Origin of the sequence: Terrirhizobium terrae (genome assembly GCF_030323265.1) — a bacterium.
Taxonomy (GTDB): Bacteria; Pseudomonadota; Alphaproteobacteria; order Rhizobiales; family Rhizobiaceae; genus Neorhizobium.
Genome location: NZ_CP104992.1, coordinates 2,158,151 through 2,215,039, shown reverse-complemented (window position 1 = coordinate 2,215,039; position 56,889 = coordinate 2,158,151). Strand labels below are relative to the sequence as shown.

Below are 56,889 nucleotides of genomic sequence, written 5' to 3'. Positions count from 1 at the left end.
GATGGGGGCGGCGAGCGTGGTCACCGAGGTGCAGGCGACCGACAGCGCCACGTCGCCCTTCGACAGGTAGGTCATGACGTTGGACGAAGTGCCGCCCGGGCAGCAGCCGACGAGGATGACACCGGCTGCAACTTCCGGCGACATGGGGATGATGCGGGTCAGGGCGACCGCGAGCAGCGGCATGATGAGGAACTGGCCGAGCACGCCGATCGTGACGTCGAAGGGACGCTTCACGACCTCGCGGAAATCATCGACCGACAGCGTCAGGCCCATGCCGAACATGATGATCGACAGGAGCGTGACGATCCACGGCGCCACCTGCTTGAACGTGTCTGGAAAGAAGAAGCCGAGCACGGCGAAGAGGATCACCCAGAGGGCGAATGTCTTGCCGACGAAGGCGGAAAAGGATGCCAAGGATTTCAAGATCTCACTCCCGAACGAAATAATGTGTCGCGCGGTCTAGTTCGTCCCGCCCTCCTGTCAAGGCCGAATTGACGGATATCCGTTCGGTATCCGTCTGTTTCGACGTTTCACCCGATCAGATTCCGTCCCCGTGCGCTCCCTGGGCGGCGCCGATCGACGAGACGAAGCGGCGGGTGCGCTCACGCTCCGGTGCGCCGAAGATGCGGGCGGCCGGGCCCTGCTCCACCACGCGGCCAGCTTCGAGAAACACCGCATGATCGGCGACGCGGGAGGCGAGCCGCAGGTCGTGGGTGGCGATGACCATGGTCGTGCCTTCACCGGCAAGCTTGCTCAGGACCTCGACGACTTCGGTCGCGAGTTCCGGGTCGAGCGCCGAGGTGGGCTCGTCGCAGAGCAGGACGCGTGGCGACATGGCGAGCGCGCGGGCGATCGCCACGCGTTGCTGCTGGCCGCCGGAGAGCGTTGCCGGCCAGGCATCGGCCTTGTGCGCCATGCCGACCTTGGCCAGCAATTCGCGCGCATGGGTTTCCGCCTTCTCGCGCGGCCATTTCAGCACCGTGATCAGGCCTTCCATGACGTTTTCCAGCGCCGTGCGGTGGGGAAGAGCTGGAAGTTCTGGAAGATCATGCCGGTCTGGCGGCGGACTTTTTGAATATCGTTCCAGCCGAGTTTCTTGCCCGGAGAGAGCTCCACGACCGCATCGCCGACGCGAATGGTGCCGGAGGTCGGGATTTCCAGAAGGTTGACGCAGCGCAGAAGCGTGCTCTTGCCGCCGCCGGACGGGCCGACCAGCGCGGTGACGGAGCCTTCCGCCACCTGCAGGCTGACATCCTCGATGACCTGCAGGTCGCCAAAGCTTTTATTGATATGGGAAAGCTCGATCATCGGTTGGCCTCCAGCATGCCGCCATAACGCGAGAAACGCTTCTCGAGCCTTACCTGCAGCGACGAGAGGACGGAGCTCAGCGCCAGATAGATGAGAGCCGCCTCGATATAGAGGATCAGCGGTTCATAGGTGGTGGCGACGATGCGCTGGGCCGACTGAAACAGTTCCGGCACGGTGATGGCGGCGGCGAGCGACGTATCCTTGACCAGAGAGATGAAGGTGTTGGACAGCGGCGGCACGGCGACGCGGGCCGATTGCGGCAGGATGGTACGTGCCATCGCCTGGCGCCAGTTCATGCCGATCGAATAGGCCGCCTCCCACTGCCCGCGCGGCACCGAGGCGATGACGGCGCGGATGATTTCCGACGAATAGGCGCCGATATTGAGCGTGAAGCCGATCAGGGCCGCCGGAAACGCGTCGAGCAGGATGCCGACGCTCGGCAGGCCGTAGAAGATGACGAAGAGCTGGACCAGAAGCGGCGTGCCGCGGATGACCCAGACATAGAAACGGGCGATCATCACCAGCGGCAGCGGTGCGAAGAGGCGGGTGACGGCGGTGACGAGGCCGAGCGCCAGGCCGAGCGCGAAGGAGAGCAGCGTCAGCGGCACGGTGAACTTTATCCCTGCCCACAAAAGCGTCGGCAGGGAATCCATCATCAATTGAAGCCAATGCGGCACGGCCCGATCCTTTGCTCTTCACTCAAAGCGAAACGCCCGGCACCGAGCCGGACGTTTCGTGTATCACAGGATGTATTGTAGCACAGGCGAAGCCTGCGCTGATTTCCAGTTGTTACTGGGAGACGTCCTGACCGAAATACTTGTCGGAGATCGTCTTGTAGGTGCCGTCGGCCTTGATGTCGGCGAGCGCCTTGTTGACCTCGGCGACCAGTTCGTCATCGCCCTTGCGCAGAAGGATGCCGGAATAGCTGGCTTCGGCCTGTTCGGCGACGATCTTCACCGGCGCATCGGGCTTCTGCTTCTTGAAGTCGTAAAAGGAGAGGCTGTCGTTCAGCGTCGCATCGGCGCGGCGGGTGAGCACCAGCTGGATCGACTGGTCGAAGCCATCGGTGCCGACCAGTTCGGCACCGGCGGCTTCCGCCATCTTGCCGTAATTGCTGGTGAGCGACTGGGCGGCCTTCTTGCCCTTCAGGTCGTCAAAGCCCTTGATCTCGTCATTGCCGTCGCGGACGATCAGCACGGCCTTGGAGGCGATATAGGGTTCGGAAAAGGCGTATTTCTGCTTGCGGGCATCGGTGATGCCGACCTGGTTGATGACGGCGTCGTAACGGTCGGCATCGATGCCGGCGATCAGGCCATCCCACTTGCCTTCGACGAACTGGGCTTTCACACCAAGCTTGGCGGCGACCGCCTCGCCGATTTCGACATCGAAGCCGACGAGCTTGTTTGCCGCATCATGGAAGGTGAAGGGGGCGTAGGTGCCCTCGGTGCCGATGCGGATGACGCCGGCCGACTTGATCTTGTCGAGGTTCTCGCCGGCTGCGGCCGGCAGGGCGAAGGCGGCCTGCAAGAGGGCTGCGGCGGCAACTGCCTTGAGGGTGGATTTGAGAAAAGTCATTTCAGGTATTCTCCAACGGAATGAGCTGGCGTCTTGATCGCAGAAAATAGGTGCGTTGGGAGGAAAGAAAACTGCCGCCGAAAGCAGCAAATGCGAATATTTTTGCTCGAATGACGGGCAATCGTTCGGGAGCGCGGTTTGGCGTTCGCAAGGTCATTCCGTTTCGCTATCGTCAGCGGGGCGATCCGACGGGCGGCCGGCATATTTGGGCGTATCGTCCCGGCGCCCATCGAGTGCCTCAAGACCCGCGTATATTTTCGCCCGTCTCGCTTCCTGCTTGCGGGCGCAGGGAGGATAGGCCGGATTGTAACCCTGTTTGAATTGCGCGTCGGTGAGAAAGCCGCAGCAGCGTTTGGCGCGCCGGCATCGGCCCAGATTGCAATCCTTCCAGAAGCCGATATGGGTTGCGGCGAACTGCGTGACCCGTTGGCGGATGCGGTGTTGCTCGCGCTCCGGCAGACTGTCGAACTCGCCCCATGTCAGGCCGAAATAGGCGGGCTGGGCATTCGCTTCTGCCACCCGGCGCATCCATTCGTCCTTGCTCATCGCCATCGCTCGCCCTCCTCTCGGGCATGTTTCATCGTGCGCGCGGCCGGTCGGCCTCGCGTCTCTGCCTGCTTCCGTTTTTCCGGCGAACCGGGGACCTTCGTCCTTCATCGGAGAGCCCACACGAATGCGGAACCTCATTGTATTAAGTATGTGTGGCTCCGCATTCGCGTGGCCTTCGGCGTCTTTTCGGGGCTTCCGGCCCCTACGGATGATCCTCTCGCCTCGCTGCACACCGGATTTCGCCGGTGCTTGGACGGCTCAACCGAACCCGGCATGGCTGCCGGGGGAGGCTTGATAGGGAGATGGTTGCCCACCCTCCATGAGTTTCACCCCTTCCGCCCTTGCCGCACGTTACGGTTCAGACGAAAGCGCCGGCTCCCGCCTGCCCGCGAACGTCTCGCGAAACACTCCGGCGGCGGAAGCGGGGGCATTGTAGGCACAGGTTCGGAGGGCGGGGATGAAATCAGAGCTAACTCTCTGATCTGATTGGATCGAGGCTCACGAACGTCCACGCCTGCTGCGGGCGAAGGCGGCCCGGCCGGCCTGGAATGCCGACCAGTTTTCGCGCAGGGAAAGCGGCGCCCAGAAGAAGATGCCGACGAGGAGGCCGATAACGAACACGATTTTTGCGATGACGGCGAGAATGGTGCCCGAAAGGCCGATCCAGAACAGGGTCGGATAATAGCCGATCCGCGGCTCCAGAAACTCGCCCAGGATCTTGCCGCCATCAAGCGGATAGGCCGGCAGGAGATTGCCGACGGCCCAGACGACGTTCATCCAGCCGAGCCATTCCACCGCACGCAGGATCGGCGGGGCGAACAGCGGTGGCGGCCGGGAAAACCGCAGCGTCTCGGGATCGAATGTCGCCGGCTCCGGCTGGAGGAACAGGCAGGCGCCGAGAAGAATGCCGGCCAGCGCAAAATTGACCGCCGGGCCGGCAAGGGTGATGAGCTGAAGCTCGCGCCTAGTCGCCGGGCGCCCCTCCCACACCGCCTCGCCGCCTGCGCCATGCAGCCGGATCAGAAGCGGATAGAAACCGAGGCGGCGGGCCGTGAGCGCATGGCCGAGTTCATGGGCGAGAATGGAAAGCACGATGCCGACTGCCACGATGACTGTGGCGCCAAGCCAGGCGGCGGACAGTTTTGCGCCGAAGATAAAGAAGAAGCTGAGAATGAAGACGATCAAGGCGAAATCACCATGCACGAAGATGCGCGGCAGGCGCAGAATATCAATCGCCAGTCCGTCGTCCTGCAGCTTGAATTTCACCGGGGAGGTCTCGGTTGGTCGGGGCAGGTGGGAGATTACCGCGGATTAGAGGGAAGGCAAGGTTTTGGTGCGATGTGGCTTTCCTCTAACGCATTTTCAGCATTCAGCTGAGATTCCATCGTCTTCACCAAGGGCGCGGTACGTTCAGTGACTAGCTACCACCATGGCAAAGCTTGTATTTGGATCCTCGGGTCAAGCCCGAGGATGACGAAGGAGAGAGAAAAGCAATGGTGCCCAAAGCAAGCCTCTACTTCACCTCAATAAACTGTATTGTCTTATAGACTGTGTGATTTCACCTACTAGCCGGATAGGTGAAATAGCCCCATGGGCATCCACGCACTCGACGTAAAATTGGTATCATTCGAACTCCCCACCACGGTCGTCATCCTCGGGCTTGACCCGAGGATCCAGGCACAAGCCCCCTCAAAGGCCAGGATTGACGCAACCCAAGCGCTACGCGATCCTGCCCGCATGACGGGATTTGTCTAAATCGTTACCAACCATAAGCGCGGGACGCTTTATATCGGCGTAACGTCCGATCTCGAACGTCGCATATGGGAACATCGGGAGGAGATGACGCCCGGTTTCACCTCGAAATACGGATGCAAGCAGCTCGTCTGGTACGAGGAGTTCTGGAATATTCAAGATGCCATTCAGCGAGAAAAATCGCTCAAGCGCTGGTACCGGCAGTGGAAGATCGAACTGATCGAGGCAATGAATCCACATTGGCGGGATTTGTATTATGAGCTTGGGTGAGTGCAGTGGCCTTGCGTTTGGATCCTCGGGTCAAGCCCGAGGATGACGAGCGAGGGGAAATTGCAAGGGTGCCCGAAGCAACCATCGAGTTTGTAAGCCTACCCGCAACCGTCTTACTCCCCATGACCGCCCGATGCCGGAGCATGCCCCATGCGGCAGCCAACCCGATTTCGTTTGACTCGTCGGCAAACATCTGCGCCCTTTTAACGCCATCCGGTCGCTCGATGGCAGCGGAGAGGATGGCTTTATGCGGCCGAGCTGTGGTTGCCCGGGCAGATGACGACGCTGGCGAAGGCGCGCTTCGCGCAGATCGTTCTGCCGCGCATCGACGAGGGTATCGCCTTGCCCGCTGGCTGACCGGAAACGCCACCGATGCGGAAGACGTGATGCAGGAGGCCTGCCTGAAGGCCTACCGTGCCATCGAGGATTTTGCCGAGGGCAATGCACGGGCCTGGTTCCTGACGATCGTTCGCAACGCAGCCTATTCATGGCTGCAGCGCCACCGCCCCAGTAAGCTGGTGTCGCTCGAGGACATTCCGCCCGACACGCGTCATGACATCGAGATGAATGGGGCGCTGGCGGGAGATGCGGTGCAGACGCCGGAAGACCTGCTGCTTGCCAAGCAGCGGGCAGCCAAATTGCATGATGCAGTCAATGATCTGCCGGTCCATCTCAGGGAAACACTGGTGCTAAGAGAGTTCCACGGATTGAGCTACAAGGAGATCGCAGCCATCAGCAACGTGCCGATCGGAACGGTCATGTCGCGCCTTGCCAAGGCAAGACAGCTGCTTCTGGCCAGCGCCGGGGAGATCAGGCCTTGACGATCGATCGCGATACCCTGCTGCTGCTCAATGCCTATCACGACGGTGAGTTGTCGCCCGGCGAAGCGCTGGCCATGGAGCGCCGAGTGGAACAGGAGCCGGAACTCGTCTCCGCGCTCGAAAATCTCACCTCGCTTTCCGCCGGGTTGAAGGACGTCCTGCCGGGCGACCCCGCACCGGAACGCCTGAGAGGCATGGTGCTGGCCTCGATTGCCGACGACCTTGCGACCGACGAGACAGCCGATGAGCCGCAACCGGCAGCGGTTTCGCCGCCCCGGCGCTCGGCGCATTGGCAGTCGATCGCGGCATCGCTGGTGATCGGTCTTGCGGCAGGTGGTCTCGGAGGAGGATATGCGGTCCATCTCGCGCAGACCGAGACGCGGGCCGATATGGCGGAAAACGAGATCGTCGGCTCGCATCTGCGCGGCCTGATCGCCCCGCAGCCTTTCGATATCGCTTCCTCAAGCGGTCATGTGGTCAAGCCCTGGTTCAACGGCCGGACGACGATTGCGCCGACGACGCCCGACCTTAGCCCCCAGGGTTTTCCGCTGATCGGGGGCGGGTGGATGTGATTGCCGGGACGCCCGTGCCGGTGATGATCTACCAGCGGCGCCAGCACATCATCAGCGTGACGGTGACCGCTGCTGAGGCAGGCGCATCGGACGCGCGCAGCACAATCGACGGGACCAATGTGCTGCGCTGGACCCATGGCGATCTTGCCTACTGGGCCGTTTCCGACCTCAACCCGCGCGAGCTCAGGGACTTCGCCGAGCTCTATCGCAAGCAGCTGGCGCCAACACCGTAAAACCGGCACTGTAAATAAAATTTGCCGGCCGCGAATAAACGCGCTGCACGGCGGGTTTACTCCAGCATCGAGAGGCTGGGGTATCACATGAGCGGGATGGCATGCCTTCTGGCGGGCGCTGGCGCCGGACTTTCAATCGCGATGCCCTTTGGACCGACGAGCATGCTGTGCGTGGAACGCACGCTGAGCGACGGTATGCGCGCCGGCATGGCGACGGGGCTCGGTGTCGCGACCGTGCATCTGACCTATGGCGTGGTTGCCTTTCTCGGCGGCATGACGCTGATCGGCGGGCCGGAGAGCGCGCATCTCTTAAACCTCGCCTCCGGGCTGGTGCTGCTCTATTTCGCGGCGCGTCTTTGGCGGCGGGAGCTGGTGATGGCGGGGCCAGGCAGCGTCGCGCCGGGTTTCGCACGGGCCTATGGTTTTGCCATCTGCTTCGGCTTCCTGAACCCGGTGACGCCGGCCCTTGCGACGGCGGCGCTCACCGCATTTGCAAGCCATCTTTCCGCGCCGGGGGCCTGCTGCCGGTCGGCGTCTTCATCGGTTCGCTGAGCTGGTGGCTCGCGCTCGCCATCGGCGTCTCGCTGATCAAGCACCGGCTCAATCTGGGCATGATCACGCTTGCCAACCGCGGCGCCGGGCTGATGCTGGCAATGCTCGGATTTCTGATGCTGGCGCGTGGCGTCATCTGATCCGTTTCGCCCGATGAGAGCGAAAGAGAATTCGAGTCCTCCCGCGGGGGAGCGGCGGCGCAGCGCTGGGTTACCCCAACCAGCCAGCAGCGCTGCGGATGGACGATCGCGGATTTAGTCTCCCCGCGGTCGTCCATTACCGATCACATATGGAAGGACAGTGCTTACGCCGCTGCCCTGCCTTCTCCGTACGGATCGAAGCGTTCGTAGAATGTCTCGCCCTTGGCCGCCATGTCCTTCAGGAGCGGGGTCGGCTTGAAGTGGGCGCCGTAGGTGGCGGCGAGCTTTTCCGCCAGCGCGACGAAGGTCTTCACGCCCATGCCGTCGATATAGCTCAGCGTGCCGCCCGTGTAGGGCGCAAAGCCGAAGCCGAGGATGGAGCCGACGTCCGCCTCTCGGGGGTCGGTGACGATGCCTTCTTCCACCGTGCGGGCGGCTTCCAGGGCGATCGTCACGAGGAAGCGCTGCTTGAGGGTTTCGACGTCGATTTCGGAGGCCGGCTTCTGCGGGTATAGGTCCTTCAGGCCGGGCCACAGCGACTTCTTGGCGGGCTTGGCCGGGTAGTCGTAAAAGCCCTGGCCGTTCTTGCGGCCACGGCGGTCCAGCACGTCGACCATCTTGTCGATCAGGGCCATGTGTTCCGGCTTGACCGATTTCGGGCCGAGATCGGCGATGGAGGCCTTCATGATCTTCTGGCTGAGATCGACGGCGACTTCGTCGTTGAGCGACAGCGGGCCGACGGGCATGCCGGCCATCTTGGCGGCATTCTCGATCATCGCGGCGGGCACGCCTTCGGCCAGCATGTCATAGGCCTCGTTGATATAACGGAAGACACAGCGGTTGACGAAGAAGCCGCGGGTATCGTTGACGACGATCGGGGTCTTCTTGATCTTTGCGACGAAATCCAGCGCCGTGGCGAGCGCCCTGTCGCCGGTCTTTTCGCCGAGGATGACTTCGGTGAGCATCATCTTTTCGACCGGCGAGAAGAAATGCACGCCGACGAACTGGTCCGGGCGCGCGGAATTTTCCGCAAGACCGGTGATCGGCAGGGTGGAGGTGTTGGAGGCGAAGACCGTCGTTGACGGGATTATGGCCTCCACTTTCTCGATCACCGCCTTCTTGACCTTGCGGTCCTCGAAGACGGCCTCGATGACGAGATCGGCATCGGCCAGCGTGGAATAATCGGGCGTCGGGGTGACGAGGGAGAGCAGCTTTTCGCCCTCCTCCTTGGTCAGCCGGCCCTTGGCCACGCTATCGGCCACCAGCTTTTCGGAGACGGCCTTGCCCTTGGTCGCGGCTTCCTGGCTCTGGTCGATCAGCACGACGGGGATGCCGGCGGCGGCCGTGACATAGGCGATCGAGGCGCCCATGAAGCCTGCGCCGACGACGCCGACCTTTTTGAACTCGCTCTTTTCGACGCCGGCCGGGCGGCGGGCGCCCTTGCCGAGTTCCTGCATGGAGATGAACAGCGAGCGGATCATCGAGAAGGCTTCGGTGGTCTGCAGGATTTGGGTGAAATAGCGCTGCTCGACCTTCAAGGCGGTATCGAAGGGAAGCTGCAGGCCTTCATAGACGCATTTGAGGATGGCGAGCGCGCCCGGATAATTGCCGGCGGTTTCGCGGCGCAGGATCGCCGGGGCTGCCGGGAAAAGCTGGGCCGCCTGGGGTGTCCAGACGCCGCCGCCGGGGGCCTTGAAGCCTTTTTCATCCCAAGGGGCGACGGGCTTGAGGCCGTCCTTGATCATCTGTTTTGCCGCCGTGACGAGCTGGTCGGGTTCGACCACCTGATGCACGAGGCCCATGGCTTTCGCGCGGGCAGGTGCGAGCGACTGGCCGGTCGTCATCATCTGCAGGGCGGACTGGGCGTCAGTAAGGCGCGACACACGCTGGGTGCCCCCGGCGCCCGGAAAGATGCCGACCTTAACTTCGGGCAGCGCCAGCTTGACCGACTTGGAGTTGGAGACGACGCGGCCGTGGCAGGCGAGCGACAGTTCCAGCGCGCCGCCCATGCAGGTGCCGTTGATGGCCGAGACCCAGGGTTTTCCATTGGTCTCGATGGCGCGGAACAGCCAGGTCATGCGGCCGGCGGCATCGAAGAGTTTTTGGGCTGCGGCGGCCGGGTCTTTCGCGCGTTCATCGGCAAGCATGGAGAACATGCCGCGGATCATGGTGAGATCGGCACCGCCGGAGAAGCTGGGCTTGCCGGAGGTGAAGACGACGCCCTTGACGGCAGCGTCCTCGGTAGTTGCCTTGAGGATGGCTTCGAGTTCGTCCATCACCTCGACGGTGAAGACGTTCATCGATTTGTCCGGCATGTCCCAGGTGACGAGGGCGATGCCGTCTGCGTCGGTTTCGACGGTGAAATTCTTGTAGGTGCTCATGATGGGATTTCCTCTTCCCTAGATATCTTTTGCGGTGGGCCGCCCCTCACCCGCCTCCGCTTCGCTCGGCGACCTCTCCCCAAGGGGAGAGGAGGAACGGGGACCTTGCTGCCCGCTCCCTCTTCTCCCCAGCGGGGAGAAGGTGCCCGAAGGGCGGATGAGGGGCCTTCCCCCTCAAACCCGCTCGATCACAGTCGCCGTACCCATGCCGGCGCCGATGCACAGCGTGACGAGGGCGGTGTTCAGGTCGCGGCGTTCCAGCTCGTCCAGAACGGTGCCCAAAATCATTGCGCCGGTGGCGCCGAGGGGGTGACCCATGGCAATGGCGCCGCCGTTGACGTTCATGATGTCGTGGGAAATGTCGAAAGCCTGCATGTAGCGCAGGACCACGGCGGCGAAGGCTTCGTTGAGTTCGAAGAGATCGATGTCGGCAATCGTCATGCCGGTGCGGGCGAGCAGCTTTTCGGTGACGTCGACCGGACCGGTCAGCATCAGCGCCGGGTCCGAGCCGATGTTCGCGAAGGCTTTGATACGGGCACGCGGTTTCAGGCCCATCGACTGACCGCCGGCCTTCGAGCCGATCAGGACGGCGGCGGCGCCGTCGACGATGCCCGACGAATTGCCGGCGTGGTGGACATAGTTGATCTTTTCGATTTCCGGATGGGCCTGGATGCCGACGGCTTCGAAACCGCCCATTTCACCCGGCATCTGGAAGGAGGCGTTGAGGGATGCCAGCGCCTGCATGTCCGTCGTCGGGCGCATGTGTTCGTCGCGGTCGAGGATCACGAGACCGTTCTGGTCCTTGACCGGGATCACCGAGTTCTTGAAGTAGCCGGCGTCCCAGGCCCTGCCGGCGCGCTTCTGGCTTTCGACCGCATAGGCATCGACGTCATCGCGGGAGAAACCGTATTTGGTGGCGATGAGATCGGCAGAGACGCCCTGGGGCATGAAATAGGCGGGGAAGTTGACGGACGGATCCATGTACCAGGCACCGCCGGACATGCCCATGCCGACGCGCGACATCGATTCCACGCCGCCGGCGATAACGATGTCATCGGAGCCCGCCGCGATCTTGCCGGCGCCGAAATTGACGGCGTCGAGGCCGGAGGCGCAGAAGCGGGAGATCTGCATGCCGGGGGCTTTGGTCGAATAGCCGGCCTCGAAGGCCGCGGCCTTGGGGATAACGGCGCCACTATCCATCACCGGATCGACGCAGCCCATGATGATGTCGTCGACGGTGGTCGTGTCGAGACCGTTGCGGTCGCGGATGGCTTCCAGCGTCTTGGCGGCGAGGCGGACGGATGGCACTTCGTGCAGGCTGCCGTCCTTCTTGCCGCGGCCGCGCGGTGTGCGCACGTGGTCGTAAATGAAGACTTCGGTCATGGTGTCGTCTCTCCCTGGGTGGCAACGTCTTCAAAGTCGTTGCTCCGTTCAATCCTCAAGATAGCCCCTCACCTGAAAAATCTAGCACTTAGCTAAAGCTAAGATGCTGATTTTTCTTCCTCTCCCGCAAGGGGAGAGGAAGGGCGCCGAGTCCGCATCCCGACATCTCTCCCTTGCGGGAGAGAACGTGATTTCAACATCTTAGCTTCAGCTAAGTGTTAGAAATCACAAGAGAGGGGCTCAGCTGTCGTCTCAAAACGCCTCGGCCGCCAGTTCCATCACGCTATCGGCGCCCGCCTCGATGCGCACCTTACGCAGTGCGGTTTCCGGCATGACCTTCTCCATGTAGAACCTAGCCGTTACCAGCTTGTTCTTCAGATAATCCTCGCGCGGATCGCCGCTGCCAAGCTTTTCCTGCGCGGCCTTGGCCATCTTCGCCCACATATAGCCGAGCGTCACGAGGCCGAAGAGGTGCATGTAGTCGGTGGAACCGGCGCCGGCATTGTCGGGCTTGGCCATGGCGTTCTGCATGAACCACATGGTGGAGGCCTGCAGGTCGTTCAGGCCCTTTTTCAGACCCTTGGTGTAGAGGACCATATTCTCGTCGGCCCGGTTTTCCTCGCAGAAATCGCCGATTTCCTTGAACATGGCCATGACGGCGCGGCCGCCGTTGAGGGCCAGCTTGCGGCCAACCAGATCGAGTGCCTGAATGCCGTTGGCCCCCTCATAGATCATGGTAATACGCGCATCGCGGACATACTGGCTCATGCCGTGTTCCTCGATGTAACCATGGCCACCAAACACCTGCTGGGCCATGACCGCGTGATCGAACCCCTTGTCGGTCATGACGCCCTTGAGGATGGGGGTCGCGAGGCCCAGGAGATCGTCGGCATTCTGGCGCTCGGCGGCATCTTCCGACCGATGGGCGATGTCGGATTTCAGTGCGGTCCAGAGCAGGAAAGCGCGGCCGGCCTCGTTGAACGCCCGGATGGTCATCAGCGAACGGCGGATATCCGGGTGGACGATGATCGGATCGGCCTTCTTGTCCGGCGCCTTGGCGCCAGAAAGCGCGCGGCCCTGGATGCGTTCATTGGCATAGGCGACGGCGTTCTGGTAGGCGATCTCAGCGATCGAAAGGCCCTGGAGGCCGACGCCGAGGCGGGCTTCGTTCATCATCACGAACATGGCCGAAAGGCCCTTGTTTTCCGCGCCGATGAGATAACCGGTCGCCTCGTCATAATTCATGACGCAGGTGGAATTGCCGTGGATGCCCATCTTCTCTTCGATGGCGCCGCAGGTGGCGCCATTGCGGGCGCCGAGCGAACCATCCTCACCCACCATGAACTTCGGCACGATGAAGAGCGAGATGCCCTTGGTGCCTTCCGGCGCGCCCTCGATGCGGGCGAGCACGAGGTGGATGATGTTGTCGGTCATGCCGTGTTCGCCGGCGGAGATGAAGATCTTCTGGCCGGAGATTTTGTAGGAACCGTCGCCCTGCGGCACGGCCTTGGTGCGCAAGAGACCGAGATCGGTACCGCAATGGGGTTCAGTCAGGTTCATGGTACCCGACCATGTGCCCTCGACCATTTTCGGCAGGTAGGTGGCCTTCTGCTCGTCCGACCCGTGTACGAGGATGGCGGCAATCGCGCCCTGCGTCAGGCCCGGATACATCATCAGCGACATGTTGGCGGACGACATGTATTCGCCGACGGCGGCATGCAGCGTGTAGGGCAGCCCCTGCCCGCCGAACTCCTCCGGCACGGCCAAACCGATCCAGCCGCCCTGGCAATACTGGTCATAGGCCTCCTTGAAGCCCTTCGGCACCGACACTGTGCCGTCGTCATGGCGGGTACAGCCCTCGTGATCGCCGGACAGGTTGATCGGGAACAGCGCTTCCTCGGCCACCTTGGCGGCCTCGCCGACAATCGCCTCGACCATATCCGGCGTGGCATCGGAAAAGCCCGGCAGATTGCCGTAACGTTCGAGACCGAGCACGTCGTTCAACACGAACAGCGTATCCTGAACCGGGGCCTTGTAGACGGGCATGCGCAAACTCCTCCTCTGCGCGCCGGCAATCGCCAGCGAAACTCCTCGCTAAAATATTGACGTTCGCGTAAACGTCAATCCTGCTTTTTGCCGTATCTGAGGAATTGATCGTGACAATCGAAACGATGCGCCGGCCCCCGACGGAACGTCACGAGATGGGATAGCTGCGTGTCATGACAAGTAATCACGTCACTAATCTACGCACTCCACCGTCATAACCGCAGTTACGAAAGTTCGCAGGCAGATATGGATTTGCAAGAGCTAAGAAATATATAGGCGCCTGGGCACTTGTGAGGACGAGGACGATGGAACTTCTTCCCTAAGTTTCTGATTAACTGTCTCGTCGCTTCGTCCAACAATGATGTCAAAGGCCCCATGAACCGCCATTCTGTCGACCTTACGAATTGTGATCGCGAGCCGATTCATCTGCTCGGGGCCATCCAGCCAATCGGCTTTCTGCTGGCCCTCACCCTCGACTGGATCGTCGCGCGGACATCCGCCAATGTGGCGGAATTCCTGCCAGGTGCGGATAGCGAACTCATAGGCCGCCCGCTCGACGAGATATTTCTGCCGGAGGCCATTCACAGCCTGCGAAACAGGCTTGCCACGCTGCGCGGGGCGAACGCCGTCGACAAGGTCTTCGACGTAAAACTCACCCATGACGACAGCCTGTTCGACGTGGCGATCCATACGTCCAGCGGACAGATCGTCATCGAGGCGCAGCCTTCCTCCAGCAGGCATGGCGATGCGACCAGCATGGTTAGATCGATGATCGCCCGGCTCGAGGCCATGGGCGAGCCCGCGGCCTTCTATACGGAAGGGGCACGCCAGGTCCGCGCCCTGACCGGCTTCGACCGGGTGATGGTCTATCGTTTTGCCGAGGATGGGTCAGGCGAGGTCGTCGCCGAGACCTGCAAGCCCGGTATCGGTTCGTTCAAGGGCCTTCATTATCCGGCGAGCGACATTCCCGTTCAGGCGCGCGAGCTCTACAAGCGAAACCTGCTGCGCGTCATCTGCGACGTGGATGCCGCGCCTGTCGCGATCCATCCGCAACGGGACGAAAAGGGACAGCTGCTCGATCTCTCCTATTCGATCCTTCGATCGGTCTCGCCGATCCATATCGAATATCTGAAGAACATGGGCGTCAGGGCTTCCATGTCGATCTCGATCATCGTCGACGGAGAGCTTTGGGGCCTGTTCGCGTGCCACCATTATTCGGCCAAATCGCCAAGCTTCGAAACGCGTTCGGTCTGCGAGCTCTTCGCGCAGATGTACTCGCTGCGGCTGGAAAGCCGCGAGCGCAAGGAAGTGATGGAATATGAGCGCCGGGCGCGTGATATTTCCGACCAGCTGTTGGGCGCGGTCGCGACCAACGAGCAGCTTCTCAATGACCCGGAATGGCTTGCCGGCATCCTGACGGATGTCATCCCGGCGGAAGGTGTGGGCGTCTGGATCAACGGCAACTATGCCTTCTGGGGCGTGACGCCGTCGACGGAGCAATTCGCGCGGATCGTGAGGGCCCTGAACAGCGCCGCCGCAACCCGCGTCTTCGCCACCGATGAAATCGCCTCGCTCGTGCCCGAAGCGGAGGAATATGCCGATAGCGCAGCGGGCATGCTCGCCATCCCCATATCACGGTCCCCGCGAGACTATGTCATCCTGTTCCGCAAGGAGCTGATCCATTCGGTCAGGTGGGCAGGTGATCCGCACAAGCCGGTGGAATACGGTCCCAATGGTCCGCGCCTGACCCCGCGTGAAAGCTTTGCCGAATGGCAGCAGCTCGTCAAAGGTCACAGCAAGCCGTTTTCCGTCTCCGAGAAGCGCGTGGCGGAGACCCTGCGGGCGACGCTGATCGAGGTGGTTCTGCGGCTTGCCAGCGAAGCCAGCGCACAGCGCGATGCGGCGAACAGGAAGCAGGAAGTTCTCATCGCCGAGCTGAACCATCGGGTTCGCAACATCCTCGGTGTCATCCGCGGGCTGATCCGGCAGGCCAAGCCCTCGTCCGACCGGATCGAGGACTTCGTCAACCTCGTCGACGGCCGCATTCATGCCCTGGCGAGGGCACATAACCAGATAACCGACGACCATTGGGGACCAGCGCCGATCAGGGCCCTGATCGATGCGGAGGCGCGCGCCTTTCTGGATGAACAGGACAACGGTATTCATGTCTCCGGCGAGCATGTGCTGCTTAATCCGCAAGCCTATTCCACGATGGCGCTCGTCGTGCACGAACTCGTCACGAATTCCACCAAATACGGCAGCTTGTCGAACGGCGGACGCGTCGACGTCTCGTGGTCTCGTACGGAAGACGGTGGATTGCGGTTCGAGTGGCACGAGCAGGGCGGCCCGCCGGTGACGCCCCCATCGCGCAAGGGGTTCGGCACCACCATCATCAACCGGTCGGTTCCTTACGACCTTGGTGGTCAGGCGCATATCGACTACGCACCGAGCGGGGTCAGGGCGACGCTCGTGATCCCCGCTCGCCATGTCTCCGAGAAGACAGGACCGCAGTCGCCGGCGCCGCTGAAGCACACAAGACATTCGCCGGCACATGCCACGAACAAGATCCAGGAGAAGTTCCTTGCCGGCCAGAAGGTGCTGCTGGTCGAGGACAGCCTGATCATTGCGCTCGATGCGGAGGACATTCTCGATCGGCTCGGTGCGGAGGTGATGACCGCTTCCTCGGTGGAAGGTGGCCTGGAGGTGATCGACAGCGATCCGCCCACTTTGGCGGTGCTCGACATCAATCTCGGCGACCAGACGAGCTTTACGGTCGCGGACCGTCTTGATGACCTCGGAACGCCCTTCATCTTTGCAACCGGATATGGAGAGCAGGCCGTTCTGCCCGACGCTCACCTGCACAGGACGGTCGTTCAGAAACCATACACGCTGGAAGGCATTGCCCGCATTCTGGAAGAGCTGGTGGCGAAGTAAGGCTGGGCCAGTCGTTCCCTGTTGGCGCGGCCGCATTTATGCTTCCTCTCTACTGGTTTTTTCCGCCATGCAATCAACATCCATGGTGCGCTGTGTTAGTCGGAAGACAGCGTTCGAGGATGGTCCGACATGGGTGACGGTAGCTCCAGTACAATCGTGAGGCTTGAAAGCCGGACGCCGGAGCGGGCGGAGGTGGAGCGGCATCTGGCTGCCGAGCACCGCCTGGCATTTCTCGACTGCCCGATGGAGGAGAGCGACCTTTCCGGTCTCGATCTTTCCGGCTCGACCTTCGAGCGCTGCATCCTGACGAGGGCGGTGTTCGATGATGCCGACCTGGAAGGCGCACGGTTCGTTTCCTGTCGCGGATCGTTTGCGAGCTTCATCGATGCCGACCTTACCGAGGCAAGTTTTGCCGGCAGCGATTTCAACAACGCAAGCTTCCGGCGCGCCACCCTCACCCATGCAGTGATCCGCTCCTGCAAGATGACGGGTGCGGATCTTTCCGACGTCAAGGCTATAACCTTTGCGCTGGAGGATACGATGATGGCGCTTGCCAAGCTGCCGGGGCTTTCGTTCCGCAAGGCGCGGCTGACAGGCATCGACTTCAGCGAGGCGGATCTGCACGACTGCGATTTTCGCGACGCGATCTTCCAGAAATCGTCGCTCAGGGACGCCAATCTGGTGGGATGCCGTTTTACCAATGCCGACCTGAGAGGCGCCGATCTGGGCGGTCTGCGGCTCAACGATGCGCGGCTGTTCAAGGGCGCGATGATCTCGCGCGACCAGGCGGCCGACCTTCTGGGGCAGATGGGACTGCGGATCGGCTAGCCTTATCGTTCGATCACTGAGCGGCCGGAGATCCCTCCGCGTTCCATATCGGGCATCGCGCATTAACCTGTCAGGGCCCAAGCCGCTGATTTTTCACATTAGCAAATTATAAAATAGTTAAAATCCGCGCCCGTCTTAACGACTTGTTTACCATGTTTACCGACATAGTGAGCAATCCGGTGGCGCGAAGCATTTACCCCGTAAAGCAGCCGCAGCCGCCATAGTGGCAAGTCTTGCGTAAGGTTCTTCTTATATTCGAACTTACTTACGGAATGTAATCCGAGTCAGAGTTCATAGAGTGGAACAGCAGGACCAACGTCGAAGCGAGCGAGCACATGAACGGATCACGATCGGCACCTCCGCGTCACGGCGACCGCTCATCCCTGGATGCGTTGAACCGCACCATCGAGGGACTTGAAGCGCGCATCCAAGGGCTGATGGCCGGTTCGGGCCGAAGCTCCTACCAGGAACGGGCCGCCGTGGGCGCGCCGGCTCCAGCACCCATTGCAGCTCCGAACCCTGCCCCCTGCCCCCGGCTCAGCACGCTCAGCATAGCGGCGGCACGACCCGCAGCGTGCTGGCCGAAATCCGCGAGAGACAAAGGGCGCTCGAAGACGCCGCGCAGCGCATGCAGGCACCGCCGCCCGCAAAAGAGACCTATGTCGAGGCACCCCGCATGCCGACGCCGCGCATGGCGGAACGCCCGGCCGCACCGAAACAAGAGCGCATGCCGCAGGCCGAGACCCGCCGCAGTGCCGCACCGCTTGCCGATCCTTCCCGCCAGCGCATGGTTGCCGCCCGTCTTTCCGACGCGACCCATCGCGGTGATGCGGGTGCTGCCCCAGGTACTGCCCCCGGCGCCGCATCGGGCATCCAGGATTTCACCGACGCGCTGGCCAGGCTGCGTCAGGACCTGAAGCGTGATTTCTCCGACGGCTTCGGCCGCGAGATGAAGGCGCTCAGGGACGAAGTACGGGCGATCAAGATGCAGGCCGAGGATCATCGCCTGTCGCCGAACGTCGAATCCGATCTGACCCGGCTTGCCCAGGGCATCGACCAGTTGACCACGCAGGCGACGCCGGAAGCGGCGGGCCTGCGCGCCGAGTTCGAGGAATTGCGGGCCGTCATGGACGGTCTTGCCCGCGAAACCTCGCTGCAGCAGATGCAGAACCAGTGGCAGGGGCTGGAAGAGCGTATCCAGGAAGCGGACGCTTCGGCGCTTCGCGAAGAGATCGTAGCACTTGCCTATCGCACCGACGAGATCCGCAACCAGCTTGGCCTGATGGCCGACAGCCCTGTGATCCGGGCGCTGGAAGAGAAGCTGCTCAGCCTTGCCGGCATGATGGAAAAGCTCGGCACGCGCATGCAGCCGAGCGATGCGGACCTCGGCGAGCAGTTCGGCATGCTGGACCAGCGTCTCGACGAGATCAGCCGCGCGATTGCGGCCAATGTCCGCGCACCCGCGTCCACCGCACTCGACGATATCGCGCTGCAGCGGCTGGAAGGCCGTCTCGGCGCATTGATGGAGCATGTCGAGGAAATCGGCCGCGCGACGTCCGACACCAAGGCCACAGACGGGCTTTCACTGCGCATCGAGCTTCTGGCCGGCAAGATCGAGGAACTGGCCGAGGAGCAGGCCGTCGCGAAGCTGGAAGACCGTATCGAGCAGCTGACGGCGCTGATCCACGAGTTGCAGCCGGCCGGGCAGAACGAAGAACTGACCGGCTATCTCTCCGATATTTCCCGCAAGATCGACGCACTCGATACGAGCTTTACCGAACACGGCCTGGGCGAGCGGCTGGAATATCTGGCGCGACGCATCGACGAGATGGAGCAGCAGCCGGTCGCCGAGGAGAGCCACGCGGCCTTCGGGCGGATCGAGGAACGCCTTGTCGATATCGCTGCCCGTCTCGACGAGGCTTCGACCGCGCCGCAGAGCAATGACGACGCGCTGCGCGGACTGGAAGCGCAGATCGCCCATCTTTCCACGCTGATCTCCCAGCCGAGCAGCGCGCCGGCATGGTCTCCGGATTTCGACAACCGCATGGCGGCGATCGAAGGCTATATGGCGACCAATGACGAATACATCGTCGAGGCCGCCCGCCAGGCCGCAGAGACGGTGATCGAAGCCTATTCCCGCAACCTCGTTGCCGGCACGGCAGGCTCGGGCGCCGACGTTGCCGCGCTCTCGGGACTGGCCGAGGACCTGAAGCACCTGGAGGACCTGGCGCGCAATTCCGACAACCGCACCCACCAGACTTTCGAGGCCCTGCACGGAACGCTGGTCCAGATCGCCGAGCGGCTGGACAAGCTGGAAGGCCAGATCAGCGGCGGCAGCGCCCGCGCGCCCCATGCCGAAGAAGCGCCTCGCCAGCAAATGTTCGCCTCCGCAGCACCGGCGCGCCAGCAGGCCGTCGCGGCTGCCGACCCGGCCATGGCGCCGGCGCTCTCCGTCGAGCTCGTCGAAGAACTTGCCGGCATGAATACCGCCCAGGCCGACGCCAAGCTGCGCGACAGCAGCGCAATCTCCTCGACCCTCTCCGACCACATTCCGGCGCGCGCCGAACCGGTCGAAATCGAAAGCGAAGACGAACAGGCACCGGCGAAAAGCGGCCTGCTCAGCGGCCTGACCCGGCGCTTCCGTTCCGGGGCCAAGCCGGAGACGGCGCCCGTCGCCCGTACCGTCGTGGAACCCGCCCCTCCATCGACCCATCGGCAGAGCTGGGTGATGTCCTGCCACCGGAGCGTGAAAACGACCTGCTGGAGCCAGGCTCCGGCGCACCGGACGTGAAAAAGATCCTCGAGAAGGTTCGCGCCAGCCAGGCGGCCGGTGAGTTCGACCGCGAGAAGAGCGGCGAGCGCGCCGACTATATCGCGGCCGCCCGCCGCGCTGCGAAGGCCGCCGCACAGGAAGCCGATCCCTCGCAGCTCGGCTCGCTGCCGAAGGCCGACGTCAAGGGCAAGGCGAAGGCCGGTGCCGTCAAGGCCGTCAAGAGCCAGTCCGCCTTCTCGCAGCACCGCCGGCCTATCCTGATGGCGGTCGGCGCCGTGCTTCTGGCGCTGATGGCCATGCCGCTGATCAAGACGGTGACGGGCAGCTCGGAGCCGCAAATGGCGGCAGTCGAGGCGCCCGTACAGCAGACTGCACAACAGCCGGAAGAATCGGAAGCTGCACCAGCGACGGCGTCCGACGGCACGACCACCGATATGGCGACCGATCAGCCGCCATTGCCGGAGGTACAGACGCCGCCGGATGCCGCAAGCGATATGGCAGCTGACGGAAATGGCGTGGACGGTGCCGTCAATGACACCGCCGCCGATACCACCAACCCGGATGGCGCAATTCCCGAGAGCCTGGCAGAGATGCCGGAGCCGACGAGGCCACAGGCGGACCCCACGGTCACCCCTTCAGCCGAACAGCCTGCCGCGACGGCATCGGCCGAGATCATCGTGCCGGCCGGGATCGAGCCGAAATCACTTGCAGATGCCGCATCCAGCGGTGATGCCAATGCGCTGTTCGAGGTCGGTGCCCGCTTCAGCGACGGCCGCGGCGTGAAGGCCGATCCGTCGGAAGCATCCAAATGGTATCGCCTAGCCGCCGACCGCGGCCTTCCACCGGCGCAATACCGTCTGGGCAACATTCTGGAAAAGGGAACCGGCGTCGTCCGCAACATCGACGAGGCGCTCTCCTACTACCGGCTTGCAGCCGAAGCCGGCAATTCCAGCGCAATGCACAACCTCGCCGTCCTCTACGCCTCCGGCGTCACCGGAAAGCCCGACTATGCCGCAGCCGTCGAGTGGTTCCGCAATGCGGCCAATCACGGTGTCGTCGACAGCCAGTTCAATCTGGCGATCCTCTATGCCCGCGGCAACGGTGTGAAGCAGGACCTGGAAGAGAGCTACAAGTGGTTCGGTGCTGCCGCAAACGGCGGCGACAAGGATGCCGCCGAGAAGCGCGACGAAGTGGCCAAGGCCATGCGCAAGGAACAGCTGGACAGCGCCCGCGCCAAGCTGGATGCCTGGAAAGCGATGCCGCTCGACCCGAAGGCCAATTCGGTAAACCTGCCGGATGAATGGGCCAACGGCAAGGGCGTGACGACCGCTTCCGTCGACATGACGAAAGCGATCCGCAACATCCAGGCAATTCTCAACCGCAACGGCTTCGACGCCGGGACGCCTGACGGCAAGATGGGCGCCAGGACCGTTGCCGCGATCAAGGCCTTCCAGAGCTCGATCGGCCAAGAGCCGACCGGCAAGGTGAATGACGCCCTGGTACGCGAACTTCTGGCGCGGAACAGCTAACCGCGCCAGAAATGCTGTCTTTCAACATCGCCTAGAGCATTTCCGCCTTTCTTCGAAACGCGAAACTGCTCTCCCTTTATGTTTCTACGCAATTCCGGACGCAAAACCGGTTTCCGGTTTTGCTGGAATTGCTCTAGTTGAGACGGTCGCACTCGCGGTTATTAGCCAGCACCAGCTTAGTGCGTTCTCCGCGTTTGCCGATACCGGCGACAATGACGCGCCGCTCAGACATATCCACGATACGCGCGCGACGCATGCCGAAATAATCCGCGACTTCGAGTGCGCGGCGCGGCGAGCAGCCGCGGCGGGGCGGCCGGCGGTCATAACGATCCTGGGCATCATAGTAGCGCGGCGGCGGGCGGCGTCCGTCATTCAGGTAGAGCTCGATGCTCTGGGCCTGCGCCGTGGGCGCGACACCTGCAAGGGTCGCAAACAGCGTGAGCGCGACTGTCAGACCGCGGCTTGAAAACCTGGCCATCTTCTTGATCTCCTCTCTGGCCGGGGTAAAGCAAATCACCCCAATGGCAATGAAATAGACCGGCCGCGAAAAACTACAATCCATGCGATGACTTAGCAGACAAGAAAATCAATAGGATTGAGGGCTTCCCATTTAGCGGCGTGCCTTCAGATACCCCGCCGGATGCCGCGCGGAATTGCAGCCAGCGGGCGACAAGCTGGCGTTGCGACAGATACGCAGCCTGATACAAATCTCGACTCAACCGACCGGGATTGCGGTGACGAGGCATATTCGCCACGCAGCGAAGAAAACGATCAAATCAAAGGCTTGCGGTGTCATTCCCCGCTCTGAGCGGTTTGACTTGAGCGATCATGGGAGCGCATGAGGATAATCATCTTCATGCCTTGTTCACCGGGCATGTGAGAACATCTGCTGCCATTCACGCGGAACGCCTCAAAAGCGGGGGATCCGCCATTTCGCCTTGTCGGGGTCAACCGTGACTGTGTACCTGCCCATAGCAGAGCTGTCGGTGAATATTTTCATCATTCTCGGCATGGGCGCGGCTGTCGGTTTTCTCTCCGGCATGTTCGGCGTCGGCGGCGGGTTCCTGATCACGCCGCTTTTGATCTTCTACAACATTCCGCCGGTCGTGGCCGTCGCCACCGGGGCGAACCAGGTCGTCGCTTCCTCGGTGTCGGGCGCCATCACCCATTTCCGGCGTGGCACGCTGGACATGAAGCTCGGAACGATCCTTTTGATCGGCGGCCTTGTCGGGGCGACCGTCGGCGTATGGATCTTCTCGTGGCTGAGAAGCATAGGCCAGCTCGACCTGTTCATCTCGCTTCTCTACGTCGTGCTGCTCACCACGATCGGCGTGCTGATGCTGCAGGAAAGCGTGCGCGCCATGCGCAAGGCCAAGCTGAACCAGCCTCTGCCCCTGAAGCGGCCCGGCCAGCACAATTGGGTGCACCGGCTGCCGCTCAAGATGCGGTTCAAGAAATCGAAGATCTATCTCTCGGCGATCCCGGTCGTCATGCTCGGTTTCTTCATCGGTATCCTGACCTCGATCATGGGCGTCGGCGGCGGCTTCATCATGGTTCCGGCCATGATCTACCTGTTGCGCATCCCGACCAATGTCGTCGTCGGGACCTCGCTGTTCCAGATCATCTTCGTCACCGCGTATACGACCATGGTGCAGGCCGCGACCAACTATTCGGTCGATATCGTGCTTGCCTTCATCCTGATGGTGGCCGGCGTGATCGGGGCACAATATGGCGTGCGCGTCGGGCAGAAGCTGCGCGGCGAACAGCTGCGCGCGCTCCTGGCGCTGCTGGTTCTCGCCGTCGGCATCCGCCTTGCGGTCGGGCTGTTCATCCGTCCGCAGGATCTCTATTCCGTCGCCGTCGGGGGCTCTCCTACTGATGATGAAGCGGCTCGCCCTCCTCTCACTCCTTCTGCTCGCACCGACTGGCGTGAGCTTCGCGCAGCTGCCGATCGGCGAGGCCTCTACCGCCGAAGAGGGCCTCGACATCGGCGTCTCCTCCAACGAGATCGCCATCACCTCCGATTTCCGTGGCGCGGACCTGACCGTATTCGGCGCAATCACCAATGCCGATGATCTGCTGCTCGCGATCGGGCAGTACGACATCATCGTCACGCTGGAGGGACCGCGCGACTATGCCACCGTGCGCCGCAAGGAACGCGTGCTCGGCATCTGGGTCAATACCGAATCCATGACCTTCGAGCAGGTGCCGGAAAGCTATTCGATTGCCAGCACGCGCCAGCTCGACGCCGAGACGCAGCTGACCGCGCTCGACAATATCGGCGTCGGCATCGAGCATCTGCCGCTCAATCCGACCGGCTATATCCGCGACGTCGGGCAGCTTTCGGAATTCCGCGAAGCCTATCGGCGCCTCAAGCTTGCCGGCGGGCTTTACCAGAGGAGACGAGCGGTGTGCGCTTCGTCTCCTCCAGCCTGTTTCGCGCCTCCCTGCGCCTGCCGGCCAACGTGCCGGACGGCGTTCACATCGTCCGCGCCTACCTGTTCAAGGGCGGCACGCAGGTGACACAGCGGGAAATTCCGCTGCGGGTGGTGAAAACCGGCCTCGAACAGGCGATCACCGATGCGGCCCATGACAAGCCGCTCGCCTATGGCGCGCTCTGCGTGCTGATCGCCATGCTGACCGGCTGGGGTGCGAGCCTCGTCTTCCGCAAGGATTAAACTGCATGACCGACCAGGAGCCGGAACAGCTTCCTATCGAGGAACGACGCCCTAGTTTGCAGGAAACGTCGAAAACCCACATGACGGCCATGCTGCAACGCCTTATCGCCCGACTGCCCAATTTCCGCGTCCTGCTCGATCCCCCGCAGCTGCGCGTTCTCATCCGCCGCAGCGAGTTCGGCCTTATCCTGATCGCGGCCGTCGTCGGCATTCTGGCTGGCCTGGCGGTGGCGGGGATGAGCTTCATTGCCCATGCCATCCAGATGCTGGTCTATGGGATAGGACGGCATGAGAGACTGAGCGCGACACCGGGGCTCAACCCTGAAATCGTGATCTGGGCGCCGGCTGCCGGCGGCGTGATCATGGGCATCCTGTTCCTGATCCTGCGCAAGTGGCGCAAGAAGCCGATGGTCGACCCGATCGAGGCGAACGCTTTGCATGGAGGACGGCTGTCGCTGACCGACAGTATCGTGGTCGCGGTTCAGAACCTGATCTCCAACGGTTTTGGCGCCTCCGTCGGGCTGGAAGCCGGTTATACGCAGCTTTCAGCCGGCATCGCATCGAAGCTCGGCTTTCTGTTGAAGCTGCGCCGGCAGGACCTCCGCGTGCTGCTCGGCTGCGGTGCTGCGGGCGCCATCGCCTCAGCCTTCAACGCGCCGCTGACCGGCGCCTTCTACGCCTTCGAGCTGATCATCGGTACCTATACGATCGTCAGCCTGGCTCCGGTCGTCGTCTCGGCGCTGGCTGCGACCTTCGTGACCCGGCTCTTCGTCGGCGACGAGTTCATGATCGATATCGGCGAAATCGGCGCCGTGGTGCCCGCCGACTATCTGCCGGCCGTGGTGCTGGGCGTGGTCTGTGCGGGCGGCGGCATTCTGCTCATGCAGGGCGTCGCCCAAGTGGAAGAGCTGGCGCGCAAAAGCTCGATCTCGCCGATCTTCCGGCCCGCACTCGGCGGTGTCGTGGTGGGCCTGCTTGCGCTCGTCGATCATCAGGTTCTGTCGGCGGGACACGGCGCGCTGCATGCGAGCCTGAACGAGAAGATGGCAATCGGCGCGCTGGTGGGCCTGCTGCTGATCAAGTCGCTGGCTTCCGCCATCTCGATCGGCGCCGGCTTCCGCGGTGGCCTGTTCTTCGCCTCGCTGTTTCTCGGTGCACTGATCGGCAAGCTGTTTGCCTATTCGACGCCCTATCTCTTTACCCATGCGACGCTGACGCCGGTCATTTACGCCGTGGTGGGTATGAGCGCGATGGCGGTTGCCGTCATCGGCGGACCGCTGACGATGACTTTTCTGGCGCTGGAAGTGACCGGCGACTTTCCGATCACGGCACTTGCGCTCGCTGCCGTCATCACATCCTCGGTCGTCGTTAGAACCACGTTCGGCTACTCCTTCGCCACATGGCGTTTTCACCTGCGCGGCGAAAGTATCAGGAGTGCCCATGACATCGGGTGGATACGCAACCTGACGGTCGAGAAGCTGATGCGTGCCGACGTGAAGACGGCCAAGGCCAGCCTGTCGCTCGACGAGTTCCGCAAGGATTTTCCGCTCGGCTCCTCCCAGCGGGTGATCGTGGTGGACGAGAACGACAAATATGTCGGGATGATCTTGACGCCCGACGTCTATGCCGCGCCGACCCAGGACGGCGAAGAGAAGCCCGAGCTTTCCTCCTTCATCCGCTACAAGAGCGACGTGTTGCTCAGAAGCATGAACGCCAAGCAGGCGGCGGCGATCTTCGACAAGACGGAGGCCGAAGCGCTGGCCGTCGTCAACAACCAGATCGAGCGCAAGGTGGTGGGTCAGCTTTCCGAAAGCCATACGCTACGCCGCTACACGGAAGAGCTGGACCGTCGCCGGCGGGAGATTTCCGGCGAGCTCTGATACGGAAAAGGGCGAAGCCTGACGCTTCGCCCTTCTTCTTCAAGATACGACGATCAGCTTACATCGCCGGAAGGATGGCGATGTCGCGCACCTCATTGTCCACACCGGTGATAGCACCGACTTCGGTCGCAGCGCCGGTTTCCAGATTGACGGTGTAGAGCATCTTGCCGGCCGCGAGATAGGCGGTGTTCTTGCCGCCTTCCTCGCCCTGGATATCGAAGGCATAGGTCGCAGGCATTTCCTTGATGCCGAGCTTGCCGATCGCCTTCAGCGTGCCGTCATTCGGCTTGGTCTGCTGGATCAATGCGCCGATCGTGGCGTCGATGTTGTACATGGCCGTCTTTTCCGGCTTGCCGATCGAGTTCGTGTAAGCGGCAGCGACGATGTTCGGGGTTTCGCCCTTGTGCATGTCGCCCTCCTCGAAGGCGAGCGTGCCGTCGACGGTCACCGCACCGGTATCCGGGTGGACGCGGTGGTTGGTGGTGCCGGTCATGAAGCGCAGGCGGTCTGCCATCGGGTTGAAGTCGACCACGACCGGGGCTTCCGTCATGGTCAGCATCTTGTCCATCTTGGCGACTTCGGTGGCGGCGCCGGTTTCGAGGTTGATCGAGACGATGGCGTGGTCCGGGGTAACGCCGATGACGGTCTTGTTACCGGGGCGGAAATCGATGCCGACCAGCTTGGTCACGCCGGTGACTTCCATCGTCTTGGTGACTTCGGGCTTTGCCGTATCGAACATGACGAGCGTCTTGTCGCCGGCAAGGCCGAGGACGGGGGCGGCAAATGCGGCAGCGGCCGAGGCGACGAGCATGGTGGATGCGACGAGTGCGGTGCGAGCGATGGTCATGAGTTTCTCCCGTTGTGTTTCCAAAAACATGGAGAGCGGCTTCGGCACTTGGCCTTTCCGTTGCTCTCGGAAGGGAGACACATGGCGGGATGCATTTGGATGCAGCGGCGAAAAATAAATTTCGGCCTGCATCCATTTCCGCTGCCCGCGTGTCTTGCCTATGCGACTTCATTCCGGTCGCTGACCCTTTGAAGACTGGACGAGAGCATGTCCGCCGTGGCAACAGCAGAGAGAGAATATTTTCAGACCGGCAAATATTCGGGGAGAGAGGACGGCCTGGCCTTGGTGACAGACCAATCGACGGATCTCGGAGCGGCGCTCGCCGCCTGTGCAGCGGGCGACCGCAGCGCCCTGCGCCGCATCTTCGACGAGGAGGCCGGCAGGCTGGTGGCGATAGCGCAACGGATCGTCAGGCGACGGGACCTTGCCGAGGAGGTGGTGCAGGAGGCCTTTCTGCGCATCTGGACCCATGCCCACCAATATTCGCCGGAGCGCGGATCGGCCCGCGGCTGGATCTACGCGATCGTGCGCAACCGGGCGCTCAACCTGCTGCGTGACGGCAGCCGCGAGGATCTCGTCGCCGAGGACCGGCTGGAAGCTCTGCAGGACGGCGAGCAGCTGGAGCAGATCATGGCGGCCTGGCAGAGGCTCGACCGCAACAGCCGGCTGAAGGAATGCCTCGGGCGGCTGGACGAGACGAGACGGCGCGGCATCCTGATGGCCTATGTCGGCGGCTATACCCATGGCGAGATCGCCGGGCGCCTAAGCCTTCCGCTCGGCACCGCGAAATCCTGGATCAGGCGCGGGCTCCTGTCGCTGCGGGAGTGCATGGCATGAAGCTCATCCCAAGCGAATTCCCCGCCATCGCCGACGAATATGTGTTGGGCCTGCTCGACGAGGCGAACATGGCCGCCGTGGAAGCTGAGATCGGGCGCATCCCTGCGCTGGCTGAGGCGGTTGCCGAAGCCCGCGAGCGGTTCCTGCCGCTCGATACGAGTGTCGATCCGGCCGCGGTTTCTCCGGTTTTGTGGGAGGCGATCGCGAGCCGGCTGCCGGAACAGGTTGCCGCAGAGGCGACGGTCGCTCCGGTTTCACCGCAGCCTTCGGCTCCCGCCGGCAACGACAATGCCCGTTCGGGCGGCGTGCGCTCCGGCTGGCGGGCAGCCGCCGTCTCGGCCATGGCTGCCTCGCTGATCCTGGCCGCCGGGCTCGTCTGGAGCGTGACGCGGACGATCGAGCCGCTGGTCGTGGCGGTGCTTGTGAACGAAGCCGGCGAGGTTCAGGCCGTGGTCGAGGATTTCGGCAACGATACGGCCACGATCCGTCTGCTGACCGATTTCGCCGTGCCTGCCGACAGGACGATGCAGGTCTGGACGCTGCCATCCCGCGAGATGGGTCCGATGTCGCTCGGGCTGCTGGAAGACGCGCATTCGGCGACGCTGCGTGGTCCGGCACTGCCGCGGCCACAGGACGCGCAGCTCTACGAGATCACGCTCGAACAGGCAGGCGGTTCTCCCACCGGGCGTCCGACCGGGCCGATCCTTGCGAAGGGCTTTGCCAAGCTGGCGCGTTAGAGCGTTTCCGCTTTTCTTCGAAACGCGAAATCGCTCTAATTCTCTGATCCTACGCAGTTCCGGACGCAAAACCGCTACGCATTTTTGCTGGAACTGCTCTAGCGGCATCAGCCATGATCTTGATGCAGGTCAAGGCGGGCGGGCGGCGCCGGTCCATTCTTCTCCTCAAGACAGGAGAAGACGATGTTCAAGCATGTGCTCATTCCGACAGACGGTTCGGCCCTTTCCACCCAGGCGCTCGACAAGGCCCTGGATTTCGCTGCCGAGATCAAGGCCGAGGTGACGGTTCTGGCGGTGATCGAGCCGTTGCAGGTCTTCACCGTCAACCCGGCCGGCATGGACATGGCCTATAGCGAATACGAGCGCTACAGCAACGAGGAGGCGGATGCGATCCTTGCGACCGCCGAGGAGCGGCCCAAAAGCGCGGGTTTTCCTGCGGGACGGCCAAGATGCTGAGCGTCGACCCGGCCGGCTGCATCGTCAAGACGGCGGAAAAGCACGGTTGTGACGTGATCGCCATGGCCTCCCACGGCCGCTCCGGCTTCAAGGCCTTCATGCTGGGCTCGGTGACGATGAAGGTGCTGGCGGGATCGAAGATCCCGGTGCTGGTGTATCGGTGAGCGACGCCGCGTCCTTCAACTGACTTGGCCGGAAGTTATCTTCTTCACCGCACAGCGATAACTGCCGGCTTTGACGAGGTCTGCCACGCGATGCGAAAAGGCGATCTCGCGGGTGGCGAGATCCGTCGCGACGTTGAAATCATCGAGGAGATCCGAGCGAAGCCTGGCATTGATCCAGGTATGAAATCGGTTGGCATCCGCATCGAGGATAGCAAGATCCTTTGTCGTCCTGAATATGCGATAGTCGATAGCGCGATCCGGCGCGATCACCACCTCAGCTCTCTTCCAAACGATCTCGTCGCCAATCAGCGGCTCCAACGCCTCGAACAGACGCACCGACATCAGGAAGCCGGCAGAGCAGGGCATCACATCGGCACGGTCGACAAACGCCGGATCGGCAGTTCCCACTGAAAAACGGAACACGGCAGTGTCGGGGAGCGGACTTTGCTTGTGGTAGAAATAGTCGAAATAATCGGCATCCGAAATCCTGCTCATATTCGCATCGAAGGAGAGATCCAGGTCTCCGTCTTCGGGATGAGGCAGGAGATAGTAGCAATCCGTCAACGTCGCCTCCGAGTTCGGTTATCCTCAGCCCATAAGGCTGCCGTAACGCACCGAGTAAATCCGGTCGCGGCCGAGCAGGTGGGCGACGAGGGTTTCCTGGCGGAACAGGCCCTGCATCGCCTTGTGGCGGAGATCGAGGCCGCCGGCGAGCACGCCGAAGGCCGGCATCAGGAGGCGGTGGCCGTCGCTGGCAAAGCACGGACGGCGGACGGATTTTTCGCGGCGGCGGACGGTGGCGGCGGGGTGTAGATGACCGGCGATCTCGCCCTTTGACGAGATCAGGCTCGGTTCGTGGCGGAAGACGAGGCCGCCATAGACGAGCTCGTCAGTGCAGATGCCGGGAAGATCGGTCGTGCCGTCCGGATCGTGGTTGCCGTTGATCCAAATCCAGTCGCGGCCGCGCGCCATGTCGGCGATCATTTTTCTCAGGTCAGCCGGCAGGTTCTCGGAGCCGCGACGGTCGTGGAAATTGTCACCGAGCGAGACGACGACCTTGGGGTCGTAGCGGGCGATGACGGCTGAGAGAATGTTGAGCGTAGCGATCGTGTCATAGGGCGGCAGCATCATGCCGCGACGGGCGAAGGCGGCGCCTTTTTCCAGATGAAGGTCGGAGACGACGAGCATGCCCGTTTCCGGCAGATAGAGCCCGCCCAGCGGATCGCAGACGGCCGCGACGCCGTGGACGAGGATTTCCTCGGTTCCGGCGGCCGGGCTAGTGCTGATCATTGTGCGGGCGGCTAGCCCCAGGCGATGCATCACGGTCGTCGTCTTTCCGTTCTCTTCACAAAAGCCCTCACCCCGCCTCCGCTTCGCTCGGCGCACCCTCTCCCCGCAAGCGGGGCGAGGGAAACCTGCAACGCTGCGGCTCGGATCCTTCTCCCCGCTTGCGGGGAGAAGGTGGCGGCAGCCGGATGAGGGGCCGGCGCCGGCCCTTCGCTTTGGCTCAGGGCGTTCGTCGCTGCAATCGATTCACCGGATCGATTGCTCAGGCTTCGCCTGATCGCTCCTCACCCATCGCCTCCGCAATCAACTCGTCCGCGGCCTCCTGCAGCACCGCGTCGTGGGCCTCACCCGGTACGCTCTCCTTGCCGATTTCCAGCATGATCGGTACCGCCAGGGGCGAGACGCGATCGAGGTTGCGGTGGGTGATGTGCCCCTTGATTCGCCCAAGCATATCGCCCAAACGGCCGATATCCAAAAGCCCTGTCGCCGCATCGCGCCTTGTCGCCTCCAGAAGCACATGATCCGGCTCGTGGGAACGCAGCACGTCGTAGATGAGATCGGTCGAGACCGTGACCTGACGGCCGGTCTTTTCCTTGCCCGGGTGACGGCGCTCGATCAAGCCGGAAATCACGGCGCAATTGCGGAAGGTTCGCTTCAGCATGTAACTTTCATCGAGCCAGGCTTCGAGATCATCGCCCAGCATGTCCTCGTCGAAGAGGTCGGAGAGGCTCAGGGCGCCCTCCCCGATCATTGCGCCCATATCGTTCAGCCCCCAGATGGCGAGCGAATAATCGGTGGCGACGAAGCCGAGCGGGCGGGCGCCGGCGCGTTCCAGCCGGCGGGTCAGCAGCATGCCGAGCGTCTGGTGCGCGAGCCGCCCCTCGAAACAATAGGCGATCATGAAGAAGCGTTTTCCGCGCGGAAAGGTCTCGATCAGCAGCTCTTCCTGTTTCGGCAGCATGGAGCGCTCGAGCTGGATAGACAGCCAGTCACGGACCTGATCCGGCAGAGCCGTGCGGCGCTCGGGTTCGGCCAGCATGGCACGGACCTGGTCGGCCAGATAGGTGGTGAGCGGGAATTTTCCGCCGGCATAGGCGGGGATTTTCGGATCGAGCGAGAAGGCGTTGGATACGAGGCATTCGTTCTCGCGTATGCCCTCGAAGCGCAGCACCTTGCCGGCGAAGAGGAACGTGTCTCCCTGGACCAGCTGTTCGAGGAAATATTCCTCGACCTTGCCGAGCGTCATGCCGCCGCGGCCGATGGTGCCTTTCGCATTGCGCTTGACGAGGCGGACGTTGAGTTCGGCCGCCTCGACGATGGTGCCGAGGTTCATGCGGTACTGCTGGGCGATCTGCGGATTGGAGACGCGCCAGCGGCCATCCTCCATCTTTCGGATCTTGGCATAGCGCTCGTAGCTGCGCAGCGCATAGCCGCCGGTGGCGACGAAATCGACGATGCGTTCGAACATCTCCCAGGACAGGTTCGCATAGGGCGAGGCCGAGGTGATCTCGTCATAGAGCGCGACAGGATCGAATGGCTCGGCGCAGGCCATGCCGAGGACGTGCTGGGCGAGCACATCCAGCGCGCCCTCACCGACGGGAGGCGTGTCCTGGGCGCCGAGATAGTTGGCGTCCAAGGCCGCCTGGCACTCCATCACCTCGAAGCGGTTGGCGGGCACGAGGATCGCCTTGGAAGGCTCATCCATGCGGTGGTTGGCGCGGCCGATCCGCTGGGCAAGACGCGAGGCCCCTTTCGGCGCGCCGACATGGACGACGAGATCGATATCGCCCCAGTCTATGCCCATGTCGAGCGTCGAGGTGGCGACGACGGCGCGCAGTTTGTTGTCGGCCATGGCCGCCTCCACCTTGCGGCGCTGGCTGGCATCGAGGGAGCCGTGATGGAGGGCGATCGGCAGATTGTCCTCGTTGATGGTCCAGAGTGTCTGGAACAGGAGTTCGGCCTGGAAACGGGTGTTGACGAAGATCAGCGTCGTCTTGTGGCGCCTGATCTCCTCGTAAACCTCCGGGATGGCATAGGTGGAGACGTGGCCCGACCAGGGGATGCGCGTGTCGGTGCCGAGGATGCTGATATCGGGCGCGGCACCGCCCGTGACATGGACGAGGCCGGCGGGTGGAACCGGGGTTTCAACCATGGGCGCATTTTGCGGAACCAGCCAGCGCTGCAGGTCCATCGGATCGGCGACGGTGGCCGACAGGCCGATCGTCTGCATTTTTGGCGCGTGTTTTCTCAAGCGCGCGAGGCCGAGCGACAAGAGATGGCCGCGCTTGGAGGTGACGAGCGAATGCAGCTCGTCGAGGACGACATATTGCAGGTCCTTGAAAAAGCGCTCCGCCTCCTTGTTGGCCAGCAGCAGCGCCACCTGTTCGGGCGTGGTCAGCAGGATATCGGGCGGATTGAGTTTCTGGCGCTGGCGCTTGGCCTGCGGCGTGTCGCCGGTGCGGTTTTCCACCGTGACGGCAAGACCCATCTCGTTGACCGGCTTCATCAGGTTGCGCTCGATATCGACCGTCAGCGCCTTCAAGGGCGAGATGTAGAGCGTGTGGATGCCGGTGAATGCCGAGCCCGGCGGGATTTTTCCGCGGGCGACGAGATCGGTCAGCGAGGGCAGGAAGCCTGCCAGCGTCTTGCCCGCACCGGTCGGCGCGATGAGCAGCATGTTCTCGCCGCCTTGCGCGCGGGCCAGCAGTTCCAGCTGGTGCGCGCGCGGCTGCCAGCCCTTCTCGGCGAACCATTTCAGGAACGGCCGGGGCAAAGTGGCGGCTTGGCTGCCGGAGGGTTTGGTTTCAACGAGATCCACGCCGATAAAGTAAGGCTTCCGACAGGGAAAAGAAGGCCCGTTGACTCTTGCTGAATAATCATGGATAAATTTTATCCGTGATTAGGAGCTTGCAATGAAACTGAATGACGGCGTCGAACAGGCAATCCATTGCATCGGCATGCTTTCCGGCCTTTCCGAAGGCGGGGTGCTGTCAGCGGCGGCACTGGCCGAATTCCACGGCGTCTCGACGAGCTATCTTCTGAAACACATGCAGGCGCTTTCCGGCGCCGGTCTCGTTGCCACCGTACCCGGCCCCAAGGGCGGTTATCGGCTGGCGAAGACACCGGAGGAGATTACCCTGCTCGACATCGTGCTGGCCGTGGAAGGGCCGGCGCCAGCCTTTCGCTGCGCGGAGATCCGCCAGCGCGGGCCGAACCCTCTGCCGGGGCGCTATTTCACCAAGCCCTGCGGGATCAATGCGGCGATGCTGAAGGCGGAAAAAGCCTATCGCGCCGAACTCGCCAAGGTGACGATGGCATCTATCCTGGCGGACCTTGCGGCAGACGACGACGGCGGGATCGCCGCCCGCGGCTGCGCCTTCATGGACCTGAACGAACGCAAGACGAATACCGACAAGACGCATGCAAGCAGGACGGCCCGCTGATCAGGGCCACCAACAGAGCCGACCGGCCAAAAGGAGAGAGCCATGCATCCCCGTTTCAACTTCTTCAAAGCTTCGCCCGATGCCTATAAGGCAGTGATGGATATCGAGAACTTCGTGCAGCAATCCGGGCTGGAACGCCGCTTCATCCACCTGATCAAGCTTCGCGCCTCGATCATCAACGGCTGCGCCTATTGCGTCGACATGCATGTGAAGGAAAGCCGGCATGACGGGCTGTCCGAACAGTGGATCAACCTGATGAGCGTCTGGTGGGAATCGCCCGTTTATGACGAGAAGGAACGTGCCCTGCTCGGCTGGGTCGACAGTGTCACGAAGATCGCCGAGACCGGTATTCCGGATAGCGCCTACGAGCCGCTGAAGGCCCACTTTACCGAGGAAGAGATGGTCAAGATCACGGTGGCGATCGGCGCGATCAACATCTGGAACCGGCTTGCCGTCGGCTTCCGCTCGCAGCATCCGATCGACAAGGTGGCCAACGCCGCCTGATCACCGCACGATATACCGATCGGTGCGGTGGTTGATGGCGAGCGTCAGGTTGAGCGTGACCGCCGCGATGATCGAGCAGAGGATGACGAAGGGGGCGGCGACGAAGAAGGACAGGATGAGCACGACGCAGTCCAGTCCCAGTTGCACGAAGCCGGCCCGCCAACCAAACCGATCCTGCAGATAGAGTGCCAATATGCCGAAACCGCCGAGCGAAGCCCGGTGGCGGAACAGGATCAGCATGCCGCAGCCGATCAGCAGGCCGCCGAACAGAGCGGCGACGATCGGCTGGATGTCATCGATGACGATGAGTTTCGGCAGTACTCCGGTCAGCACCGAGGTGACCGCCACGGCTGCAAAAGTCTTGATCGTGAAGACAGCGCCGAGCCGTTTGTAGGCCAGCCAGTAGAACGGCAGGTTGAGCAGGAAGAAGGCGGTGCCGAAGCTGATATCGATCGAGTAACGCAGCAGGAAACCGAGACCGGCCGTTCCGCCGATCAGGAGCTCTGCAGACGAAAGCATCACGACCCCGAGGGCCGCCAGCATGGAGCCGGCAACGATGCCCTGCACATCCTCGATGATCGAATGCTTTTCCGTCGAGGAGGCCCAGAAGCCGATCGGGCTTTTCTTGTCGACCGCGCCCGCCATGTCAGCGCACCGCGATATATCGGTCGGAGCGATGGTTGATGGTGAGCAGCAGGTTCAGCACCACGGCACTCAACAGCGACCACAGAACCGTCATCGGGCTGACGACGAAGAAGGCGGCGGCCATGACGCAGAGGTCGAAGGCGAGCTGCACGAGGCCGGCGGGGATCTTGAACCGATCCTGAAGATAGATGGCGAGGATGCCGATGCCGCCGAGAGAGGCGCGGTGGCGATAGAGCCCGAGCAGGCCGAAACCGATGAGGATGCCGCCGAGAAGTGCTGCCCAGAACGGGTCGAGATGCTGGATGACGATGAATTGCCGCTCAAGCTCGGTGATGAAGGAGACCATCAGGATGGCGACAAAAGTCTTGAAGGAGAAACCGATGCCGAGGCGTTTGAACGAGAGGTAATAGAAGGGGAGGTTGACCACGAAGAACAGCACGCCGAAGGGAATGTCGAAGGCGTAGTGCAGAAGGAAGGCGACGCCGGCCGTGCCGCTGGTCAGAAACCCGGCCTGGCTGAGGAGATAGAGGCCGAGCGCTGCGACCATGGCGCTGATGAACAGGCCCTGCGCGTCCTCCAGCTTCGTATGGCGTGCCGGATCGAGGCTGTAAAAACCCAGGCGGCGCTTGCCCGCGCTCTGTTCTGCTGCCACGTGATTTCCCCTTATGGCCATTCTCTTCGGCCAATTGTTTCATCTGTAATTGTGCATCGCAGCACGGCTTTCATCAAGCGAGATCGCAGCAATCGATCACGCGGGCGTGAAAACGCAAGAAACCCTTGATCAGCCGCGCTTGCGCGACAGAAACAGAATGCCGTGAACGGGTTTTCCGGCATCCATGCGAATGGCGGTTTTCTCCGCCGAGATGAATTCGAGGCCGTGGCGGGCGAGAAGCGCGCGGATATAGGCTTCCGAATGGGCGTAACGCAGTGAGTCCCGCAGCAGGAAACCGTCCTCGCCCTCCCCCGCATCTTCGATCGAAAAGGCAAACAGGCCATCAGCTGCCAGAAGCGCCGTCACCAACGGAAAGACTGTTTCGAGCGAGCCGAGATACATGAGCACGTCGGCGGCCGAGACGAGATCGGCGCGATTACGAGGAAGATCGGGGCCGAAGAGGCCGGCCTCGTCTTCCGGCAGGCTGAGATCGGACTGGCCGAGGTGATCGTAAAGGCCCTTTTCCTCAGCCTTGGCGAGCATGTTGGAGGAAAGGTCGAAGCCCTCCAGCCGCTTCACCCGGTCACGGATTTCGGCGCCAAAGAGACCGGTGCCGCAGCCGAGATCGACGGCGAGCGAGAACGGCGCATGAGGCAAGACCAGAGCCGCAAGCTTCCTGGCACGGAATAATCCAGCTTTTCGACCAGCGCCGTGTCGAAACGGTCGGCATAGCCATCGAACAGGCTTTCGACATAACGGCTCGGCGGCTGATCGGGCGCATCCTCTGCGCCGATGACGGCAAGTTTCAGGGTTGCACCGAAGACATCCTCGGGCTCCAGCTCGAGCGCCTGGCGATAGGCGTCTTCCGCCGTGGCGAGTTCGCCCTTTTCGCGGTACTCGCCCAGCCGGAACCAGCCGGCGGCCCATGAGGGCGCCAGTTCCAGCGCCTGCTCCATGAGTTCGGCGGCGGTGGCAAAATCCTTGCCCTCAGCCAGCATGCGGGCATAATCGGCACGGCGGTCGGCAATCACGTCGCCGGAAGAGAACTGGCTCATCATCTGTTGTCCTGAAATCTCGCCGCTCTTTGCCGAAGCCACAAAAAACTCAAGTTCTATTTGAGAGGCCGATGGGAATGCCTACCTATGGCCTATCCGACGGTTGCGGGATAATCCCGGCGCGGTTATGGCATGAAGACACCCACCAAGGGCAACGGAGACAGCGAAGAATGGCGGATGGCGTGAACAAGTTCCTCGGCGACTCGATTGCCCGCACGATCATCAAGCTGATCGTGGTCTGCCTGATCGTCGGCTTCGTGCTCGCCTTCTTCGGCTTCACGCCCGACAATATCGTCGACAACATCCGCTACTATTTCCTCGACCTCTGGTACAACGGTTTCCGTGCGCTCGGACGCGTCGGCGACTACCTGCTGCTCGGCGCGATCGTGGTGATCCCGATCTTCGTCGTCCTGCGCCTGATGAGCTATCGCCGCTGACATGACTGCCTCCACGACACCTTCCCGCCGCGGCTTTCTCGCGCTGACCGGTATCGGCCTCGCCCTTGCCGGCTGTTCCACCACATCCGTTCTGGCCCCGACGCCCGGCTCGCAAGACGAGACGGCGCAGGCGCTGCCGATGGTCAACAAGCTGCGTGCCAGTAAGGGCCTTTCGGCGCTCACACTCGACACGCCTGCGCGCAAGGCGGCGATGATCCAGTCCGTCCGCATGGCCAAGGCGGAAGAGATGAAGCACCTGATCGGCCTCGGCGACGATTTCGGTTCGCGGATGAAGAAAAGCGACGTGGCGCTGCCGGCAGCGGAAAACATCGCAGCCGGCCAGCACACGGTGAACGAGGCTGTACAGGCCTGGATCGACAGTCCCAAACATCTGGAAAACATGCTCGGTGATTATCGCGGCCTTGGCGTCGCAGTGGCGAAGGCGCAGGATGGCCGCACCTATTGGGCGATGGTGCTTTCGGGCTAAGCATTATTTACCGGGCGGGGGCCCTTTCGGATGACAGGGCAAACAGCGACACGCGATGATGTTCCCGTGCCCGGCACGGATGAACGCCCCTTCACCGTGACGCATAGAAGCGTACTGTCTATCGCCATTCCGATGACGCTCGGCTTCCTGACAACGCCGCTGATCGGGCTTACGGGAACGGGCGTCGTCGGTCAGATCGGGGACCCCGCGGCGTTGGCGGGGCTTGCGATCGGCGCCATCCTGTTCGACCTCATCTTCGGCAGCCTGAGCTTCTTCCGCACCTCGACCACAGGCCTCACCGCCCAGGCCTTCGGGCGTGGCGACGGGCAGGAGGAACAGGCCGTCTTCTGGCGCGCCTTCATCAGCGCGATCGGGCTGGGCTTGCTCATGCTGGCCGCAACGCCGCTCATCCTCGCCTTCGCGCCCGGCCTGATGACGACCGATGCGGCAGTCGCCGATGTGACGCGGCACTATTTCGGCATAAGGGTGCTGAGCAGCCCGGCGACTTTCATCAATTTCGCGGTTCTCGGCTACGTGCTCGGGCGCGGCCAAGGGATGACGGGCCTCGTGCTGCAGATCATCATCAACGGCTGCAACATTGTGCTGTCGATCTATCTCGGGCTCCATCTCGGCTGGGGCGTCGACGGGGTCGCGACCGCAACGGCGTTTGCGGAGGTGATCGGCGCATGCGTCGGGCTTGCTGTCGTGCTGCGGCAGTTTTCGCTGAACACTGCGAGCCGGCCGAATTTCCGGCAGATCCTCGACCCGAACCGGCTGAAGGCGCTCTTCCAGCTCAATGCCGATATCCTGATCCGCTCGCTGGTACTGAACGGCGCGTTTGCGCTATCGACGCGGATCGGTTCCAGCTTCGGGCCCGTGACGCTTGCCGCCAATGCCGTGCTGATGAACATCTTCATGCTCTGCTCGTTCTTTCTCGACGGGCTGGCGGGTGCGGCCGAGCAGCTCGCCGGGCGTGCCGTCGGCGCACGCTATCGCCCCGCCTTCGACCGGGCGCTGAAGCTGACGGCGCTCTGGTCGTTTGCCATGGCCGGCGCGCTGGCGCTGTTCTTCCTCGTTGCGGGAACGGGCCTGATCGATGCGCTGACGACATCGCCCGCCGTGCGCGCCGAGGCCTATGCCCATCTGGGCTGGGCGGCGCTGACCGGGCTTACCGGCGCGCTCGCCTTCCAGATGGACGGGGTCTTCATCGGGGCGACATGGTCTCGGGCGATGCGTAACATGATGCTCGCCTCGCTTGCCGGCTTCTGCATCTGCCTTGCCGTGCTTGTTCCGCCCTTCGGCAATCACGGCCTGTGGCTGGCGCTCAACCTGTTTTTGGCCATGCGCGGCTTCTTCCTGCTGGCGATGCTGCCGGCAAAGACCCGGCAGACCTTCTGATCAAAAAATCTGGCTGATCAGAGAAGCTGGCTGATCAGACTTTCTGGGCGGCCCAGTGATCGGTGCGGGTACCGCGCAGATCGCGGATCGAGCGTGTGCCGTCCCGGTCGAGAAGTTTCGACAGGCCGCGAACGATCGTCGCGGGCAGGCCCGGCCCCTCATAGACCATGCAGGAATAGAGCTGCACGAGATCGGCACCGGCCCGGATCTTTTCCAGCGCATCTTCCGCGTTTGCAACGCCGCCAACGCCGATGATCGGCAAATTGGGCCCGACGCGCTTGCGCACCTTTGCCAGAACCGCCGTCGAGCGGGCAAACAGCGGTGCGCCAGAGAGGCCGCCGGCTTCCTTCGCGTTCGTCTGGTTCTTCAAGCCATCGCGCGACAGTGTCGTGTTGGAGACGATCAGGCCGTCGAGCGGGTGAGCCAGTGCTTCGGCCGCGATATCGTCCAGCCCTTCCTCGGTCAGATCAGGCGCGATCTTCAGGAAGACCGGCAGGTGCTTGCCGGTGCGCTCGGCCTCTTCGGCGCGGGCGGCAAGCACGGCATCGAGAAGAGCTGCGAGGCTTTCACGCGCCTGCAGGTCACGCAGGCCGGGCGTGTTGGGCGAGGAAATGTTGGCGGTGAAATAGGTCGCGACGGGATAGAAGCGGCGGATGCCGGTGACATAGTCGGCGATGCGATCGGCCGAGTCCTTGTTGGCGCCGATATTGACGCCGACGATACCCGACGCCGGACGGCGCGCGGAGAGCCGCTGGAAGGCCGCGTCGTGGCCCTCGTTGTTGAAGCCGAGGCGGTTGATGACGCCGCGATCCTCGACCAGCCGGAAGATGCGTGGCTTGTCGTTGCCCGCCTGCGGCTTCGGCGTGATCGTGCCGACCTCGGTGAAACCGAAGCCGAGCTTGAGCATGGCATCCGGCACTTCGGCATTCTTGTCATAGCCTGCGGCAAGGCCGAGCGGGTTTTCGAAGCGGATGCCGGCCACCGTCTGCGCCAGGCGTGGGTCGGCTTTGATGGCGCAGGACGGCAGGACGCCGGTCTTCAGCGCGGCAATCGACATGCCATGGGCGGTTTCGGGATCGAAGGCGAAGAGGCCACGGGAGGCCAGCGCAGAGAGACGGTTGATCAAGTCATTTTTTCCGGAAAAGCATGCTGGCCGTCGACGCCGATCAGAAGCGGCATTTCCCACAGGACAGCGGAAAGCGGCAATGTGCCATAGAGATGGGGGAAGAGATCGCCGCCACGGGACGGCTCGAATTTCAGCGCGTCGCCCAGCAACACCGTGTTGACGGCGACGAGCAGAAGCCCGCTCAGCCCGGCGAAATGCAGTTTCGCCGTTTCGCGCGCCTGGTCGGCGGTGGAGAAATGGATATAGCCGTCGCGGTGATCGATCTCCGCGCCGTCGAAAACACCCTTCTGCTTGGCGTCACGCCAGATGGCTTCGGGCACGATCTTGTAAACGGTATCCGTCATCACACATTCCATTTGAAGGGCCGGCCTATTCACAGGATAGGCTGGGCTCATGCAAGAAGGCTCAACGAGGTGGTGCGGCATCGTTTGCAGCAAAGGCGGGCGAATGTCCACCGTCATTGGAGGAGAAGATGCCATGCGCACAAAGCTAACCTTGGCAGCCTTGGGGGCAATCCTGGCCGGAACGCTTGTTCTCGGCGCCGGCGCGGCAGAAGCGCAGGAACGGTTCCAGCTGGAGCGGACCGATGAAGGATTTGTCAGGCTTGACACGCAGACCGGCGCGATCAGCACCTGCCGCGACCAGAATGGCGAGCTCACCTGCCGGATGGCGCCCGACGAGCGGGCGGCCTACGAGACCGAACTCGACCTTCTGGAAAAGCGGGTGACGGCACTTGAGGAACGGCTCAGCCAGACGCCGCCGGACCGGATGCCGAGCGATGCGGAGGTCGACCGGTCACTGTCCATCATGGAACGGTTCATGCGGACCTTCATGGGGATCGTGCGTGAATTCACCGGCGGGCCGAACCCCGAGCCGCAGCCGGACAGGACGTGACGCGGGTATTGGCCTGCACGCTGGAAACCCTGCCCTTGTCTCGACTCACGAAGGAGGTTACAAATTCATCCGGGCCTTGAGGAGGGCTCAAGGGTAATTGACCCAAGCACGACTATGCCTTTGGGAGGGGCGTGGGAATGCAGACACTGACGATCATCATAGCAGACGACCATCCGCTGTTTCGCGGCGCGCTTGTCCAGGCCCTGCAGGCCATGGCGGATGAGCTTCGGATCATCGAATGCGGCGAGTTTTCCGCAGCCTTGCAGGCGGCCGCCGACAATCCGGATGCCGACCTGATGCTGCTCGACCTTGCCATGCCGGGCGTCAGCGGGTTTTCCGGGCTGATGACACTGAGGGCGCAGTTTGCCGCGCTGCCGATCGTCATCGTTTCGGCGACCGACGATTGCACGACGGTGCGGCGTTCGCTGGAACTCGGGGCTTCCGGCTTCATCGCGAAGTCGTCCGGCCTCGACGACATCCGCGCCAGCATCCAGACCGTGCTCGAAGGTGGTGTCTGTGCGCCTGCCGGCGATATAAGCCAGATGGAGGACGATTCCGGCCTGACCGAAATCCTCGACCGGCTGAAGACCCTGACGCCGCAGCAGGCCCGCGTGCTGACAATGCTCGCCGAAGGACTGCTCAACAAGCAGATCGCCTATGAGCTCGGTGTGTCGGAAGCGACGATCAAAGCGCATGTTTCGGCGATCCTCCTGAAACTCAATGTCGACAGCCGCACTCAGGCGGTGATCAAGCTCGGCAAGATCAACATGGCGATGGTCGCCTGATCCCCCAAAGGATGAGAGGATTTTATTCCTCTCCTCTCTTTACGGAGAGCTGTAGCTCCGCTAAAATCAGCTATGCCGTATGAGATGGTCGTCATGAGACTGTTTCCGGCTTTTCGCGCGAGCGGCGATCGCCGGGCGCTTTATTTTGGTCAGAGGCCTTGCCTCGCCCCGCCTGGGCGGCAAGGGCCGGGGCACGGGCGACGATGCTGTCACATGAAACCATATGGATTGCGATCGACAGGCTCGCCGAGCGTCATCAGCTGACGCCGTCCGGGCTTGCCCGGCGCGCCGGGCTCGACCCGACATCCTTCAATCGATCCAAGCGTCTCGGTCCCGACGGGCGGCTGCGTTGGCCCTCGACGGAATCGATCGCCAAGGTTCTCGATGCCACGGGTTCGACGGTCGACCAGTTCATGAGTTTCCTGCCGGCCGGTGGTCGCGGCCAGATCCCCGACGGCAATTTTCCGCCGCAGGCCGGCAACATTCCTCTGCTCGGCTTTGCCCAGGCGGGTGCCGGCGGCTTTTTCGACGATGGCGGCTTTCCCGCCGGCCAGGGATGGGACGTGGTCGACTTTCCCGTCGATCCATCGCGCAAGGCAGGCGTCTATGCACTTGAGGTGCAGGGCGATTCGATGATGCCGCTCTATCGTGACGGCGATGTGCTGATCGTCGAACCGGGCGCGCCGGTGAGGCGCAACGACCGCGTGGTTTTGAAAACCCGTGAGGGCGAGGTGATGGCCAAGGTATTGGCCCGCCAGAGCCCACGCACGGTCGAGGTCATGTCGCTCAACCCGGACCATCCGAACCGGGTCTTCGACCTGACCGATGTGGAATGGATGGCGCGGATCATCTGGGCCAGCCAGTAGCGGCCAGGTCCGACCAGGATCACCCGTTCCAATCCCATATAATAGGACCAAATTCCCAGGCGCTTAGGCCAATGTTCAGTAGAGGCCGTTCGGGAAATAGCGCAGGTAGAGATCCTGCAGACGGCCGTTGCGGGACAGCGCGGCAAGCGCCTGGTCGAAGGCCGAGACGAGGACCGGATCTGTCTTTCGAACCATGACCGATAGGCCCTCGCCGAGGAACTTTTCAGACAGATAGGGCCCATCGAAGAGCGCACAGCATTTTTCCGCCGCATCGCTCGACACCCAGAAGGGCAGCCGCAGACCATCGGCGAAGACGGCATCAACCTCTCCCTTCTTCAGCCCTTCCGTCAGCTCCCAGTCATTGCCGAAGGGAACGGGCTGGATGGCGGGGAAATAAGCCTTCAGCATCAGTTCGTGGGCGGTGTCCTTGACCACGCCGACCTTGCGGCCAGCAAGCGCTGCCGCCGTGTTGCCAGGGATCTGCGCCTTCAGATTGCGGGCGAAGCGCGCTGGAATGCCGATATAGGGGCGGGAGAAGAGAAAACGCTCGCGCCGCTCAGGCGTCGTGGCGATGCCTGCCATGACCGCCTCGCCGCCATTGGCTTCCAGGGCCTTTTCGAGATCTTCGAAGGGCAGAGCCTGGATCTGGCATTTTGCCTCGAGCTTCAGCTCGGCACAGATTTCCCGTGCCAGATCGACATTGAAGCCGGACAGGCGGCCGGTCTGGTCGGCGAAATTGAACGGCGGAAAATCCACCGTGGTCAGGATGCGGACGCGCACCACCGCCGACAGATCCGGCCGGGCGATCCGCTCGCGCCCATCGAACATGGACGGTAGCACATCCGGTTCGTCCGCCTGTTGCGCCAGTGCCTGGGAGATCGAGAGCGGTGCAAACAGCGCCGCGGCCAGCATGCCGACCCGCAGAAGAGCGCCTGCCCCCTGCCAAACTGGGGATGTATTCATCCGATGCCCCCTTATGATGTACTGCGGGACAGGCTGGGACGTCCCTTTTGGGGACGGTGTAACAGAACCATGCGCATCGGGGAATATCCGCCGCAGGGGGCGGATGCACATGAGGATTTTTCCGCAACATCCCCAACCCTTCATGCGGGCATGGGCAATCGGCAACCGATTCCGCCGGATATCCCGGAGGGGAACTCGGCGCGCTCGCGGCGCTCGGCTTTTCCAAGCGGCTGATTGCGGCCATGCTCGATCTGGCCAGGCAAAACGGCACGTCGGTTGAGGCGGAACTGCTGAGGTCGGGACATGTGGAGGAAATGGCCTATTACGGCGCGATCGCCCGGCTGCTGCGCCTGCCCTTCGTCGAGGCGATCGAGCCGGGGCTGGTACAGGACATCGATGCCCTGGATAGCCAGTTGATCCGCCCCACCATCATTCGCCTCAACCACCGCCACCGCAAACCGCAGACGGCGATCGTGCCTGAAGCTGCACGGCTTGCCGAGCTTGCCGCAGCGCTCGCAACCATGCCGCTCCTTGGTCGCGATCTGGCGATCACCACGCCGACGGCAATCCGTAACGCAGTGTGGGCGGCGGGGGCCGAGCGACGCGCCCGCGAAACGAGCAACGGTCTGTTCGAGACCCACCCTTCCCTTTCTGCCCGAACCATCCTGACGGGAGAACAGGGGTTCGTTGCGGGAGCGCTCGCAGCCGCGGCAGGGGCGGTGCTGCTGATCAAGCCCGCCGCAACGCTGCTCCTCCTGCATGTCCTGTTGTCGCTTCTCTATTTCGCTTCGCTGGCGCTGCGACTGACAGCGCTCGCCGGGCGCATGCGGCGGCGAGACATCGCCGAGCCCGTGCCGGTGCCTATAGGTTTTTTGCCACGCTACACGGTCATGGTGGCCCTCTATCGGGAAGCGGAGATGGCTGCGCAGCTGGTCGGCTCATTGCGGCGGATCGACTGGCCGGTCTCGCTGATCGACATCAAGCTGGTCTGCGAAGCTGATGACGGGGAAACGATCGCGGCTCTCGAAGCGGTCGGCCTGCCGCCGCAATTCGAGATCGTCCGGGTTCCGCCGATCGGACCACGGACGAAGCCGAAGGCGCTGACCTACGCGCTGGCTTCGGCGCGCGGCGAATTACTGGCCGTCTATGATGCCGAGGACCGGCCGCATCCGCAGCAATTGCGCGAGGCTCATGCCCGGTTCTGTCATGGGCCGACCGACCTTGCCTGCCTGCAGGCGCCGCTGATCATCACCAACGCTCGCGCCTCATGGCTGAGCGCGCTGTTTTCGCTGGAATACTCCGCGCTGTTTCGCGGGCTTCTGCCGATGCTCGGACGCCAGCGGATGCCGCTGCCGCTCGGTGGCACATCCAATCATTTCAAGACCGGGTTGCTGAAAGCTGTCGGTGGGTGGGACCCATACAATGTCACCGAGGATGCCGATATGGGGCTTCGCCTGTCGCGGATGGGATACCGGTCCGACGTGCTGACGCGGCAGACGCTGGAGGATGCGCCGGTCGAATTCTCCGTCTGGATCGCGCAGCGCGCCCGCTGGTTCAAGGGCTGGCTACAAACCTGGCTGGTGCTGATGCGCGATCCAGCCCGGCTGATGCGGGAACTCGGCGTCCTGCCTTTCATCACCTTCCAACTGCTTGTCGGCGGCATGCTGGTCTCGGCATTGTTGCATCCGCTGATCTTCATCTTCCTGTGGATCGGCGCCACGGCCATGCTCGATGCGCCGAAGGACGACCTGCCGCTCGGCGTGCTTACCCTGTTCGTCATGGATTTCGTCAACATCCTCGGAAGCTACCTGATCTTCCTTGGGCTCGGTGTCGGATCGATGATCGACCACGAGAAGCGGCTGCTCGGTTGGCGCTGGGTCTTCGTACCATTCTACTGGCTGATGATCTCGCTTGCCAGCTGGCGGGCGGTGGTCGAACTGAAGACGCGACCGTTCCTTTGGAACAAGACGCCGCATCATCCGACCTCCAGGAAATAGAAGGGAGCGCGCAGCGCGCTCCGGTCAGAGCGAAGAATTGGCCGCGACGCCGCCGGTCGTCGCCTCGGTGATCAGCGGGAGCAGCGACTTCATCACATGGGCGCTGCCGAAATTGGTGAGATGGGCCGCGTCGAAATAGAGAAGCCTACCTTCTTCCATGTAGGGGCATTGCCCAGCCTGGCATTCGGTGGCGATCGGATCGATGAATGTCGCACCGGCAGAGGCCTTGCGAAGCTCGTCGTTGAAATGATTGTCGACGACTGAGAACCAGGTGGCGCGGGTATCGTCATGGGTGCGGTTAGCATAGGCGATGACATCGACATTGATGACGAAGGCCGGGGACTGGCCGATCACCACGACCTTCACGCCGAGCGAACGCAGGGTCGCGATCGTACCTTCAAGCAGGTCCACACCGCGGGAGCGCAGGTCGATCCAGCGCGCCGACAGGACGACCGTCTTGATGTCGAGCGACTTGATGATCTCGACGGCCTTCTCATTGAAGGTGCTGCAGGAAGGGCGGGCATAGGAATAGTAGGCGAGCACCGGCGGGCAGCCGGCATAGGTATATTGATAGAGCCGCCCCGGCACGAGATTGGCGTTTGCGGTGAGGCCCGGCACGTAATGCGCCGCGAAGGAATCGCCCCACAGCAAGGTGGCGGGTCCCGGCCCGGGGTCCGACACGAGCAGACAATCCTCTGCCTTCCAGTTGCCGAAAGGCTGGCCTTCCTCGAAGAAGCATTTGCCATTGCGCCAGGTATTGCTCGGCTCGGATCGCGCCAGTTCGATCGCCCGGCTCTTCATCGCGATGTAATCCGGGAACCGGCCCGGAAAGCCGCTGCTCCAGATGCCCGCACCGCCGAGGACGGCAAGTGCCGCGAGCGTCGCGACAGCACCCGTCAGCGCGGTCCAGGTATTGCGCGAACCGGCGGCCCGGCGGGTGCGGAACGGACGCTCGACGAACCACCAGGAAAAGATCGCCAGCGCGAAACTGGCAAGGATGATGACGAGACAGTGGAGTGCCGTCGGCTCTTCGAGCGTGACGTAGCGGATGAAGACGGTGACCGGCCAGTGGGCGAGATAGAGGGAATAGGAGATCTTGCCGATGAAGACGATCGGGCGCGTCGACAGCACGGCACCGATCGGCGTGTGCCTGCCGGTCAGGATGATCAGAAACGCGCCGAGGCAGGGCGGCAGGGCCGTCAGGCCCGGAAATGGCGTCGCTTCCGTATAACCGAAGACGGCAATCCCGATCAGGATGACACCGATGATCGCCGCAATGCTGTTAAAGCGGCGCGGCAGGCCATGTGCGCCGGAAATCGCCAGCAGCGAACCGAGCAGGAGTTCCCAGGCACGCGTCGGAAGCAAGAAGAAATTCGCGGTGGGTGCAACACCGGTCGCGTAGATGCTGAGCGCCAGCGAAAGCGCGGCCGCAATGGCGAGCCCCCAGAAGAGATAGCGCCGGGCATATCTGTGAAGCAGCCACATTGCGATTGGCATGACGATGTAGAACTGCTCCTCCACCGCCAGCGACCAGGTATGCAGCAGCGGGCGCAGCAGCGCCGTGTTTTCGAAATAGCCGGAATTCTTCCAGAAATAGATGTTGGAGGTGAAGGTGCCGACCGCGACGAGGCTTTGGCTGAAGTCCTCGAAGAAGGAGGGCAGCAGCAGGATCCAGGCCGCCACGAGGGTGAGCAAAGAGAAGAATGCAAGCGCCGGCAGGATGCGGCGGGCGCGTCGCTCGTAGAATGTCAGGATGGAAAAGCGCTTGGCCTCGAGTTCCTCGGCGATGATGCCGGTGATCAGGAAACCGGAAATGACGAAGAAGATGTCGACACCGACAAACCCGCCATCGAAACCGGGGACCCCGGCATGGAAGAGCAGGACCGGCAGGATGGCCAGGGATCGAAGGCCATCAATTTCCGGGCGATAGCCCAGTTTCGGGTGGTGTTGAGCCCCTTTGGAAGGAACGTCAGACCTGGCATTCACTGCAATCGACACGTCCCGCCCGTCCCCCGATATTTGACGATGGAATTCGCACTCAGGAAGATTGCTGGAAGTTATGCGAACCGCCATTTGGATTACAAGTGCGACTTCTGACACTTGATCACCATTCCATCCGAGCGAGGATGCACTAAAGGTGTAGGAACAGATTTATGCTCAAGGCACCGCCCGCCGTTCGGACCGGGCGTGACAGAAATGTGGCGCGCCCCTCTTCCCTCCGTTCAAGTGAGCGCTATCTGCCTCAAACATAAAGTCTTTTGAGGAGCACCCCAGCATGTCGATCCTGATCAGCCTTCTGATAACATTCCTTGTCATCGTCCTCGTGCTCTATCTGATCGCACGCCTGCCGATCGATGGCCGCGCCAAGCAGATCGCCCAGGTGATCGTGATCATCATCGGCATCATCTCGCTGCTGCGCTATCTGGCGGTGTTCTGACCGGCTTCCCACATCTGACGGATATCAAGATGCCCGGCTGATCGTCAGCCGGGCATTTTCCGTTCAGGGGTGCGGCCCAAAAGCCAGGCGGCATTATCGGAATCGGTGATGATGGCGGTCGCGAGACCTGCCTCGATACAGGCCCGCAGGATCACCCGCTTGTGGGCGCCGCCGGAAGCGATGATGCGGGTGCGGATTTTCCGGTAGTCGTCGAGTTCGGGCGAGATGACCTGGCGGTTGAGCGGGTGGTCGAGCTCCCTGCCCTTCGCATCGACATAGCGGCCGAGCAGGTCACCCACCGCGCCTGCCGCGACAAGCTGGCCGATATCGGTATTCGGCGGCAGGCCGTAGCGTACCTGCAGGGATTCCGGCGTGACGTCACCGACGCTCAAGAAAGAGATATCAACGGTGGCAGCCTCCTTCAGCAGGCCCTGAAACACCGTCTGCGCCACGATCGTGTCGCGCGAGGCCGGGTCGTCGGCATAGATCGGCGCGGCCAGATAGTGGCACTGGGCATTAAGGACCTGGGCAAAGCGGCGGACGATCTCGAACGTGTTGATCTCCGAGCCGCGCGTCAGCCCGCCCATCATGGACCGGACCTTGACCTCCGGCACATTCGCCGGAGCCATGTGATGCACAGTCTCCCGCAATGTCGCACCCCAGCCGACGCCGAGGGAGGCGGGTTCGCTCGCCTGGATCAGCTGTTCGAGGAACATCGCACTTGCACGGCCCATCACGACATGCATCTGGGCGGGATCGGCCGGTGTCGGCACGATGACCACGTCCTTCAGGCCGAAACGGTTGCGAAGCTCCGCCTCCAGCTCGACATTTTCGGCCAGCGGCGAATTGAAGCTGATGCGGACGATGCCCTGATCAAGCGCTGCCGCAAGCAGCTCGTTGACCTTGCGACGGGTCAAAAGCATGCGTTCGGCGATCTGCGCCTGGGTCAGTCCCTCGACGTGATAGAGCCAGGACGCTCGTACCATGTGCTGCTGGTTCGCCATAGATACCCCCTCCCAAATGTCACATGAGCGTAACATTTGTAACCTAGAGCTACGCCAAGTCGGCGGGGCGGTAAAGCGGCTTTATTCGATCACAGCCCGCCGACGAAAATTCGTCTGTCGATTTCATGCGACGCCTGACGCCGAGGCCTTCCCGCCCGGCGAAGGCAGTCGTGCGCCCGTATTGTCCTTTTGGTTCAACAGGAGAAATCCATGCTATCCATCAACCGTCGCCATGCGCTGGGCCTGATGTCGGCCGCAGCCGGCAGCATCATCCTGCCGCGTATGTCGTTTTCCCAGGGCACCCGCCCGTCGATCACCATCGCGGTGCAGAAGATCACCAATAACAACACGCTCGACATCTGGAACGAGCAGTCGAACGTTGGCGAGCGCATCTTCTACCCGAACCTCTGGGAAGGCCTGATCGGCCGCGACTGGATGGGCAACCAGGGCCCGGTCGCGTCTCTCGCCACCGAATGGAAGCGCATCGACGACAAGACGCTGGAACTGAAGCTGCGCGAAGGCGTGAAGTTCCACAATGGCGACGAGCTGACGGCTGAAGACGTCGTCTTCTCCTTCTCCAAGGAGCGCGTGTTCGGCAACACCGAACCGGCCGGCGGCAAGACGATCTTCGAAGCCGATAACAAGCCGGCTACCGTCAAGGAACTGCCGGCGATTGTTCCGGGCGTCGGCCGTCGCTTGTGGCCAGCACTTGCCGGCGTCGAAGCCGTCGACAAGTATACCGTGCGTTTCCACAACACGACGCCGGACGTGACGCTCGAAGGCCGTCTCTACTCGGGCGGCAGCCAGATCACCAGCCGCCGCGCCTGGGACGAAGCCAAGAGCTACATGGATTGGGCTCGCAAGCCGATCACCACCGGCCCCTACATGGTCGGCGAATTCAAGCCGGACGTCTCGCTGACACTCGTCGCCCACGACGAATACTGGGGTGGCCGCCCGCCGCTGCAGGAAATCCGCTTCCTCGAAGTTCCGGAAGTCGCTTCCCGCGTCAACGGCCTGCTGTCCGGCGAATACGATTTCGCCTGCGACCTGCCGCCGGACCAGATCTCCGCCATCCAGAACGCTCCCGGCCTCGAAATCCAGAGCTCGACCATCTGGAACCATCGCGTCTCGGTGTTCAACACCCAGAACGAGATCCTCGCCAACCCGCTGGTTCGCCGCGCCATGACCCATTCGATCGATCGTCAGGCGATCGTCGAGGCTCTGTGGGCCGGCCAGACAGCGGTTCCCGCCGGCCTGCAGTTCGACTCCTTCAAGACCTCAAACATGTTCATCGACGGCTGGACGGCACCGGAATTCGATCCGGAACTGGCCAAGAAGCTGCTCGCTGAGGCCAATTACAAGGGCGACGCGATCCCCTATCGCCTGCTCAACAACTACTACACCAACCAGACCGCCAATGCGCAGATCATGGTCGAGATGTGGAAGCAGGTCGGTCTCAACGTCGAGATCCAGATGAAGGAAAACTGGGCGCAGATCCACGACCCGCAGGGCGTCAAGGGCGTGCGTGACTGGTCGGCCTCCAACACGATCAACGACCCGATCACCCCGATGGTCGTGCAGTTCGGCCCGAACGGCGAAATCCAGCAGAAGAAGGACTGGGCGAACGAGGAGGTCAACAAGCTCTCCCTCGTGCTCGAGACCTCGACGGACCGCGACCTGCGCAAGAAGGCGATTGCCCGTATTCTGGAGATCACCGAGCGCGAAGACCCCGTCTACCAGGTCCTGCACCAGAACGCCGTGTTCACCGGCATGAAGAAGTCGCTGAAGTGGAAGGCCGCTCCGGCTTTCGCCATGGACTTCCGCGCCACCAACTGGAACGCCTGATCAAACTGACCCTGCGCCGGCCGCCTCACCGCGGCCGGCGTCTTCTATTCTGGCAAGGGAGATGAGCTCCGATGGCTTCCAATCTCGTGGAACTGCGCGACCTCAAGGTCGCTTTCGACGGCGTGCAGGTGCTGCACGGCATCGATCTCGATGTCGGCCGTGGCGAGGCGATCGGCCTTGTCGGTGAATCCGGATGCGGTAAATCCGTGACCTGGCTTGCCGCCCTTGGCCTTCTGCCCGGCAAGGCGACGGTTTCCGGCTCCGTGCGCGTCGACGGCCAGGAAGTTCTCGGTGGCCCGCGAACGGTTCTCGAAGGCGTGCGCGGCAAGCGCATTGCGATGATCTTTCAGGATCCATCGAGCTCGCTCAATCCGGTCCTGCGTGTCGGCCGCCAGATCATGGAAGCGCTTGCCATCCATCGCGGCCTGCTCGGCGAGGCGGCGAGAGCCGAGGCGCTACGACTGCTCGACATGGTCGGCATTCCGGATGCCCGCCGCCGCATCGATCTCTTCCCGCATGAATTTTCCGGCGGCCAGTGTCAGCGCCTGATGATCGCCATGGCGCTTGCCGGCGAGCCCGACCTTCTGGTTGCCGACGAGCCGACAACGGCGCTCGATGCGACGATCCAGGCGCAGATCCTCGACCTTCTGATCGAACTGCGCGCCGAGACGGGCATGGCGACGATCTTCATCAGCCACGATCTCGGAGCCGTCTCCCAGGTCTGCGAACGCGCCTGTGTGATGTATGCCGGCCGCATCGTCGAACAGGGTTCGATCGCCGCACTGTTCGACAATCCGCAGCATCCCTATACGCGCGGCCTGTTCGACGCCATTCCGCGGATCGATGGCCCGCGCGAGCGGCTGATCCCTATTCCCGGCACCGTGCCGAACCCGCGCGACCTGCCGGAAGGCTGCGCCTTCCAGCCCCGTTGTTCACCTGCCGGTGTCGACTGTCGCACGCGCCGGCCGGAACTTTCGTCGATGGGCGATGGCAGACTTCTCTCCTGCTTCCATCCCGTCGGTGTCGCGCAGGCGGCAGACGCCCGCATCATGGAGGCCGTCTCGTGAGCGCGCCCGTGGACAACGCTCCCCTGCTGGAGGCCAAGGAACTGGTGCGCACCTACGAAGTGCGCCAGGGCATGTTCGGCAAGGTAACGCCGGTGCGCGCCGTCGATGGCATCAACCTCACCGTCATGCCGGGCGAAACGCTCGGCGTCGTCGGCGAATCCGGTTCCGGCAAGTCGACGCTCGGCCGCATGCTGCTCGGCATCGATCCGCCGCAGGAAGGCGAGACCTTTTTCGAGGGCCAGCCGATGCCGAAGCTCGGCACGCCGGAATGGCGGGCGCTGAGAGCGAAGATGCAGCTCGTCTACCAGGACCCGCTCGCAGCGCTCGACCGTCGCCTGACGATCGCCGCGCAGATCGAGGAGCCGCTCGCCATCCACAAGCTGGTGCCGAAGGAACATCGCGCCACCCGCGTGACCGAACTGATGGCCGCTGTCGGCCTGCGCCCCGATCAGGCAGATCGTTATCCGCACGAGCTTTCCGGCGGCCAGCGCCAGCGCGCCGTCATCGCCCGGGCGCTAGCGGCACGGCCAGAGCTTCTCGTCTGCGACGAGCCCGTTTCGGCGCTCGACGTGTCGATCCAGGCGCAGGTGGTCAACATGCTGCGCGACCTGCAGGAGAAGAACCGCATCGCCATGGTCTTCATCAGCCATGACCTGAAGGTGGTGCGCAATATCGCCGACCGTGTCGCCGTCATGTATCTCGGCCGCGTCGTCGAGGAGGCGTCGTCCGATGTGATCTTCGCCTCGCCGCTGCATCCCTATACCAAGGCGCTGGTCTCCAGCGTGCCGGTGCCGGGCAAGCCGCTCAAGGGCCGTGTCATCCTGCAGGGCGAGCCGCCCAACCCGGCCAACCGCCCATCCGGCTGCGCCTTCCATCCACGATGCGCGCTGGCAACCGACATCTGCCGCAGCAGCGTGCCGCCGCTTCGCCAGGTGGCGGATGGCCGCACCGCCGCCTGCCACATGGTGGCGGGCGCCGATCAGCCCGTCGCAGCATAAGGAGGCTTAAGAGATGCTTCGTTTCGTTTCCATCCGCCTGCTTCGTGCTCTGATCACCATTCTTGCCGTGCTGACCTTCGCCTTCGTCGTGCTGCGCATGTCCGGCGATCCCGCCCAGGTCATGCTCGGCCCAGACGTGCCGCAGGAATCCGTCGATGCCTTCCGCAAGGCCTGGGGCCTCGACCAGCCGCTGTGGATCCAGTACCTCGCCTATATCAAGGCGATCTTCACCGGCGATTTCGGCGTCTCCATGCGCGACAAGGCGTCGGCCATGCAGCTCGTCATCGACCGCATTCCGGCGACCCTGCAGCTGACCATTCCGGCGCTGTTCCTGAAGGTTGTGATCGGCATTCCGGCCGGCGTCTATGCCGCGCTTCACCGCCAGAGCGCGGTGGATCGCGGCGTCATTCTCGCCGCCATTTTCGGCTTCACCATCCCCTCCTTCGTCATGGGCCTGCTTCTGGTGCTGATCTTCTCGATCACGCTCGGCCTGCTGCCTTCCGGCGGCCAGGATACGTGGCAGCACGGCATCCTGCCCACCCTGACGATGAGCATCGGCGGTATCGGCATTCTCGCCCGCTTCTCGCGCAGTGCGATGATCGAGGTCATGGGCCAACCCTATATCCGCACCGCTTCCGCCAAGGGGATGCCGTGGCAGGACGTTGTCTGGCGCCATGCGCTGCCGAATGCGGCCGTGCCGATCGTCACAATCGTCGGCTTCATGGTCGGTTCGCTGATCGCCGGCGCCGTCGTGGTGGAATCGATCTTTTCCTGGCCCGGCATTGGCCGCCTTCTGGTCGTCTCGGTCACAAATCGCGATCTTGCCGTCGTGCAGTGCATCCTCTTGATGATCGCCGCGACCATGGTCGTCTCCAACCTGATCGTCGACCTGCTCTATGGCTGGCTCGACCCCCGGCTTCGCGCCCAGAGCGCCCACTAAGGAGGAGGACGATCATGACCATCGCCGATACCCGTCCGCAATCGCCCGAACTTCCGCTCTTTACCCGCTTCATCAAGCAGGTTCGCAAGGTACCCTTCTCCGTCGGCCTCGGCATCTTCTGGCTCGCTGCCATGGTGTTCGTTGCCTTCTTCGCCGACCTGATCCGACCCTACGGCATCACCGCCATGGACCTGCGCGCTCGCCTGTCGATGCCGGGCCATCCGTTGCATCTGCTCGGCACCGACGAACTCGGCCGCGACGTGCTTTCGCGCCTCATCCAGTCGATCCGCGTGTCGTTGGCGATCGCCTTCGGCGCGACGATCATTTCCGCCGTCGTCGGTACGACGCTCGGCTTTGCGGCGGCAAAGTTCCGCGGCGCCGTGGAGCATTTCGTGCTGGTTCTGGCCGATTTCCAGGCGGCCCTGCCCTTCCTCATCATGTCGCTTGCTGTTCTCGCCTTCTTCGGCTCCTCCATGCCGCTTCTGATCGGCCTGATGGGCTTTTATGGCTGGGAACGTTATGCGCGTATCGCCCGCGGTCTTGCCATCTCCGCAAGCGCTCAAGGCTATGCCTCGGCCGTGGTTCAGCTCGGCGCGACGCCGATGCGGGTCTACATGAAGCACATCCTGCCCAATGTCGCCTCGACGCTGATCGTCTCGATGACGCTGACTTTTCCGGAAATCATCCTGATGGAAAGCGGCCTCTCCTTCCTCGGCCTCGGCGTGCAGCCGCCGGAAACCAGCCTCGGCAATATGGTGGGCTTCGGCCGCGAATACCTGACGCGCGCACCGTGGATCATGCTGGCGCCCGCCTTCGTGATCATGATGACGACGCTTTCCATCTCGCTTGTCGGAGACTGGCTGCGCGACAAGCTCGACCCCACCCTTCGATAATCTCTCTTCATTGCTTGAGGACATTCCCATGACGAAGACAAAGATCACCGGCCATCGCGGCGCCCGCAACATCTGGCCGGAAAACTCGCTGACCGGTTTTCGCAACGTGTTGGCGCTCGATGTCGATGCGGTCGAATTCGACGTGCATCTGACGGATGCCGGCGAACTCGTCGTCATCCATGACGCAACGCTGGACCGCACGACGGACAAGACCGGCGAAGTGCGTGCACTCACAGCGGACCTGCGCGGCGAGACGCATCTGGAAGGCACTGCCGATACCGTCCCGACACTCGCCGACGTGCTCGCCATTCTCTCGGAAGCCGGCGGCAAGCAGCTGCATGTCGAAATCAAGTCGGATGCGGCGAAGAAACCCTATCCCGGCATCACGGAAAAGGTCGTCGCCGAGATCGAGCGCTTCGGGCTTGCCAGGCAATGCTATCTGACGTCTTTCGACGTGACCGTTCTGGAAGAATGCCGCCGCGTTGCGCCCGACATCGCGCGCCTCGTTTCGGTGAATGCCGACTGGGCGGCAAAGCAGGGCGGGCTTGAAAACTTCCTCAACTCGGTCGACGGTCTTGTCGAGATCGTCGCCATCCATCACGAGCTGCTCGACGCCGAATGGGCGATGATCACCGGCAAGCTGCCGCTGGAACGGCTCTGCGTCTGGACGCTGAACGAAGAGGCGCTGATCCGTCCGTGGCTTGAGCGCGGCATCGGCCACCTGACCACCGACAACCCTGACCTCGCGCTTCGCCTTCGCTCCGAAATCCAATCGCAATCCGAACCGGCCTGAGAAGGACCACGACCATGGGCAACATCATCGCAACCGGCTTCAACGCGGGCTCCGTCGACGGAGAACTGGCGAGCCTAGAAAGCGAACTGCGGATCCTCGCCGATATCGGCGTCGACACGGTAGAACTCGGCCTCACCAGCCTCGACCTGATCGCGGGCGGACGCATCATCGAGGAGCGGGCCGAGCGGCTCGTGGCCATCGCGAAACAGTTCGACTTCCGCTACACGGTACACGGCCTCGTCTCGTCCAATTTCATGGATCCCGATACCTGCCGTTATCAGCTCGATGCCGCCAAGGCGCTGGCCCAGATCTGCGACCGCATCGGCGCCCGCATTCTCGTGCAGCACGGTGGTAACCTGCGTGCCGACCAGCTGGCGGAACGGGCCGATGCCGACAGCAGAGAACGTGAGGCGCTGTTCGAGCTTGCCGAATTTGCCAAGCCCTACGGCGTTCGCATCGCGTTCGAGAACATCTTCACGACGGAACTCGGCCAGTACCGCCAGACACCAACGCAGGTGGCCGAGACGGTGAGGACCGTCAATCATCCCAATCTCGTCGCGCTGATCGATTTCAGCCACGCCTATATCGAATCGACCTATCGCGGCCTGAATTTCCGCGACGAACTGCGCGCCATGGCGCCGGTCGCCGGTCACCTGCATGTGCATGACTCATTCGGCCGCCCGCAGGCTTTCTACAAGCCGTACCATCCGCAGGAAAATACCGCGCTCGGCATCGGCGACCTGCATATGCCGCTCGGCTGGGGCGATATCGACTGGGAAGACATCTTCTCCGAACTGACCTTCCTGCCCGACACCGTGCTGATGATGGAAATCGGCCGCCGCTACCACGCCGAACAGCCGGAAAGCCTCGAGCGCGCCAAGAGGTTGATGGCACTCAATGCCGGCAAGACGGCAATCGCCGCCGAGTAAGGCTCACAAGGCAAGCACTCCTTCGCGGCGGATGGTTCGCGGAGGAGCTTTCGCTTGACGGTACAGACCGTTGGCGATGCTCTGGTATCTGCCTGTACAAGTGACTGGAGCGGGTGAAGGGATCGAGATCGACCGTTAAACCGCCGGAAAAACTCACCTTTTCCAGTCCCTTAAACGATAATACCGTAGCTTATACCGA

General features: G+C 62.7%; 50 protein-coding genes and 5 pseudogenes (1 of these 55 running past the window's edge). 33 read left to right on the top strand and 22 right to left on the bottom strand.

Annotation, left to right across the window (positions count from 1 at the left end; all coding sequences use genetic code 11):
- From N7E02_RS18655 to N7E02_RS18630, 6 genes and pseudogenes are all read right to left on the bottom strand, one after another.
- On the bottom strand, window positions 1–423 hold the 5' portion of the coding sequence (locus N7E02_RS18655) for a bile acid:sodium symporter family protein (RefSeq protein ID WP_286579160.1). Its footprint begins 537 nt before the window's first position; 423 of the gene's 960 nt are visible here — the first part of the coding sequence; it begins with the start codon at window positions 421–423; the stop codon falls past the left edge of the window.
- A 115-nt stretch (window positions 424–538) separates the two neighbouring features.
- Window positions 539–1,308: pseudogene (locus tag N7E02_RS18650) on the bottom strand (amino acid ABC transporter ATP-binding protein).
- On the bottom strand, window positions 1,305–1,985 hold the full coding sequence (locus N7E02_RS18645) for an ABC transporter permease subunit (protein WP_286579159.1): 681 nt from the start codon (window positions 1,983–1,985) through the stop codon (window positions 1,305–1,307). Before N7E02_RS18645 ends, N7E02_RS18650 begins: the two are co-directional and overlap by 4 nt.
- Window positions 1,986–2,097: 112 nt before the next feature.
- Complete coding sequence (locus N7E02_RS18640; protein WP_286579158.1) at window positions 2,098–2,883, bottom strand: amino acid ABC transporter substrate-binding protein; 786 nt, start codon at window positions 2,881–2,883, stop codon at window positions 2,098–2,100.
- Window positions 2,884–3,036: 153 nt separating this feature from the next.
- Window positions 3,037–3,435 (bottom strand): hypothetical protein, encoded by a 399-nt coding sequence (locus tag N7E02_RS18635; protein ID WP_286579157.1) that lies wholly within the window; start codon window positions 3,433–3,435, stop codon window positions 3,037–3,039.
- Window positions 3,436–3,930: 495 nt separating this feature from the next.
- The gene (locus tag N7E02_RS18630) at window positions 3,931–4,698 is read right to left on the bottom strand and encodes a metalloprotease (protein ID WP_286579156.1); all 768 of its coding nucleotides are present in this window, start codon (window positions 4,696–4,698) and stop codon (window positions 3,931–3,933) included.
- A gap of 489 nt (window positions 4,699–5,187) precedes the next feature.
- On the opposite strand from N7E02_RS18630, the gene N7E02_RS18625 reads away from it, so the two are divergent.
- The 5 genes from N7E02_RS18625 to N7E02_RS18605 all read left to right on the top strand — a co-directional run bounded on the left by N7E02_RS18625 (window position 5,188) and on the right by N7E02_RS18605 (window position 7,632).
- Window positions 5,188–5,454: a GIY-YIG nuclease family protein gene (locus N7E02_RS18625; RefSeq protein ID WP_286583917.1), complete on the top strand. Its 267-nt coding sequence runs from the start codon at window positions 5,188–5,190 to the stop codon at window positions 5,452–5,454.
- Between the two features lie 239 nt (window positions 5,455–5,693).
- Window positions 5,694–6,275 carry a sigma-70 family RNA polymerase sigma factor gene (locus N7E02_RS18620; RefSeq protein ID WP_353622826.1) on the top strand — a complete coding sequence of 194 codons (582 nt, stop codon included), beginning with the start codon at window positions 5,694–5,696 and terminating at the stop codon, window positions 6,273–6,275.
- Complete coding sequence (locus N7E02_RS18615; RefSeq protein ID WP_286579155.1) at window positions 6,272–6,847, top strand: anti-sigma factor family protein; 576 nt, start codon at window positions 6,272–6,274, stop codon at window positions 6,845–6,847. Before N7E02_RS18620 ends, N7E02_RS18615 begins: the two co-directional genes overlap by 4 nt.
- The gene (locus N7E02_RS18610) at window positions 6,844–7,080 is read left to right on the top strand and encodes an anti-sigma factor (protein WP_286579154.1); all 237 of its coding nucleotides are present in this window, start codon (window positions 6,844–6,846) and stop codon (window positions 7,078–7,080) included. Before N7E02_RS18615 ends, N7E02_RS18610 begins: the two co-directional genes overlap by 4 nt.
- A gap of 162 nt (window positions 7,081–7,242) precedes the next feature.
- Window positions 7,243–7,632 (top strand): LysE family transporter, encoded by a 390-nt coding sequence (locus N7E02_RS18605; protein ID WP_286579153.1) that lies wholly within the window; start codon window positions 7,243–7,245, stop codon window positions 7,630–7,632.
- A 304-nt stretch (window positions 7,633–7,936) separates the two neighbouring features.
- Here the strand turns inward: N7E02_RS18605 and N7E02_RS18600 are convergent, their stop codons facing one another.
- The 3 genes from N7E02_RS18600 to N7E02_RS18590 all read right to left on the bottom strand — a co-directional run bounded on the left by N7E02_RS18600 (window position 7,937) and on the right by N7E02_RS18590 (window position 13,582).
- The gene (locus N7E02_RS18600) at window positions 7,937–10,153 is read right to left on the bottom strand and encodes a 3-hydroxyacyl-CoA dehydrogenase NAD-binding domain-containing protein (RefSeq protein WP_286579152.1); all 2,217 of its coding nucleotides are present in this window, start codon (window positions 10,151–10,153) and stop codon (window positions 7,937–7,939) included.
- A 174-nt stretch (window positions 10,154–10,327) separates the two neighbouring features.
- A complete protein-coding gene (locus N7E02_RS18595) occupies window positions 10,328–11,536 on the bottom strand; it encodes an acetyl-CoA C-acetyltransferase (protein WP_286579151.1) in 1,209 nt (402 codons plus the stop codon).
- A gap of 252 nt (window positions 11,537–11,788) precedes the next feature.
- The gene (locus tag N7E02_RS18590) at window positions 11,789–13,582 is read right to left on the bottom strand and encodes an acyl-CoA dehydrogenase C-terminal domain-containing protein (RefSeq protein WP_286579150.1); all 1,794 of its coding nucleotides are present in this window, start codon (window positions 13,580–13,582) and stop codon (window positions 11,789–11,791) included.
- 375 nt (window positions 13,583–13,957) lie between these two features.
- Between N7E02_RS18590 and N7E02_RS18585 the strand changes: the two genes are divergently transcribed.
- From N7E02_RS18585 to N7E02_RS18570, 4 genes and pseudogenes are all read left to right on the top strand, one after another.
- The gene (locus N7E02_RS18585; protein WP_286579149.1) at window positions 13,958–16,516 is read left to right on the top strand and encodes an HWE histidine kinase domain-containing protein; all 2,559 of its coding nucleotides are present in this window, start codon (window positions 13,958–13,960) and stop codon (window positions 16,514–16,516) included.
- Window positions 16,517–16,645: 129 nt separating this feature from the next.
- On the top strand, window positions 16,646–17,344 hold the full coding sequence (locus N7E02_RS18580) for a pentapeptide repeat-containing protein (RefSeq protein WP_286579148.1): 699 nt from the start codon (window positions 16,646–16,648) through the stop codon (window positions 17,342–17,344).
- Between the two features lie 574 nt (window positions 17,345–17,918).
- A complete protein-coding gene (locus N7E02_RS18575; RefSeq protein WP_286579147.1) occupies window positions 17,919–20,135 on the top strand; it encodes a coiled-coil domain-containing protein in 2,217 nt (738 codons plus the stop codon).
- A 671-nt stretch (window positions 20,136–20,806) separates the two neighbouring features.
- Window positions 20,807–21,646 (top strand): annotated as a pseudogene (locus N7E02_RS18570) (peptidoglycan-binding protein); the annotation flags it as partial.
- A 133-nt stretch (window positions 21,647–21,779) separates the two neighbouring features.
- Here the strand turns inward: N7E02_RS18570 and N7E02_RS18565 are convergent.
- Window positions 21,780–22,124 (bottom strand): hypothetical protein, encoded by a 345-nt coding sequence (locus tag N7E02_RS18565; protein WP_286579145.1) that lies wholly within the window; start codon window positions 22,122–22,124, stop codon window positions 21,780–21,782.
- Between the two features lie 475 nt (window positions 22,125–22,599).
- On the opposite strand from N7E02_RS18565, the pseudogene N7E02_RS18560 reads away from it, so the two are divergent.
- From N7E02_RS18560 to N7E02_RS18550, 3 genes and pseudogenes are all read left to right on the top strand, one after another.
- Window positions 22,600–23,514, top strand: a pseudogene (locus tag N7E02_RS18560) (sulfite exporter TauE/SafE family protein); the annotation flags it as partial.
- 10 nt (window positions 23,515–23,524) lie between these two features.
- Window positions 23,525–24,324: pseudogene (locus tag N7E02_RS18555) on the top strand (TIGR02186 family protein).
- A gap of 89 nt (window positions 24,325–24,413) precedes the next feature.
- Window positions 24,414–26,204 carry a chloride channel protein gene (locus N7E02_RS18550; RefSeq protein ID WP_286583916.1) on the top strand — a complete coding sequence of 597 codons (1,791 nt, stop codon included), beginning with the start codon at window positions 24,414–24,416 and terminating at the stop codon, window positions 26,202–26,204.
- Window positions 26,205–26,262: 58 nt separating this feature from the next.
- On the opposite strand, the gene N7E02_RS18545 is transcribed toward N7E02_RS18550, so the two are convergent.
- A complete protein-coding gene (locus N7E02_RS18545) occupies window positions 26,263–27,051 on the bottom strand; it encodes a DUF4394 domain-containing protein (protein ID WP_286579144.1) in 789 nt (262 codons plus the stop codon).
- A gap of 285 nt (window positions 27,052–27,336) precedes the next feature.
- Here N7E02_RS18545 and N7E02_RS18540 point away from each other — a divergent pair, with 285 nt between their 5' ends.
- The 4 genes from N7E02_RS18540 to N7E02_RS18525 all read left to right on the top strand — a co-directional run bounded on the left by N7E02_RS18540 (window position 27,337) and on the right by N7E02_RS18525 (window position 29,245).
- Window positions 27,337–27,888: a sigma-70 family RNA polymerase sigma factor gene (locus N7E02_RS18540; protein WP_286583914.1), complete on the top strand. Its 552-nt coding sequence runs from the start codon at window positions 27,337–27,339 to the stop codon at window positions 27,886–27,888.
- Window positions 27,885–28,625 (top strand): anti-sigma factor, encoded by a 741-nt coding sequence (locus N7E02_RS18535; RefSeq protein WP_286579143.1) that lies wholly within the window; start codon window positions 27,885–27,887, stop codon window positions 28,623–28,625. The genes N7E02_RS18540 and N7E02_RS18535 overlap by 4 nt, the downstream gene beginning before the upstream one ends.
- Window positions 28,626–28,808: 183 nt before the next feature.
- Window positions 28,809–29,081: a universal stress protein gene (locus tag N7E02_RS18530; protein ID WP_286579142.1), complete on the top strand. Its 273-nt coding sequence runs from the start codon at window positions 28,809–28,811 to the stop codon at window positions 29,079–29,081.
- Complete coding sequence (locus tag N7E02_RS18525) at window positions 29,075–29,245, top strand: universal stress protein (protein ID WP_286579141.1); 171 nt, start codon at window positions 29,075–29,077, stop codon at window positions 29,243–29,245. The genes N7E02_RS18530 and N7E02_RS18525 overlap by 7 nt, the downstream gene beginning before the upstream one ends.
- 15 nt (window positions 29,246–29,260) lie before the next feature.
- On the opposite strand, the gene N7E02_RS18520 is transcribed toward N7E02_RS18525, so the two are convergent.
- The 3 genes from N7E02_RS18520 to N7E02_RS18510 form a co-directional block, all read right to left on the bottom strand.
- Window positions 29,261–29,809, bottom strand: a complete 549-nt coding sequence (locus N7E02_RS18520; protein ID WP_286579140.1) for a hypothetical protein — start codon at window positions 29,807–29,809, stop codon at window positions 29,261–29,263.
- A 24-nt stretch (window positions 29,810–29,833) separates the two neighbouring features.
- The gene (pdeM, locus tag N7E02_RS18515; RefSeq protein ID WP_374730732.1) at window positions 29,834–30,565 is read right to left on the bottom strand and encodes a ligase-associated DNA damage response endonuclease PdeM; all 732 of its coding nucleotides are present in this window, start codon (window positions 30,563–30,565) and stop codon (window positions 29,834–29,836) included.
- A 229-nt stretch (window positions 30,566–30,794) separates the two neighbouring features.
- Complete coding sequence (locus N7E02_RS18510) at window positions 30,795–33,350, bottom strand: ligase-associated DNA damage response DEXH box helicase (RefSeq protein WP_286579138.1); 2,556 nt, start codon at window positions 33,348–33,350, stop codon at window positions 30,795–30,797.
- A 94-nt stretch (window positions 33,351–33,444) separates the two neighbouring features.
- On the opposite strand from N7E02_RS18510, the gene N7E02_RS18505 reads away from it, so the two are divergent.
- Together N7E02_RS18505 and N7E02_RS18500 are read left to right on the top strand one after the other, a co-directional pair.
- Entirely contained in the window at window positions 33,445–33,975 is a 531-nt protein-coding gene (locus N7E02_RS18505; RefSeq protein WP_286579137.1) for an RrF2 family transcriptional regulator, read from the top strand.
- A gap of 42 nt (window positions 33,976–34,017) precedes the next feature.
- Window positions 34,018–34,479: a carboxymuconolactone decarboxylase family protein gene (locus N7E02_RS18500; protein WP_286579136.1), complete on the top strand. Its 462-nt coding sequence runs from the start codon at window positions 34,018–34,020 to the stop codon at window positions 34,477–34,479.
- Here N7E02_RS18500 and N7E02_RS18495 read toward each other — a convergent pair whose 3' ends face one another.
- From N7E02_RS18495 to N7E02_RS18485, 3 genes and pseudogenes are all read right to left on the bottom strand, one after another.
- On the bottom strand, window positions 34,480–35,124 hold the full coding sequence (locus N7E02_RS18495; protein WP_286579135.1) for a YitT family protein: 645 nt from the start codon (window positions 35,122–35,124) through the stop codon (window positions 34,480–34,482). It abuts the gene before it with no gap.
- A gap of 1 nt (window position 35,125) precedes the next feature.
- Window positions 35,126–35,776: a YitT family protein gene (locus N7E02_RS18490; protein WP_286579134.1), complete on the bottom strand. Its 651-nt coding sequence runs from the start codon at window positions 35,774–35,776 to the stop codon at window positions 35,126–35,128.
- A gap of 129 nt (window positions 35,777–35,905) precedes the next feature.
- Window positions 35,906–36,834 (bottom strand): annotated as a pseudogene (locus tag N7E02_RS18485) (class I SAM-dependent DNA methyltransferase).
- A 167-nt stretch (window positions 36,835–37,001) separates the two neighbouring features.
- Here N7E02_RS18485 and N7E02_RS18480 point away from each other — a divergent pair.
- The 3 genes from N7E02_RS18480 to N7E02_RS18470 are packed head-to-tail and all read left to right on the top strand — an operon-like array spanning window position 37,002 to window position 39,153.
- Window positions 37,002–37,268, top strand: a complete 267-nt coding sequence (locus N7E02_RS18480) for a DUF6460 domain-containing protein (protein WP_286579133.1) — start codon at window positions 37,002–37,004, stop codon at window positions 37,266–37,268.
- 1 nt (window position 37,269) lies between these two features.
- Window positions 37,270–37,755, top strand: a complete 486-nt coding sequence (locus N7E02_RS18475; protein WP_286579132.1) for a CAP domain-containing protein — start codon at window positions 37,270–37,272, stop codon at window positions 37,753–37,755.
- Window positions 37,756–37,785: 30 nt separating this feature from the next.
- Window positions 37,786–39,153, top strand: a complete 1,368-nt coding sequence (locus N7E02_RS18470) for an MATE family efflux transporter (protein ID WP_286579131.1) — start codon at window positions 37,786–37,788, stop codon at window positions 39,151–39,153.
- Window positions 39,154–39,187: 34 nt separating this feature from the next.
- Here N7E02_RS18470 and N7E02_RS18465 read toward each other — a convergent pair whose 3' ends face one another.
- Together N7E02_RS18465 and N7E02_RS18460 are read right to left on the bottom strand one after the other, a co-directional pair.
- On the bottom strand, window positions 39,188–40,279 hold the full coding sequence (locus tag N7E02_RS18465; RefSeq protein ID WP_374730636.1) for a quinone-dependent dihydroorotate dehydrogenase: 1,092 nt from the start codon (window positions 40,277–40,279) through the stop codon (window positions 39,188–39,190).
- Window positions 40,276–40,623, bottom strand: a complete 348-nt coding sequence (locus N7E02_RS18460) for a DUF952 domain-containing protein (protein ID WP_286579130.1) — start codon at window positions 40,621–40,623, stop codon at window positions 40,276–40,278. Before N7E02_RS18460 ends, N7E02_RS18465 begins: the two co-directional genes overlap by 4 nt.
- 133 nt (window positions 40,624–40,756) lie before the next feature.
- Here N7E02_RS18460 and N7E02_RS18455 point away from each other — a divergent pair, with 133 nt between their 5' ends.
- From N7E02_RS18455 to N7E02_RS18445, 3 genes are all read left to right on the top strand, one after another.
- Entirely contained in the window at window positions 40,757–41,173 is a 417-nt protein-coding gene (locus N7E02_RS18455) for a hypothetical protein (RefSeq protein ID WP_286579129.1), read from the top strand.
- A 137-nt stretch (window positions 41,174–41,310) separates the two neighbouring features.
- Window positions 41,311–41,958, top strand: coding sequence for a response regulator (locus tag N7E02_RS18450; RefSeq protein ID WP_286579128.1), 648 nt, complete (start codon window positions 41,311–41,313; stop codon window positions 41,956–41,958).
- Window positions 41,959–42,161: 203 nt separating this feature from the next.
- Window positions 42,162–42,824 (top strand): S24 family peptidase, encoded by a 663-nt coding sequence (locus tag N7E02_RS18445; RefSeq protein ID WP_286579127.1) that lies wholly within the window; start codon window positions 42,162–42,164, stop codon window positions 42,822–42,824.
- Between the two features lie 75 nt (window positions 42,825–42,899).
- Here N7E02_RS18445 and N7E02_RS18440 read toward each other — a convergent pair whose 3' ends face one another.
- Complete coding sequence (locus N7E02_RS18440; RefSeq protein WP_374730635.1) at window positions 42,900–43,787, bottom strand: transporter substrate-binding domain-containing protein; 888 nt, start codon at window positions 43,785–43,787, stop codon at window positions 42,900–42,902.
- Between the two features lie 242 nt (window positions 43,788–44,029).
- Between N7E02_RS18440 and N7E02_RS18435 the strand changes: the two genes are divergently transcribed.
- On the top strand, window positions 44,030–45,784 hold the full coding sequence (locus N7E02_RS18435) for a glycosyltransferase family 2 protein (protein ID WP_286579126.1): 1,755 nt from the start codon (window positions 44,030–44,032) through the stop codon (window positions 45,782–45,784).
- Between the two features lie 24 nt (window positions 45,785–45,808).
- Here the strand turns inward: N7E02_RS18435 and N7E02_RS18430 are convergent, their stop codons facing one another.
- Complete coding sequence (locus tag N7E02_RS18430; protein WP_286579125.1) at window positions 45,809–47,782, bottom strand: acyltransferase family protein; 1,974 nt, start codon at window positions 47,780–47,782, stop codon at window positions 45,809–45,811.
- Between the two features lie 277 nt (window positions 47,783–48,059).
- Between N7E02_RS18430 and N7E02_RS18425 the strand changes: the two genes are divergently transcribed.
- Window positions 48,060–48,221, top strand: a complete 162-nt coding sequence (locus N7E02_RS18425) for a Thivi_2564 family membrane protein (RefSeq protein ID WP_092996799.1) — start codon at window positions 48,060–48,062, stop codon at window positions 48,219–48,221.
- A 44-nt stretch (window positions 48,222–48,265) separates the two neighbouring features.
- Here N7E02_RS18425 and N7E02_RS18420 read toward each other — a convergent pair whose 3' ends face one another.
- Window positions 48,266–49,225 carry a sugar-binding transcriptional regulator gene (locus N7E02_RS18420; RefSeq protein ID WP_286579124.1) on the bottom strand — a complete coding sequence of 320 codons (960 nt, stop codon included), beginning with the start codon at window positions 49,223–49,225 and terminating at the stop codon, window positions 48,266–48,268.
- 210 nt (window positions 49,226–49,435) lie between these two features.
- Between N7E02_RS18420 and N7E02_RS18415 the strand changes: the two genes are divergently transcribed.
- From N7E02_RS18415 to N7E02_RS18385, 7 genes are all read left to right on the top strand, one after another.
- Complete coding sequence (locus N7E02_RS18415; protein WP_286579123.1) at window positions 49,436–51,070, top strand: ABC transporter substrate-binding protein; 1,635 nt, start codon at window positions 49,436–49,438, stop codon at window positions 51,068–51,070.
- 71 nt (window positions 51,071–51,141) lie between these two features.
- Window positions 51,142–52,137 carry an ABC transporter ATP-binding protein gene (locus tag N7E02_RS18410; RefSeq protein WP_286579122.1) on the top strand — a complete coding sequence of 332 codons (996 nt, stop codon included), beginning with the start codon at window positions 51,142–51,144 and terminating at the stop codon, window positions 52,135–52,137.
- Between the two features lie 71 nt (window positions 52,138–52,208).
- Entirely contained in the window at window positions 52,209–53,135 is a 927-nt protein-coding gene (locus tag N7E02_RS18405; protein WP_286583910.1) for an ABC transporter ATP-binding protein, read from the top strand.
- A 13-nt stretch (window positions 53,136–53,148) separates the two neighbouring features.
- The gene (locus N7E02_RS18400; protein WP_092996783.1) at window positions 53,149–54,075 is read left to right on the top strand and encodes an ABC transporter permease; all 927 of its coding nucleotides are present in this window, start codon (window positions 53,149–53,151) and stop codon (window positions 54,073–54,075) included.
- Window positions 54,076–54,089: 14 nt separating this feature from the next.
- A complete protein-coding gene (locus N7E02_RS18395; protein ID WP_286579121.1) occupies window positions 54,090–54,968 on the top strand; it encodes an ABC transporter permease in 879 nt (292 codons plus the stop codon).
- 28 nt (window positions 54,969–54,996) lie between these two features.
- Window positions 54,997–55,761 (top strand): glycerophosphodiester phosphodiesterase family protein, encoded by a 765-nt coding sequence (locus N7E02_RS18390; protein ID WP_286579120.1) that lies wholly within the window; start codon window positions 54,997–54,999, stop codon window positions 55,759–55,761.
- Between the two features lie 14 nt (window positions 55,762–55,775).
- Window positions 55,776–56,690, top strand: coding sequence for a TIM barrel protein (locus tag N7E02_RS18385; protein WP_286579119.1), 915 nt, complete (start codon window positions 55,776–55,778; stop codon window positions 56,688–56,690).
- Window positions 56,691–56,889: the final 199 nt, after the last annotated feature.

What these genes read in the sequence shown, in the direction of transcription:
- N7E02_RS18605 (WP_286579153.1), top strand. Translation starts at nt 7,243, where the DNA reads ATGCTGTGCGTGGAACGCACGCTGAGCGACGGTATGCGCGCCGGCATG.
- N7E02_RS18530 (WP_286579142.1), top strand. Translation starts at nt 28,809, where the DNA reads ATGTTCAAGCATGTGCTCATTCCGACAGACGGTTCGGCCCTTTCCACC.
- N7E02_RS18620 (WP_353622826.1), top strand. Translation starts at nt 5,694, where the DNA reads ATGGCTTTATGCGGCCGAGCTGTGGTTGCCCGGGCAGATGACGACGCT.
- N7E02_RS18500 (WP_286579136.1), top strand. Translation starts at nt 34,018, where the DNA reads ATGCATCCCCGTTTCAACTTCTTCAAAGCTTCGCCCGATGCCTATAAG.
- N7E02_RS18415 (WP_286579123.1), top strand. Translation starts at nt 49,436, where the DNA reads ATGCTATCCATCAACCGTCGCCATGCGCTGGGCCTGATGTCGGCCGCA.
- N7E02_RS18565 (WP_286579145.1), bottom strand. Translation starts at nt 22,124, where the DNA reads ATGGCCAGGTTTTCAAGCCGCGGTCTGACAGTCGCGCTCACGCTGTTT.
- N7E02_RS18445 (WP_286579127.1), top strand. Translation starts at nt 42,162, where the DNA reads ATGCTGTCACATGAAACCATATGGATTGCGATCGACAGGCTCGCCGAG.
- N7E02_RS18640 (WP_286579158.1), bottom strand. Translation starts at nt 2,883, where the DNA reads ATGACTTTTCTCAAATCCACCCTCAAGGCAGTTGCCGCCGCAGCCCTC.
- N7E02_RS18505 (WP_286579137.1), top strand. Translation starts at nt 33,445, where the DNA reads ATGAAACTGAATGACGGCGTCGAACAGGCAATCCATTGCATCGGCATG.
- N7E02_RS18425 (WP_092996799.1), top strand. Translation starts at nt 48,060, where the DNA reads ATGTCGATCCTGATCAGCCTTCTGATAACATTCCTTGTCATCGTCCTC.
- N7E02_RS18595 (WP_286579151.1), bottom strand. Translation starts at nt 11,536, where the DNA reads ATGACCGAAGTCTTCATTTACGACCACGTGCGCACACCGCGCGGCCGC.
- N7E02_RS18470 (WP_286579131.1), top strand. Translation starts at nt 37,786, where the DNA reads ATGACAGGGCAAACAGCGACACGCGATGATGTTCCCGTGCCCGGCACG.
- N7E02_RS18390 (WP_286579120.1), top strand. Translation starts at nt 54,997, where the DNA reads ATGACGAAGACAAAGATCACCGGCCATCGCGGCGCCCGCAACATCTGG.
- N7E02_RS18525 (WP_286579141.1), top strand. Translation starts at nt 29,075, where the DNA reads ATGCTGAGCGTCGACCCGGCCGGCTGCATCGTCAAGACGGCGGAAAAG.
- N7E02_RS18395 (WP_286579121.1), top strand. Translation starts at nt 54,090, where the DNA reads ATGACCATCGCCGATACCCGTCCGCAATCGCCCGAACTTCCGCTCTTT.
- N7E02_RS18480 (WP_286579133.1), top strand. Translation starts at nt 37,002, where the DNA reads ATGGCGGATGGCGTGAACAAGTTCCTCGGCGACTCGATTGCCCGCACG.
- N7E02_RS18420 (WP_286579124.1), bottom strand. Translation starts at nt 49,225, where the DNA reads ATGGCGAACCAGCAGCACATGGTACGAGCGTCCTGGCTCTATCACGTC.
- N7E02_RS18585 (WP_286579149.1), top strand. Translation starts at nt 13,958, where the DNA reads ATGAACCGCCATTCTGTCGACCTTACGAATTGTGATCGCGAGCCGATT.
- N7E02_RS18455 (WP_286579129.1), top strand. Translation starts at nt 40,757, where the DNA reads ATGCGCACAAAGCTAACCTTGGCAGCCTTGGGGGCAATCCTGGCCGGA.
- N7E02_RS18440 (WP_374730635.1), bottom strand. Translation starts at nt 43,787, where the DNA reads ATGAATACATCCCCAGTTTGGCAGGGGGCAGGCGCTCTTCTGCGGGTC.
- N7E02_RS18400 (WP_092996783.1), top strand. Translation starts at nt 53,149, where the DNA reads ATGCTTCGTTTCGTTTCCATCCGCCTGCTTCGTGCTCTGATCACCATT.
- N7E02_RS18600 (WP_286579152.1), bottom strand. Translation starts at nt 10,153, where the DNA reads ATGAGCACCTACAAGAATTTCACCGTCGAAACCGACGCAGACGGCATC.
- N7E02_RS18450 (WP_286579128.1), top strand. Translation starts at nt 41,311, where the DNA reads ATGCAGACACTGACGATCATCATAGCAGACGACCATCCGCTGTTTCGC.
- pdeM (WP_374730732.1), bottom strand. Translation starts at nt 30,565, where the DNA reads ATGCATCGCCTGGGGCTAGCCGCCCGCACAATGATCAGCACTAGCCCG.
- N7E02_RS18550 (WP_286583916.1), top strand. Translation starts at nt 24,414, where the DNA reads ATGCTGCAACGCCTTATCGCCCGACTGCCCAATTTCCGCGTCCTGCTC.
- N7E02_RS18385 (WP_286579119.1), top strand. Translation starts at nt 55,776, where the DNA reads ATGGGCAACATCATCGCAACCGGCTTCAACGCGGGCTCCGTCGACGGA.
- N7E02_RS18590 (WP_286579150.1), bottom strand. Translation starts at nt 13,582, where the DNA reads ATGCCCGTCTACAAGGCCCCGGTTCAGGATACGCTGTTCGTGTTGAAC.
- N7E02_RS18495 (WP_286579135.1), bottom strand. Translation starts at nt 35,124, where the DNA reads ATGGCGGGCGCGGTCGACAAGAAAAGCCCGATCGGCTTCTGGGCCTCC.
- N7E02_RS18580 (WP_286579148.1), top strand. Translation starts at nt 16,646, where the DNA reads ATGGGTGACGGTAGCTCCAGTACAATCGTGAGGCTTGAAAGCCGGACG.
- N7E02_RS18410 (WP_286579122.1), top strand. Translation starts at nt 51,142, where the DNA reads ATGGCTTCCAATCTCGTGGAACTGCGCGACCTCAAGGTCGCTTTCGAC.
- N7E02_RS18435 (WP_286579126.1), top strand. Translation starts at nt 44,030, where the DNA reads ATGCTCGATCTGGCCAGGCAAAACGGCACGTCGGTTGAGGCGGAACTG.
- N7E02_RS18635 (WP_286579157.1), bottom strand. Translation starts at nt 3,435, where the DNA reads ATGGCGATGAGCAAGGACGAATGGATGCGCCGGGTGGCAGAAGCGAAT.
- N7E02_RS18535 (WP_286579143.1), top strand. Translation starts at nt 27,885, where the DNA reads ATGAAGCTCATCCCAAGCGAATTCCCCGCCATCGCCGACGAATATGTG.
- N7E02_RS18405 (WP_286583910.1), top strand. Translation starts at nt 52,209, where the DNA reads ATGTTCGGCAAGGTAACGCCGGTGCGCGCCGTCGATGGCATCAACCTC.
- N7E02_RS18460 (WP_286579130.1), bottom strand. Translation starts at nt 40,623, where the DNA reads ATGACGGATACCGTTTACAAGATCGTGCCCGAAGCCATCTGGCGTGAC.
- N7E02_RS18545 (WP_286579144.1), bottom strand. Translation starts at nt 27,051, where the DNA reads ATGACCATCGCTCGCACCGCACTCGTCGCATCCACCATGCTCGTCGCC.
- N7E02_RS18475 (WP_286579132.1), top strand. Translation starts at nt 37,270, where the DNA reads ATGACTGCCTCCACGACACCTTCCCGCCGCGGCTTTCTCGCGCTGACC.